Genomic DNA, 55,359 nt, shown 5'->3' with positions numbered 1-55,359 from the left:
GTCCATCCCCCCATCCTGCCGCAGCCCCCGCGCGCCGCCTCGATCACCCACCAGCCACCCGAGGCCGGACGCGCGCCGAACGCACGTCCGTACCCCCGCGCCCGAAGCGGCTCATGCCGAAGGCACGGCCCGACCCTCCAGCACCCGCACCACGCTCGTGCCGCAACCACGGCCAGACTCCTCCACCCCGACCAGGCTCGCGCCGCAGGCGCGGCCCCCGCATACCCCCCGACCAGGCTCGTGCCGCAGGCACGGCCCCCGCACTCCCGCGCGAGCAGGCTCGTGCCGCAGGCACGGCCTCCCGCTCAAGCCCCCCGCCGCCGCTCGTGCCCCCGGCACGGCGCCCCGCGCTCGTGCCGCAGGCACGGCGCCCACCCCACCAGCACAGGGCTAGGCGGCGTCCGGGTGCGGTTCTGGCAAGGCGGAGGAGGAAGCCGTAGCGGCGCTACGGCGCCCGACGACAACGCCGCCAGAACCGCACCCGGGCGGCGCCTAGTCGTTGCCGAGGATGATGATGGCGGCGGTAGGGGGTAACGCGTCCTCGTGGTACCGCTCGATCTCCTCGATGGCGATCGGGTCGGCCTGCTGGAGGAACTGGGTGAGGCGGGTGACCTCCTCGGTCTCGCCGATGGAGTCGGCGGCGCGGCGGAGGGCGTAGAGGGAGAGCAGGAATCCGCGGTTGGGTCCGTGGCGCCAGGGGATGGGGCCCTGGCCGCGCCAGCCGGCTCCGCGGAGGAGGTCGAGGCCGCGGTGGTAGCCGACGCGGGCGTAGGCGTAGGAGGGGAGGGCCGCGTCGATGCCCCAGACGCTGTCGGCGAGCAGTGCCCAGGCCAGCGGGGAGCGCGGGTGGGCGGCGGCGAGGGCGGCGAATTCGACGGCTCCCGGGTTCGCGTGCTTCGCGAGGGCCGCGGTGACCGCGGGCTCGTCGGGGAGGAGGGTCGGTTCGGGGCCCAGCAGGTTCTCGCCACTCATGCCTCCCAGGCTATCCCGCTCGAGGCTGTGCGGGTCCGGGGTTCGGCCGTCCGGCGCACGACGGTCGTCCCTCCACAGGGGCGTCAGCGGAGGGAGCCGGGCGGTTCGCCGGTCGCCGCCGTCGTGCGCGGGGGTGCCGCCGATAGCATCGACCCATGGCGACGAACCGCAGTGAAGTCGAGGCCTGGCTCACGGACATGGACGGCGTGCTGGTGCACGAGAACAAGGCGCTCCCCGGCGCGCCCGAGCTGATCCAGGAGTGGACCGATTCGGGCACCCCGTTCCTGGTGCTGACGAACAACTCGATCTTCACGCCGCGGGATCTGGCGGCGCGGCTGCGCGGGTCGGGGCTGCACGTGCCGGAGGAGCGGATCTGGACGAGCGCTCTGGCGACGGCGGACTTCTGCGCGTCGCAGAAGCCGGGCGGGAGCGCGTTCGTGATCGGCGAGGCGGGGATCACCACCGCGCTGCACGAGGCGGGCTTCATCATGACGGAGACGGCGCCGGACTACGTGGTCGTGGGCGAGACCCGCAATTACAGCTTCGAGGCGATCACGAAGGCGATCCGCCTGATCGTCGCGGGTGCGCGCTTCATCGTCACCAATCCCGATGCGACGGGGCCGAGTGCCGAGGGCGTGCTCCCGGCGACGGGGGCGATCGCGGCGCTCATCACGAAGGCGACGGGCAAGGATCCGTACGTCGTCGGCAAGCCGAACCCGATGATGTTCCGCTCGGCGATGAACAAGATCGGCGCGCACAGCGAGAACACCGGGATGATCGGCGACCGGATGGACACCGACATCGTCGCGGGCATCGAAGCGGGCCTGCACACCGTGCTGGTGCTGACGGGGATCAGCGACGAGGCCGAGATCGAGCGCTATCCGTTCCGCCCGGACGAGGTGCTGAGCGGGGTGCACGAGCTCCTGTCGTCGGAGCCGCTGGAGTCGGAGTTCCCGCCGGATTCGGCGGTCTGAGTCCCGGCGGCCCGGCAGCGGGTCGGGCGCCGGCTCCTGACACGGCACCGCGGCTCGCGGGGGTCAGAAGCGGACGTGCTGCAGCACCCAGGCGTGCATCGCGACGGCTGCCGCCGCCGAGGCGTTGATCGACCGGGTCGAGCCGAACTGCGAGATCTCGAGCACGGCCTCCGAGGCGGCGATCGCCTCCTCCGAGAGGCCGGGTCCCTCCTGCCCGAACAGCAGGAGGCAGCGCTCGGGGAGCCGGTAGGTCTCGATCGGCACGCAGCCGGGGACGTTGTCGACGGCGAGGAGGGGCACGTCCGCCTCCGCGGCCCACTGCACGAGGTCGGCCACCGTCTCGTGGTGCTGGACGTGCTGGTAGCGGTCGGTGACCATCGCGCCGCGCTTGTTCCACCGCCGCCGGCCGACGATGTGGACGCCCTCCGCGCCGAACGCGTTGGCGCTGCGGACGATCGAGCCGATGTTCATGTCGTGCTGCCAGTTCTCGATCGCGACGTGGAACGGGTGCCGCGTGCGGTCGAGCTCCGCGACGATCGCGTCCATCCGCCAGTAGCGGAAGCGGTCGACCACGTTGCGCGCGTCGCCGCGCTCCAGCAGCTCCGGGTCGAGGCGGTCGTCCTCGGGCCGCTCCCCCTGCCAGGGGCCGACGCCGTTCGTGGTGAGCTCCACGGAGGCGGTGGGTCCGGTCGCGGGGGTCGCCTCGTTCTCCTGCACGACGAGCGATCCTACTGGGCGCTCCGCGGCTCGGCCGGGTGCACCGGGCCGGTGCCCGGCGGCGTCCGACGAGGCCCGAGCGACGGCGCGCGTCAGGCTGAGGGAGTGCCGGCGAGGGAGCCGGTCAGCTCGCCGCCGCCCGCCCGGTCGACGAAGCAGTAGTAGCTGCGCTCGCCCGCGTCCCACTGCTCCTGGGTGACGGGGAACGCACCGGCGACCTGCACGTCGCCGTAGGTCTCGGCCGCGGCGACGTCCACGACGCCCTGCGCCTGGCAGAGCGAGGAGACGGTGACGGCCAGGGCGTCCTGGCCGGGGAACGCCGCGTCGGTCAGCTCCGCGGCGGAGACGAGCTGGGCGGAGTGGGCCCCCGCGCAGTCCACGACGGTGAACTCCTCCGCCCAGACGGAGTCGAAGGGCTCGACGCACTCGCCGCCGAGGAGCGCGCTCCAAGCCCAGGTGCCGACGGGCAGCGGTCCGACGGTCGGGAGGGTCGCGGTCGGCGTGGGCGAGGGGGTCGGCTCCGCCGTGGGCGTCTCGCTGACGACCGGGACGGCCTGCGGCTCTGCTCGGCCGCCGGCGCTCCCGACGGCGATGCCGATCGCGAAGAGCCCGGCGAGGATGATCACCGCACCCGCCGCGATCAGGCCGATCAGGAGCCGGCGTCGGCTGAGCGTGCGCCACGCGGGCGCTGCAGCGGGCGCCGAGTCGCGTTCGCGGCTCTCGGGTCGGGACCGGGCGGAGCGGCGCTTCCGCGGCGGAGCGGCGTTGACGTGGGCGGCCGCGGGAGCGGTGCGGAAGGGCCCGGGCTCGGCGCGGTCGGCGGGCTCGGCGGCCGGCTCGAGGTTCCACGAGTAGGCGCCGGCGGTCTCGCGCCACAGCTCCTCGTCGCCGCCGTCCTCGTCGGGCTCGTCATGCGGAGCGACGACCTGCTCCCACACGGGCGGCTGGTCCCAGTCCCCGCGCGGGTCGGGCCACTCGTAGACGGCGGGCGGAGTCTGCTCGCGCGGAGTCGGCGGGGTCGCGCCGACCGGGCGTCCGTCGGCGGGGGAGGGGACGCCGGAGCGGCCCGCCGGGTCGACGTCGGTCGAGGATCCGGCATCGGGCTCGTCGTCCGGCCGGTGGGCGCTGCGCAGCCCGGCGGGGGCGGTCGGAAGGTCGGCGGGAGGGTCGGTGTGCGGCAGGACCGGGCGCACGGAGTCCGCCCCGCGGCGGTGCACCTCGGTGCGGCCGGCATCGGTGGAGGCGTCGGAGCCGTCGGCGTCGTCGCGGAGGGGGGCGAAGAACGCGTCGAAGGCGTCCTCGTCGGAGTCGTCCTCGTCGGACACGTCCGCGTCGGAGGCGCTCGTCCCGCGGGCAGTCGTCCCACCGGCACCCGTCTCGCGGGCACTCGTCTCGCGGGCACTCGTCTCGGGCGCTCCCATGGCGCGGGCTCCCGTGTCGTCGCCCCGAGAGCTCCGTCCCTCGGCGGGGACGCCGTCGCGGCCGGAGGAGCGCTCCGGCTCCGCGACCGTTCCGCGGTCGGCGTCGGCGTCCTGCTCCTCCACCCGAGCGGAGTCGTCCGCGGGGTTCGGGAGGTCGCCGCCGTCCTCCTCGGCGGCCGGCGTCGCGCTCAGCACGGGCTCCCCCGGCCACAGGCCGACCGGAGCGGCAGGGGCACGGCGCGGCGCCGCGTCGGAGTTGCTGTCGCTGTCGCTGTTGCTGTCGCGGTCGCGGTCGCGGGCGCTCGACGACGGTCCGGCCGCGTCGGCGGAGGAGGCCGACTCGCTCGCAACGCTCCGCTCCTCCGCTGACGCGTGGGCCTCGTCGGCTGCGGACTCAGCAGGACCGGACGTCCGCTCCGCGCGCGACTCCTCCACGGGAGGGACGGGGCGGGGCGAGTCGAAGATGCTCTTCAGGCGGCCGCCGCTGAGCTGCTGGAGCAGCCACTCGCTGCTGCCGACGGGACGCTCCGGCTCGGGTCGCTCCGGCTCGGCACGCTCCGGCTCGGAGGTCTCCGATCCAGCAGGCTCGGGCTCGCGGCCCTCCGGCTCGCGGCCCTCGGACTCGCGGCCCTCCGGCTCCGGGTGCTCGCCGCCTCCCGGGCCCCCGCCGCGTCCCCCCTCGTCGACCATCAGCTCAGGCCGAGGTCGGCCAGACCGATCGCGGCGAAGTACGGGTAGCCGGCGTCCTCGATGATCTCGCGGGCCCCGGTCGCGCGGTCGACGACGACGGCGACTCCTGCGATCTCGGCGCCGACCTTCAGCAGGGCCTCGATCGCCTTCAGCGGCGAGCCGCCGGTGGTGGACGTGTCCTCGACGACGACGACGCGCTTGCCCTCGAGGTCGGGGCCCTCGACCTGCCGGCCGCGGCCGTGGTCCTTGGGCTCCTTGCGCACGACGAACGCGTCGTAGGCGAGACCGCGGGCGGCGCCCTGGTGGAGGATCGCGGCGGCGATCGGGTCGGCTCCCATCGTGAGGCCGCCGACGGCGTCGACGCGCTCGATCGGCGCGATGAGGTCGAGCATGACCTGCCCGATCAGCGGCGCGACCCGGTGGTCGAGGCTCACGCGGCGCAGGTCGACGTAGTACGACGCCTTCTTGCCGCTCGTGAGGGTGAAGTCCCCGTGGAAGACGGCGTCGGAGCCGATGTACTCGATGAGCTGCTGGCGTGCGTCGGTCACGCGCCTACTCTACGGGGCGACCCCTCCCCCGCTCGGGAGCGCGCCCGCTGCGGCGTGCTCGCCCGCCTCGTCGCCTCCTCCGCGGAACTGTGTCATGTAGAGCTCGTAGTAGGCGCCGCGCTGCTTCAGGAGCGCCTCGTGCGCGCCCTGCTCGACGATCCGGCCCGACTCCATCACCAGGATGGTGTCGGCGTCGCGGATCGTGGAGAGCCGGTGCGCGATGACGAACGAGGTCCGGTCGGTGCGGAGCGCGTTCATCGCGTGCTGCACGAGCAGCTCCGTGCGGGTGTCGACCGAGGAGGTGGCCTCGTCGAGGATCAGCAGCGACGGGTTCGCGAGGAACGCGCGCGCGATAGTGATCAGCTGCCGCTCGCCCGCCGAGACGCTGCCGCCGTCGGCGTCCAGCACCGTGTCGTAGCCGTCGGGCAGCTGGCGCACGAAGCGGTCGACCATGGTGGCCTTCGCCGCGTCGACGATCTCCTCGTCGGTCGCGTCCAGGCGCCCGTAGCGGATGTTCTCGCGGATGGTGCCCTGGAAGAGCCACGCGTCCTGCAGCACCATGCCCACGCGCGAGCGCAGATCGCCGCGCGCGAGGCTCGTGATGTCGACGCCGTCGAGCAGGATGCGCCCTCCGGTGAGCTCGTAGAAGCGCATGACCAGGTTGACCAGCGTGGTCTTGCCCGCCCCGGTCGGACCGACGATGGCGACCGTCTGCCCGGGCTGCGCCGAGAAGGTCAGGTCCTCGATCAGCGGCTGCTCCGCGTCGTACGAGAACGAGACGCCCTCGAACTCCACGTGGCCGTCGGTGCGCTGCGGGAGCGACGCGGTCGCCGTCTCCGGCTCCTGCTCCTCGGCGTCGAGCAGCTCGAACGTGCGCTCGGCCGAGGCGACGCCGGACTGCAGCATGTTCGCCATGCTCGCCAGCTGGGTCACCGGCTGGGTGAACTCGCGCGAGTACTGGATGAACGCGGTCGCGTCGCCGAGCGTCAGCTGACCGGAGGCGACCCGCAGGCCGCCGACCACGGCGATGAGCACGTAGGAGAGGTAGGAGACGAAGGTCATCGCGGGCATGATCATGCCCGAGACGAACTGGGCGCCGAACGAGGCGGTGTAGAGGCTGTCGTTGCGGCGGTCGAACTCCTCGAGCATCTCGCGGTCGCGGCCGAAGGCGCGGACGATCTCGAGCCCGGAGAAGGTCTCCTCGATGTGGCCGTTGAGCGCGCCCGTGTTCTTCCACTGGGCGGCGAAGAGCTTCTGGGAGCGGGCGCCGATCACGCCCGCGATCACGCCCGAGAGCGGGATCGAGATCAGCGCGATCAGCGCGAGCTGCCACGAGACGATGAACATCATCGCGGCGATGCCGATGATGGTGAGCACCGACTGCACCAGCTGCGAGAAGGCCTGCTGCAGCGCCGTCTGGATGTTGTCGACGTCGTTCGTGACGCGCGACATCACGTCGCCGCGCTGCCGGGTGTCGAAGAAGCGCAGCGGAAGGCGGTTGAGCTTGGCCTCGATGTCCTGGCGGAGGTCGAAGACCACCCGCATCACGAGGCCGTTGAGGATGTAGCCCTGCGCCCACATGAGCACCGACGCGACGACGTACATCAGCAGCACGATGATGATCAGGCGGCCGAGGACCACGAAGTCGATGCCCGCGCCGGGCACGATGTCGGTCTTGGCCAGCATGTCGGCGAAGGTGCCGTTGCCCGAGGCGCGCTGCTGCTCGATGATCTGCTCGAGCGGGACGCCGGCGGGGAGCTGCGAGCCGATCACGCCGTTGAAGATCGTGTCCATCGCCTGCCCGAGGATCTTGGGCGCGATGACGGTGAGGACGACCGACAGCGAGACCAGGGCGACCACGAGGACCATCCGGGCGCGCTCGGGGCCGAGCAGCGAGAAGAGGCGCTTGGCCGAGGGCCAGAAGTTCTGCGCCTTGCGGGCGGGCGGCCCGTCCCCGAACATGCCGCCGTCGCCCTCGCCGGGCTCGAACTCGGGCTCGGGGGACGTCGTCTCCTCGGGGGCGGTGGTGTCGCGTGTGCGCGCCATCTCAGGACACTCCTTCGACGCTCAGCTGGGATTCGACGATCTCGCGGTAGGTCGCGTTCGTCTCGAGGAGCTCGTCGTGCGTGCCGCGGCCGACGACGCGGCCCGCGTCGAGCACGACGATCTGGTCGGCGTGGCGGATGGTCGACACCCGCTGGGCCACGATGATCACGGTCGCGTCGGTGGTGGCGTCGGCCAGCGACTCCCGCAGCCGCGCATCGGTCGCGACGTCGAGCGCCGAGAACGAGTCGTCGAACAGGTAGACCCGCGGCTTCGCGACGAGGGCGCGCGCGATGCAGAGCCGCTGGCGCTGCCCGCCGGAGACGTTGGTGCCGCCCTGCGAGACCGGCTCGTCGAGCCCGTGCTCCTTGCTCCGCACGAAGTCCTCGCCCTGGGCGATGCGCAGCGCCTCCCACAGCTCGGCGTCCGTCGCGTCGGGGCGGCCGAAGCGCAGGTTCGAGGCGATCGTCCCCGAGAAGAGGTAGGGGCGCTGGGGCACGAGCCCGATCACCTCGGCGAGCTGCGCCCGGTCGAGGGAGGAGACGGGCACGCCGTCGATCGTGACGGTGCCCTCCTGCGGGTCGAACAGGCGCGGCACGAGGCCGAGCAGGGTGGTCTTGCCGGCGCCGGTGGAGCCGACGACGGCCGTGGTGCGGCCCGGCTCCGCGACGATGTCGATGCCCGAGAGCACGGGGCGCTCGGCGCCCGGGTAGCCGAAGACGACCCCGGAGAACTCGACGCGGCCGCGCGCGGGCGTCAGGACTCCGCCCTCGGGTGTAGTGAGGCTGGTGCGGGCGTCGAGCACCTGCTGGATCCGCTCGGCGCAGACGACCGCGCGCGGGATCATCATCACCATGAAGACGCCCATCATCACGGCGGTGAGGATCTGGAGGAGGTACTGCAGGAATGCGGTGAGCGAGCCCACCTGCATCTGACCGGCGTCGACCCGCTGCCCGCCGAACCACAGCACGGCCGCGGTGGCCAGGTGCAGGATCATCATGATCGCGGGGAACATCAGCACGAAGATGTTGCCGACCTTGATCGACACCTCGGTGATCGCCGCGTTGGCCTTGCGGTACCGCTCGGACTCGAACGGCTCGCGCACGAAGGCGCGCACCACGCGGATGCCCGTGATCTGCTCGCGCAGCACGCTGTTGATCCCGTCGATCCGGTCCTGCATGAGGCGGAACAGCGGCAGCAGCAGGAACACCAGGAAGCCGACCACGACGAACAGCAGCGGCACCGACACCCAGACCAGCCAGGAGAGGCCGGCGTCCTCGCGCAGGGCGAAGACGATGCCGCCGACGCACATGATCGGCGCGGAGACCATGAAGTTGAGGGTCATCAGCACGAGCATCTGCACCTGCTGCACGTCGTTCGTGCCGCGGGTGATCAGGGTGGCCGTGCCGAAGCCGCCGACCTCGAGCCCGCTGAGCGAGTCGACGCGGCGGTAGACGTCGCGGCGCAGGTCGCGGCCGACGGACATGGCGGTGCGGGCGCCGAAGTAGACGGCTCCGATCGCCGCGGCGACCTGCACGACGCAGACCCCGAGCATGGTCATGCCGGTGCCCCAGATGAAGTCGGTGTCGCCGCGGCCGATGCCCTGGTCGATGATCTCGGCGTTGAGGCTCGGCAGGTAGAGCGCGGCGAGCGTCGCGACGAGCTGCAGCACGACGACGGCGGCCACCCAGCGCGCGTAGGGCTTCGCGTAGGCGGAGGCGAGGCGGAGCAGGATCATGGGTCCTCCGGAGGGGCGGAGCAGGAGCGGGAGGGGAGGGGACCGGGCTGGGGAGCGCGGAGCGCCGGGGAGCCCGTCGGGCCCGCACGGCGCGGGCGACGGCGGCGTCCGGACGGCGCGACGAACGGCCGGTCGGGACGGCGCTAGACAACCATCGACCACCGACACCGGTTCCGCAATCCGCCGAGGGGATGACTCCCCCGGCCCGCGGCCGCCGGGACGCGCGGAGGACGCGCAGGAGACGTGTCGGCGGCGGCTCCTACACTTCCAGGATGCGCATCGCCACCTGGAACGTGAACTCCATCCGGGCCCGCACCGGCCGCGTCGTCGACTGGCTCCTGCGCGAGGACGTGGACGTCCTCGCCATGCAGGAGCTCAAGTGCAAGCCCGAGCAGTTCCCGCACGAGGCCTTCGCCGACGCCGGCTACCACGTCGAGATGGTCGGGCTCAGCCAGTGGAACGGCGTCGGCATCGCCTCGCGCCTGCCGATGGAGGACGTGCAGATCGGCTTCCCGGGCATGCCCGGCTTCGCGAAGGAGGCGGCGGCCGACGGCTCCTACCCGCTCGAGGCCCGCGCGATCGGCGCCACGGTCGACGGCGTGCGCGTCTGGAGCCTCTACGTCCCGAACGGCCGCGCGGTCGACGACCCGCACTACCTCTACAAGCTCGAGTGGCTCGCGGCCCTCGAGGCGAGCACCCGCGAGTGGCTGGCCGCCGAGCCCGACCTGCCGCTCGCCCTGGTCGGCGACTGGAACGTCGCGCCGCTCGACAGCGACGTGGGCGACCCGAGCCTCGGCCCCGGATCCACGCACGTCTCGATCCCCGAGCGCGCCGCCTTCGCCGCCTTCGAGGACGCGGGCCTGCGCGACGTCGTCCGCCCGCTCGTGCCCGAGGGCTACACCTACTGGGACTACAAGCAGCTCCGCTTCCCGCGCAACGAGGGGCTGCGGATCGACTTCGTGCTCGGCTCCCCCGCGTTCGGCGAGCTCGTCACCGGCGCCTCGATCCACCGCGACGAGCGCAAGGGCGACGCCCCGAGCGACCACGTCCCGGTGGTGGTCGACCTCGACCTGGAGACGACCCTCGACGACGACCGCCCGATGATCTTCTGAGCATGGCCTCGTCGAAGAAGAAGCGCGCGCGGGCCGAGGCCGCCTCGGCCGGCGCCTCCCGCCCCGCCGCCCGTCCCGCGACGGCGCGCCCTGCGACCGCCCGCCCCGCGACCGCCCGCCCCGGAGCCGCGCACGACGAGTTCCGATCCGACGCCTACCGCTCGGTGGGCGAGATCATCGCCGCCGGGAAGCCGCGCCGGCGCCGCTGGGACCTCGTGCTCTCGATCCTCGGCTGCCTCGCCCTCGGCCTGCTCACGATCGTGCTCGGCTACCTCGCCGCGATCCTCTCGGTCTTCCCCGCGCAGTGCGAGGGCCAGAACTTCGCCTGCGACTTCGACCGGATCGACTGGGGCGTCTCGATCGCGCTGATCGGGCCCCCCGCGCTGACGCTGATCGCCGTGGTCGTGACGGTCGTGCGCTACCTCGTGGGCCGACGCGCGTTCCTCGTCCCGGTCATCGGGTTCGTCCTCTGCATCGCCACCGCGTTCCTCGCCTCCTCGCTCGTGACGAGCTCGATCCCAGGGTCGGCGCTGGTCTAGCACCGACCCGGGGCGCGTCAGCGGTCGGCGTGCTCGGCGCTGGTCCAGCACCGACCCGGAGGCGCGTCAGCGGTCGGCGTGCTCGGGGCGCGATCGCGCGGTCAGCCGCAGGCGGGCTCGTCGTTCAGCGTCACCGCGGTGGGGTTGATCATCGGGGTCACCCGCACGGTCTGGTCGCCGAAGCCGGAGGCGTCGCCGGCGCTGAACTGCACGTCGAACGTCTCGGACTGGCCGGGCGAGAGCTGCACCGCGACCTTCGAGACAGGACGGCCGAGGTCGTCGAGGCTCTCGGGTCCGTAGCCGGTGCCGTCGGCCCACGCCGCGCTCGACACCGTGGTCCCGGGAGGGCCGTAGACGTAGATGTTGGTGACGAAGTCGCCCAGGGGGTACGCACCGCGCCCGCCGGCCGCGGCGACGTAGCCGGGCAGCGTCCGAGCGACCGCCTTCGAGATCGTGTTGGTCACGGTGACGGAGGTGGTGAAGACCGCGCCCGAGGCGGCGCACCGGCCCGCGCTCGACTGCGTGACCGCCGTGCTCAGGTAGTAGTCCATCTTCGAGCCGCCCGAGGCGTCCTGGAAGAACACTCCGGTGGTCGTCCCGTCGGTCGTCGTCTGCGGCAGGACCCCCGCGATCGGCGTGGGCGCGAGGAGCGCCTGCTCGTCGGCGTCGGAGCTGTAGGCGAGGATGCGGCTCTCGTCGACCGCCTTCACGATCGCCGGGAGCATCTTCGTCGGCTCCATCTCCCCGCCGAGGATCTTCCCCAGGACCGTCGCGCTCGCCTCCGAGAAGAACTCGTCGGTGCGCTCGGCCACGACCGACTCCGGGTAGCGGAAGTAGACCTCGTTGAGCAGGGTCGAGACGGTGTTCTCGCTCGTGAGGACCGTGCCGTCGGTGAGGGTCACCGGCCCGGTCGAGCCGAGGAGGTAGGAGAGGGCGACGGGGTCGATCGCGAGGACGCCGTCGATCCTCTGCTCGGGGAACTTCTGCGCCCAGAACTGCGAGGCGATCGAGGCGGCCGTCGGGAAGTCGGGGCGGCTGGTCGAGACGTTGAAGGTCGTCGCCATGTTCTCGCCGATGGTGTCGAGCGCGCTCTGGTCGACGGTGACGGGCGCCAGACCGCGGAAGTCGCCGCTGCCCAGCTGACGGCCGATCGAGATCGCGCCGCCGTCGACGTCGAGCTGCATCACCGACGACGCGCCGCCGCCCAGAGCCTGCGACTCCGCCAGGTTCTGGAACATCACCAGGTAGTGGCGCGGACCGGACGCTCCGAGGGAGTCGGGGAGGATCGCGGTGAGCGGCTCGACCTGCTCCATCGCCGCGGTCGCGGTGGCCAGCTGCGGAGTGAAGGAGTCGAGGGCCGAGGCGACCTGCGGCACCAGCGGGCCGCGGTCGATGCCCTCGACGCGGGTCTGCGCCGCGTCGACGACCTCCTTGGCGACGGTGATCTTCTGCGACAGCTCGGTGATCGCCGCGAGGTCTACCCTGCCGTCGACGGGCTTGAGGATGTCGAGCGAGGTCGTGGAGAGCGGCGTGACGATCCGGCCGGAGACGTCGTCGGCGATCTCGGTCGCGGCGCGGACCGCGGACAGGTTCGGCCCGAGGACGGGCACCACCTCCATCACCCGCCACACCGGGTCCTCGGTCTCGTCGCGCGCCTCGCCGGTGAGGGTCGCGATCCGGCCCGCGGTCTCCTCCGCCCCGGAGGTGTCGAACGTCGTCAGCCTGTCCGTCACCTGCGACACCAGCGGGATCGCCTCGGTCAGCTTGTCGCGGACGGTCATCGCCTTGTCGTAGGTGCGCACGCCGAGGAGCACCGCGACGACGGCGCCGATCAGCAGGACCAGGAGGACGATCAGCGTGATCCAGAGGCCGCGACGGCGGCGCGGCCTGCCGCGGGCGGAGCGGTCGGCGGACGTGGTGGTGCTCATTCGAGAGAGCCTAAGCGACGGTCGGCGGAGTGCGACCGGGCCCGCGCCACCGGCCCCGTCCCAGGACGAGGGACACGCGACGCGGATGCGCGGGCCGTCCGGCGCCTCCGCCGGGACCGAGCGGGAGGCGGGGATGCTGCTCCGCTCAGCCCAGCAGGAGGGACACCCCGATGAGCACGGGCACCGCGGCGACCGTGGTCACGAGGGCCGTGTCGCGGGCGACGGCGACGCCCCGGTCGTAGCGCGAGGCGAAGGTGAAGATGTTCTGCGCGGTCGGCAGCGCGGCGGTCACCGTCACCACGAAGAGGTGCTCGGAGTCGAGGTGGAACGCGAAGCGCCCCAGCAGCAGCGCGACCGCCGGCATCACCAGCGACTTGAGGACGGAGGCGACCACCACCTCGACCCGCGCCGGCCCCGCCTCCAGCGGCCGCTGCCCGCGCAGCGACATCCCGAAGGCGATCAGCACCAGCGGGATCGACGCGTTGCCGATGATCGAGAACGGCTGCAGCACGGGCGCGGGCAGCTCGACGCCGGTGAGGGCGACGACGAGGCCGAGGGCGGAGGCGATGATCATCGGATTCCGCAGCGGCTGTGTGAGGATCGCGCCGACCGAGGTCCGCCCGCTCGTCGAGACGTCGAGCAGCGTCAGGATCGTCGGCGCGAGGACGATCAGCTGCAGGAGGAGCGTCGGCGCCACCCACTGCGGATCGCCCAGCACGTAGATGGCGACCGGCAGTCCGATGTTGTTGGCGTTGACGTAGGAGGAGGCCGCGGTCCCGATCACCGTCTCCGGCAGCGGGCGGGGGAAGAGCAGCCGCGAGGCCAGCACGTAGAGCAGGGCGACGGTCAGCACCGTCAGGAGCGAGACGAGCAGGAACGAGGAGAAGAGGACGGAGACGTCGGCCCGTGACAGCACGGTGAACAGCAGCGCCGGCGTCGTGACGAAGAAGGCGATCCGCGACAGGATCAGCCGGCTCTCGGGCGGGACGATCCGGAACCGCGCGATCAGGTAGCCGACCGCGATGACGACCCCGATGATCGAGAAGCCGGTGAGCACGCCCTCCACGCCGCCGCCTCCCCGCCGCGGCCCGTCCGCTGTCGCGCCTCCACCCTAGGCAGTGGCCGGGCGTTGCAGCGCCGGCGCGACGCGCCTACGGTGTGCGGCATGCCGCATCTCGAGGTCCCCGGCGCGAGCCTCCACTGGGAGGCGGACGGCCACGCCTCCGCGCCCGCCCTGCTGCTCGTGCACGCGGGCATCGCCGACCTGCGGATGTGGGACCCGCTCGTCCCCGACCTCTCGCGCGACCGGCTGGTGGTCCGCTACGACGTCCGCGGCGCGGGCGGAACGAGCACGGAGGACGTGGAGTACGACCCGCGCCGGGACGCCCTGGACGTGCTCGACCACCTCGGCGTCGAGCGCGCGGTGGTCGTCGGCTGCTCGCGGGGCGGAACGCTCGCGCTCGACCTGGCGCTCGAGCATCCGGAGCGGGTGACCGGCCTGGTCGTGATCGCCCCGGGCCTGGCGGGCTTCGACTACCCCGCGCTGACGGCGGAGGAGGAGCGGCGCTTCGGGGAGGTCGAGGCGCTGGAGCTCGCGGGCGAGCGGGAGGCCGCGGCGATCGTCGAGGCGGAGCTCTGGGCCGTGGGTCCCGACCGCTCCGCGGACGACGTCGCTCCGGAGTTCCTCGCGCGGGTCCGGGAGCTCGCGCTCACGGGCGTCGGCCACGAGGCGGAGGCCCCCCGCCCGATCGAGCCCTCCGGGCTGGCGGGCGAGCGGCTCGGGGAGATCGCCGTGCCGACCCTCGTCGTGGCGGGCGCGCACGACCTCTCGGAGTCGCTGCCGGTCTGCGAGCACCTCGCCGCCGAGGTGAGCGGTGCCGAGCTGCACGTGCTCGAGGACGCGGCGCACCTGCCCGGCCTCGAGCACCCCGAGGAGTTCCTCGCGGTGCTGCGGCCGTGGCTGGAGCGCCACGGGATCTGATCAGGCCACGGCGGCCAGGTCGAACGCCCAGTCCACGTAGAGCTCCGGCGGCTCGCCCTGCTCGACGAGGTCGATCCGGTCGAAGCCGGCCTCGACGCAGGTCGCGCCGGCGTCCAGGTCGCTCTCCGCCACGAAGGCGTGCACGAAGCGTGGCACGGGGAACGCCGCCGCCTCCGCGAGCAGCATCCGCACGGAGTCCGCGGTGATGCCGCGGGCGTGCGGAGCGATGCTCCACGCCGCCTCGTAGGCGACGACGCCGCGCGAGCAGCCGTACCAATAGCCGATGGAGCCGACGGAGAGTCCGTCCAGCTCGACCACGTAGAAGAACGCGTCGCCGTCCGCCCAACCGCGCAGGTAGCGGTCGTGGCGCACGAGGATCTCGCTCTCGCTCTCGAGTCCGCCGCCCGCGTGCGCGAGGGTGTCGCGCAGGACGGAGGCGTCCGCCTGCGGCCAGGGGAGCAGGCGGAGGTTCTCGGGGTGGTGGTCGATGCTGGCTGTTCTCTGGTCGCTTCCGGGTTCGGGTCCCGTCACGCGCTCCGATCCTCTCTCTCAGGATGGCTCGCCGATCGAGCGCGCCGCCAGGGTGTTCGGCGCGCCTGACCGATCGGATGTCTCCGCACTCGGGATGCGGACACGGTGTCGCCCCATCTTCGACCCGATGAGGGGAGGGAAACGGAAGCGGTGAGGAATCTAGCCCCGGACGGGGGGTGGCACCTGCACGACACCTGGGCAACCGCTGACCGCGGGGCCGGAGAGGGGCGGCGGAGACGTGCGCCCGCCCCTGCGAGATCGCCGCTTCGCTCCGCCGAGACGCAAGAAAAGCGCGCGCACGAGCCCATACGCTCGGAGTCGGAGCGCGTTCCGCTCCTGCAGCCCCGTATAACCAGCGTGAGGAGGATCACCATGTCGCAAGCCGTGCAGAGCACCGTCGTCGGAGAACCCGAGGTCGTCGAGGACCACGTGGAGGACTCCGCCGCCTGGCTCGACCTGAAGGCCGCCGCCGCCGCGCTGCAGCCGCTCCAGTCCCAGGACGGCTCGCTCGCCGAGCCCGAGCGGCTCGAGGAGGCGCGCACCCTCGTCGAGCGGATCGTCGCCGGCGTCCGCACCCTCGCCCCCGCGTTCCCGCACGACGCCGCGTACCTCGACGCGCTGGTCGTCGACCTCGAGCGCTGGAGCGCCGGCGGACTCGGCCTGCCCGACTTCCTCGACTCGCTCACCGCGTTCCAGCCGCAGCTCGAGCGCGTCGACGGCCGCCGCCACCTCGTCGTCTTCCCCATGTACACCCAGAACGGCAGCCGCGACCGCCACGTCGAGGCCGTCCTCGTCGAGGTCGTCTGGCCGCGGTTCGTCGCCGAGCTGGAGGCGGGGGACTACTCCAACGCCCTCTTCGTGCCCGTGCGCTTCGTCGACTTCACCGCCGGCTACGACACCGACAGCGCCGTGCTGTTCCCCGAGACGGTCGCGATGCGCTCCGTCCCGTCCTTCACCTGGGGCGCGATCTTCGCCGACCGCGAGGCGGCCCGGTTCCGCCGCGTCGTCACGGAGGCGGCCCGGATCACCCGTCTCGAGCTCCCGGAGGACGCGCAGCGCCTGCTGGCCGACCAGCGCCTGGCGGAGGAGTCCTTCGTGATGTGGGACCTCATCCACGACCGCACCCACATGCGCGGCGACCTGCCGTTCGACCCGTTCATGATCAAGCAGCGGATGCCCTTCTTCCTCTACTCGCTGGAGGAGCTGCGGTGCGACCTCACCGCCTTCCGCGAGGCCGTCGCCATCGAGCGCCGCCTCGGCGCGCTGGACCGCCGCGACGACGAGGAGGAGGCGCTGGCCGAGCGCTCGCGCTTCGTGCAGTACGCGATCCTGTTCGACCGGCTCTTCCGCTTCCCGCTCACCGGGTCGCGGGTGCGCAACTACGACGGCCTCGGCGGCCAGCTGCTCTTCGCCTGGCTGCACCAGCACGGCGTCCTGCACTGGACCGACACCCGGCTGGCGTTCGAGTGGGACGGCGTCGCCGACGTGGTCGTCGCCCTCTCGGACGCGATCGACGAGCTCTACTGGCGCTCGATCGACCGGCCGAAGACGGCGCACTGGCTGGCCGCGCACGAGCTGATCGCGGCCACTCTCACTCCGCACCCCGCCTCCGCCTGGGCCCGCGGGCTCCCGGACGAGGTGCTGCTCGGCGCCCCGCGCGGCCTCACCGACGCGGTGCTGGACGACGAGTTCCCGCTGTCGATGTTCTACGAGGCCCTCGGGAAGAAGATGGGCGACGTCATCGCCTCGACCCGGGGCATCACCGGCCGGGACTGACGTCGCGCCCGGGAGGCGGCGGGGTGCGCTCCTCCGCCTCCCGGGGCCCCGTCCGACCGGCGTCGGTTAGCGTGGGGCGCATGCCCTCAGGTGACGGAGCCGCGGACCCGCTCGACGCGGGCTGGATCCGGCGAGCGCCGAGCCGGGCCGGATACGTGCGCGACGCGGTCACCGCGGGGATCCTGCTGGTGGCGACGGTCGTCTCCGTCGCGCTGTACTCCTCGGCGGGCTTCCCGGACGCGGCGCACCCCGTCGTCAGCGCCCACTGGGCCGTCCTGATGACCCTGCCCCTCGCGCTGCGCCGCCGGTTCCCCGCGAGCGTGGCGGCCGGGCTCTCCGTCGTCTACGCGCTCGGGATCGTGCTCCAGGTGCCGGAGTCGCTCTTCGGCCAGATCTGCCTGTTCCTCGCGCTCTACACGGTCGGCGCGTGGGGCCGGAACCGGCGCACGGCGCTCGTCGTCCGAGTGGCGATCGCGGTCGGGATGCTGGGCTGGCTGCTCACCACCCTCGCCACGGGCGAGTACTTCGGCAGCTCCGTGCCGGTCGACGACTCCCCCGGCCTGCTCTCGCCCTACGCGGCGGAGTCGGCCCTCGCGGTCGTGTCGAACCTGCTCTACTTCGGCAGCGCCTACGTCTTCGGCGAGGCGTCGTGGCAGTCGGCCCGCCGGCTGGAGGCGCTCGAGACGCGCACGGCCGAGCTCGACGACGAGCGGGAGCGCTCCTCGCGGCAGGCCGTGTCCTCCGAGCGGCTGCGGATCGCGCGCGAGCTGCACGACGTGGTCGCGCACCACGTCAGCGTGATGGGCGTGCAGGCGGGAGCGGCGCGGCGGGTGCTGGCGCGGGATCCGGAGCGGGCGGCGGCATCGCTCAGCGCCATCGAGGGCGACGCGCGCTCGGCGATCGAGGAGCTGCACCGCATCCTGGTCGCACTGCGCGCCGAGGACGCGGTGCCGAATCCGCTCACCGACGCCGCGTCCACCCGCGGGGTGGCCCAGCTCGAGGAGCTGGTCGCGGCGTCCAGCGGGTCGGGCCTGCCCACCGTCTTCCTCACCCTCGGCACGCCCCGCGAGATCCCCGCGACGGTGGGGCTCAGCCTCTACCGCATCGCGCAGGAGTCGCTCACGAACGTCCGCAAGCACGCGGGGCGCGGCGCGCACGCCGAGGTGCGCCTCCGCTACGCCCCCGACGCGGTCGAGCTCGAGATCGCCGACGACGGCGGGTCCGGCCCGCACCCGAGCGCTCCCGCCTCCTGCGGACTGGGGCACACCGGCATGAGCGAGCGCGCGGCCGCGGTCGGCGGCTGGATCGAGATGGGGCCGAGGGGCGGAGGCTACCTCGTGCACGCCCGGGTTCCGCTGTCCCCCGTCCGGGCGAGCGTGCCGGACGCCGACGACCCGGTACCGTCGTCGGAGACGTCGCGGGGGCGTCAGGAGCGAGCGAGCGGGGGCCGCCCATGACCGAGCACGTGCGCGTGCTGCTCGTCGACGACCAGGAGCTCGTCCGCGTGGGCTTCCGCATCATCCTCGAGTCGGAGCCGGGGATCGAGGTGGTCGGCGAGGCCCGCACCGGGCTCGAGGCCCTGCAGCGCGCCTCCGAGCTGCGCCCCGACGTGATCTGCATGGACGTGCAGATGCCCGGCCTCGACGGCCTGGCCGCGACCCGCGAGATCGTGGCCGACCCGCGCCTGTGCTCGCGGGTGCTCATCCTCACCACCTTCGACCGCGACGACTACCTCTTCGAGGCGCTCTCGGCCGGCGCCAGCGGGTTCCTGCTCAAGAACGCTTCGCCGGAGGAGCTGGTCGAGGCCGTGCAGGTGGTCGCCCGCGGCGACGCGATGCTCGCCCCCGACGTCACCCGGCGCGTGATCGAGCGGTTCGCGTCCGTGCCCGAGCACACGCCGGCCGCCGCCGAGCACTCCGGAGTGGCCGATCTGACGGACCGCGAGCGCGAGGTGCTCGTGCACCTGGCGCGGGGCTGGTCGAACGCCGAGATCGCTGCCGAGCTGTTCGTGGGCGAGGCGACCGTGAAGACGCACGTCTCGAAGATCCTGATGAAGCTCGGCGTGCGCGACCGGATCCAGGCGGTCGTGTTCGCCTACGAGCACGGGATCGCGGTGCCGGGGCGCCCCTGAGCGGTCGGCCGGGGGATCTGCTTGCGGGTGCTCGACGCCGGGGCGGTCAGCGCCGGGACTGGCTCGAGGCCGGGCGCGGCGGGGTGCGGCGGACGAACTCCATCCGGATCTCCGGCACGATCTTCCGGTCGAGCACGACCGTCATGTAGCGGCCGTCGACGCGGGCGCCGATCGCGACCACGTCCGGATCGGTGTCCACGCGGTAGCCGCGCAGCGCCTCCCCGTCCACGATCACCGGGACGCCCCGCACGACGTCCTCGTCGCGGAGGGCGGCGGCGACCACCGGCATCCCGCCGCGGCGGCTGCGCACGCGGCCCGGGAAGGTGTTGCGGAGCACGTCGCCCATGTGGGCCGCGAGGCGGGACTCCAGGGGCCGGCTGCGCTCGGCGGGGATCGGCACGGAGGTGCGGACCGCCTCCCAGAGCACCGGGTACCGCATCCGCGTCACCTGGTCGACCATCCACGGCGGCAGGTGGTCGTTCTCGGCGCGCTCGATCGCGCGCTTCTGCTCGGGGGTCAGCGGGACGTGGTTGACGGGGTCGGCGCGGTTGCGCGGGTTCTTGTAGAACGAGTACGAGAGCGAGATCTCGACGAAGCGGCCGAGCGCCATCGTCTGCGCCGCGGCGAACTCCTCCAGCCTCGGCTGGGGCGCGAACGCGAGGACGGGATCGCCGAAGCGAGCCGCGATCTCGTCCACCCCGGGAGGGGCGGGCATGTCGCGGACAGCTTCCGTCGTGTCCATGCGCATACGTCAAGAGTGGCCTGCCTCCCAGCCGATACCAACTTCTTGACGGAGATCGGCTTTCGGGTCGTCGTCCTTTCACCTGCCCGAAACATGCGGGAGGCAGGAGGGGTGTCTCGGCGGGCGCCTCCGGGGCTCCTCCGGGCGGCGGGCTGCGAAGATGGAGGGATGAGCGCTCTGCACGATCCCGACGTCCGCGGCTTCGCCTCCGACAACTACTCCGGAGTGCACGACGAGGTCCTCGCCGCGATCGCCGCGGCCAACGGAGCGCACCAGATCGCCTACGGCGAGGACGTCTACACCGAGCGCCTGCAGGAGGCGTTCCGCCGCGAGTTCGGCGAGCAGGCCCAGGCCTTCCCCGTCTTCAACGGCACGGGCGCCAACGTCACCGGCCTGCAGTCGATGCTGCCGCGGTGGGGCGCCGTCGTCTCGGCGGGCACCGCGCACATCACCTCCGACGAGGGCGGAGCGCCGGAGAAGGTCGGCGGAATCAAGATCCTCACGGTCCCCACGCCCGACGGCAAGCTGACCCCGGCGCTGGTCGACCAGGAGGCGTGGGGCTTCGGCGACGAGCACCGCGCCCAGCCGCTCGTGGTCTCGATCACCCAGTCCTCCGAGCTCGGCACCGTCTACACCCCCGAGGAGGTGCGCGCGCTCGCCGACCACGCGCACGGCCTCGGCATGCGGCTGCACATGGACGGGGCGCGCATCGCGAACGCCGCGGCCGCTCTCGGCCTGCCCCTGCGCTCCTTCACGACCGACGCGGGCGTCGACGTGCTCTCGTTCGGCGGCACCAAGAACGGTATCCTGCTCGGCGAGGCGATCGTCGTGCTCGACCCGGCGGCCTCGACCGGGCTGACCTTCCTCCGCAAGACCAACATGCAGCTGTCCTCCAAGATGCGCTTCATCTCGGCGCAGCTGCTCGCCCTGCTCGGCGACGGCGGCGAGGAGGAGCCCCTGTGGCTCCGCTCGGCCCGGCACGCGAACGCCATGGCGGCGCGCCTGCGCTCGGGGCTCGAGGAGGCGATCGCCGCCGGCCGGATCACGGGGCTCGAGTTCACGCAGCAGACCCAGGCCAACGCGGTGTTCGCGACGCTGCCGCCCGGAGTCGCGGACCGGCTCCGCACCGCCTACCGCTTCTACGACTGGAACCCGGCGACCGGCGAGGTCCGCTGGGTCTGCTCCTTCGACACGACGGAGGACGACATCGACGCGTTCACGGCCGCGATCGAGCGCGAGCTGGCCGCGTGAGGGCCCGCCTCCCGCGCCTGGCGACGGTCGGCGCCGCGCTCGCCGTTCTCGTCGCGCTGACGGGCTGCACGTCGGCCGAGCGCTCGGACGTCGCGGCCACCCCGTCGGCGTCCGAGACCGCCGCTCCGACTCCCTCCGCGACTCCGACGCCCTCGCCCACGGCCTCGACCCGCCTGGGCTGCGACTCCCTCCTCCCCGCCACACGGGCGGCCTCGGCGCTGGGGGTCTCCCGCAGCGCTCTCGAGGGCAGCCGCGAGGTGACGACGCGCTCCTCGGGCGAGCTGATCCGCGAGGCCGCGGAGGAGAACGGCGGAGTGCTCCGCTGCGCCTGGTACGACGAGGACGCCTCGATCACCGCGGCGGCGGTCGACGACGCCGCTGAGGCGTTCGCCGGCCGTCCGGGCCCGCGCCTCGAGACCGGCGTCGAGGCCTACGGCTCCTGCACCGACGGCAGCTGCGACCTGGACCTGCTCGCCGGCGCCACCTGGGTGACGCTGCAGCTGCGCGGCGCCCCGGCCGCGGTCGACCTCGCCGCGCTGGCGACCGGCACCGCCTCCGCCGCGCTCGGCAGCCTCGACGAGCCGGTCACCGCGACGGCGCCCGTCTGCACCGAGGTCCTGACGGCCGAGCAGCTGTCCGGTGCCGCCGGTCTCGCGCAGGCGACCGCGGGGACGGGGACCGGGACGCCGACCACCGCGTCGGCCGCTGCCGCCGCCCGGGCCGGGTACGCCTCCTGCAGCTGGAGCGACGCCTCCAGCGCCGCCTACTCGGGCGTGACGGTCGACGCGCTCCCGAACGGCGACGACGGCTGGCGGAACCTCTCGCTGACCTCGGGTCTGGCTGTCCCGCTCGAGCCGCTCGACGGCTTCGGCGAGAAGGCCCTCACCGGCTGCGCGGCGGGCGTCTGCGAGATCGACGCGCTGGCCGACGACGTGTGGTGGCGCGTGACCGTCACCGGCGACGCGGCGAAGGCCGAGGCCGTCGCCCGCGCCGTGCTCGCGAACGCCTGACCCGCGGCGCCCCGCTCCTCCTCCGCGAGCGGGTCAGCACCAGTACTCGTACCAGGACGACTCGCGGCAGCCGAGGGACGCGTAGAGGCGGCGGGCGCCGGCGTTCTCGGCGAGCACCTGGAGCCAGAAGCGCGCGACGCCCCGGCCGGACGCGTCCTCGAGGAGGGCGCGGATCACGGCGGAGGCGAGCCCGCGGCGCCGGGCGTCCGGCCGGGTCGCCAGGGCGAAGAGGCCGCCCCAGAGCTCGCCGTCCGGCGCCGTGACGAGCGCGAGGCGGCCGGTCGCGGCCGGGCCGTCCCCGTCGACGGCGAGAGCGTAGGAGGAGGGGCAGCCCGCGAGGATGCGCTCGGCGACCGCGCGCTCCTCCGCTCCCCCGCGACCGTCCACCGACCACCAGAGGGCGAGCCAGTCCTCGTCAGGGGCCGGGGCGAGCCGGACGCGAGGCCGCGGTGCGGACCCCGACGGCGCGGACCTCGACGTCGCGAGCAGGGCGGCGAGCGCCTCCTGCACCGATCCCGTCAGCACGAGCGTCCGGTCGATCGGCGCGGCGCCCCGCTCGGCGAGCAGCCCGGTCAGACCGGCGGGGCTCGGCGGACCGATCTGCACGAGGGGCGCGATCCCGTGCTCGCGGGCGAACGCCTCCGCCGCGTCGAGCGCCGCCTCCTGGTCGACGACGTCGCCGGACGCGAGTACCGAGTTCGCGCGCTTGGTGACTCCTGCGGAGGCGCGCAGCTCCCACGCGCCGAGGGGGCGCCGCACGAGCGCGGGCCAGGCGTCGGCGGCGAGGCGGTCGAGCAGGCGCGGATCCATCGGGCCACGGTAGCGGGAGCGGCGCCGGAGCCCTGTGGACGCCCCCGGAGACGGCTCCGGCCCGCAGGATCCGCCGCGGACGAGCCGAGTGGGATCCTGCGGGCCGGAGGCCGTGGAGGGACGAGCCCTACATGTTGATCATGTGCCCCTTGAGGCCGTGGAAGCCCTCCTGCAGCGCCTCCGACAGCGTCGGGTGGGTGTGCACGTTGCGGGCCAGCTCGGTCGCGGTGAGGTCCCACTTCTGGGCGAGCGTGAGCTCGGGGAGCAGCTCCGAGACGTCCGGGCCGATCATGTGGGCGCCGAGGAGCTCGCCGTACTTCTTGCTCGCGATGAGCTTCACGAAGCCGGTGGGCTCGCCGAGGCCGTGGGCCTTGCCGTTCGCCATGAAGGGGAAGGTCGAGACGGTGATCTCGTGTCCCTCGTCCGTCGCCTGCTTCTCGGTGAGGCCGAAGGAGGCGATCTGCGGCTGGCAGAACGTCGCGCGCGGCATCATCCGGTAGTCGCCCAGGGTCTGGGTCTCGGCACCGGCGAGGGTCTCGGCGGCGACGACGCCCTGCGCCTCCGCGACGTGCGCGAGCTGCAGCTTCGCGGTGACGTCGCCGATGGCGTAGATGTGCGGCACGTTGGTGCGCATGTGGTCGTCGATCGCGATCGCGCCGCGCTCGGTGAGCTCGACGCCCGTCTTCTCGAGGCCGAAGCCCTCGGTGCGGGGGACCCAGCCGATCGACATGAGCACCTTGTCGACCTCGAGGGTCGACTGCGTGCCGTCCTTCGCGGTGTAGGTGACCGTGACGTAGCCGTCCTTGTCAACGACCGACTCGACCTTGGTCGAGGTCAGGATCTCGACGCCGAGCTTCTTGTACTGCTTCTGGATCTCCTTGGAGACGTCCGGGTCCTCGTTGGGGAGGGCGCGGTCCATGAACTCGATGATCGTCACGTCGACGCCGTAGTTCTTGAGGACGTAGGCGAACTCCATGCCGATCGCGCCCGCGCCCACGATGGCCATCGTGTCGGGGAGCTCGCGGGTCATGATCTGGGTCTCGTAGGTGACGACGTTCTCGGAGAGCTCGACGCCGGGGAGGAGGCGGACGCTCGCGCCGGTCGCGATGATCGCGTCGTCGAAGGTCAGCGACTCCGTGCCGCCCTTGCTCAGCTGCACGTCGAGGCCCTGCGGGCCGGTGAAGGAGCCGACGCCGTCGAACTCGGCGATCTTGTTCTTCTTCATCAGGAAGTGGACGCCCTTGGTGCGGCCGTCCGCGACCGAGCGGCTGCGGTCGAACGCCGCGCCGAAGTCGAACGAGACGTCGCCCGAGATGCCGAACTGCTTCGCCTGGGTGTGGAAGAGGTGGGCGAGCTCCGCGTTGCGCAGCAGCGCCTTGGACGGGATGCAGCCGACGTTGAGGCAGACACCGCCCCAGTACTGCTTCTCGACGACGGCGACGGACTTGCCGAGCTGGGCGGCGCGGATCGCGGCCACGTATCCGCCGGGGCCTGCCCCCAGGACGACGACGTCGAAGTGCTGGGCCATGGATGATCCTCCAGAGTCGTGGATGGTGGTGCGCGGGGTGACCACGCCGTCTCCCACCGTACCGTTCCGGGGCTCGGAGGCGGCCCGCTCCTCCGTGGGCGAACGCGCGTGCGGGCGCCTGCCGTGCACGCGCGGGAATGCCCGCGGGGCGGGGACGGTTGGGCTCCACGGGCGACGGAGCCCCTCCCCCAGTCCCCCGCACGGAAGAAGCCCCGCGATGTCCGCCACCGCCTCCCGCACCGCCAGCACCAGCGCCCCGATCCTCGACGTCCTCGCGGAGCGCTGGAGCCCCCGCTCCTACGACGCGTCCGCGACCGTCTCCGACGAGACCCTCGCGTCCCTCCTCGAGGCCGCGCGCTGGTCCCCGTCCGCCAGCAACTCGCAGCCGTGGCGCTTCATCGTCGCCCGCCGCGGAACCGACGGGTTCGACCGCATCGTCGCGACGCTCGCCGGCTTCAACGGCGCCTGGGCCGGCTCCGCCGCCGTCCTCGTCGTCGCGCTCGCCGAGACCGTCGACTCCGAGGGGAAGCCGCGCCCCTGGGCCGTCTACGACCTCGGCCAGTCGATCGCCCACCTCAGCGTCCAGGCGCACCACGAGGGCCTGCACGTGCACCAGATGGCCGGCTTCGACAAGGACGCCGTCCGCGCCGCGTTCGGCGTCGACGAGCGCTTCGACCCGGTGACGATCGCCGCGGTGGGAGTCGCGGCCGACGCCGACGCGCTGGCGAACGAGACCCTCCGCGAGCGCGAGACCGCGCCGCGCACCCGCCTGCCCCTCGAGGAGCTCGTGCTCGTCCAGGCGTAGCCCTCCGGCGGAAGGCCTCCCCCGTCCGCGGACCGGGGAGGCCTTCCGCGTCCCACCCCCTGTGTTACTCCCCGTGTCGGTCCCCGCTGTGCCGCCGGGAGCCTCTCCGTACGATCGGACGATCCGCCCGCCCGTCCCGCTGCCCGGAGAGACATGCCCGCCACCCCCGCCGCCCGCACGAGCCTGGCCTTCGACGCCGAGCTCGGCCAGTCGGCGTTCCCCGTGCGCTTCGAGGGGGTCGGCCGCACCTTCGCGCCCGGGTCCCCCGTGCTGACCGACGTGACGCTCGAGGCCGCCGCGGGCGAGGTCATCGCGATCCTCGGCCCGAGCGGCTGCGGCAAGTCGACGCTGCTGCGCATCGCGGCGGGCCTGGACACCGCCTCCGAGGGGTCCGTCCTCATCGACGGCGCCCCCGTCTCCGGCATCGACCCGCGCTGCGCGGTGGCGTTCCAGGAGCCGCGGCTGCTGCCCTGGCGGAGCATCGCCGACAACGTCGCGCTCGGCCTGCCGCGCGGCACCCCGCGCCCGGCGGCCCGCGCCGCCGTCGACGAGCTGCTCTCGCTGGTCGGCCTCACCGCGCACGCCCGCTCGCGGCCTCGCGAGGTGTCCGGAGGGATGGCCCAGCGCGCCTCCCTCGCCCGCGCCCTCGCCCGGAACCCCGGCGTGCTCCTCCTGGACGAGCCCTTCGGGGCGCTCGACGCGCTGACCCGCCTGCGGATGCAGGACCTGCTGCTCGACGTGCACGCGGCGGCTCCGGCGACGATCCTGCTCGTCACCCACGACGTCGACGAGGCCCTCCAGCTGGCCGACCGCATCGTGCTCCTCGGGCGCGACGAGCCCGGAGGCGTCTCGCGCATCCAGCGGATCGTCGCCGTCCCCGGAGCGCGGCCGCGCGACCGCGGCTCGGCGGAGCTCGCCGAGCACCGGGCCGAGCTCCTCGCGGGGCTGGGCATCGAGCGGCACTGACCCCGGGCGGATCGACCCGCATCCCTCCACCCGGGCGGCACGGTCCGGGCGGCACGACCTCCCTCCCCAGCCGCCTCCTCCTCCCGCTCTCCACCGCACGAGCACCTCCCCGCACCGCCCCTCCCCTGCAGCGTCCACACTCGCTGTCACCGCATCCCCGAAGCCGAGGCCCCCATGTCGTTCACCAGCTCCCCGCTCACCCGCCGCACCGCTCTCGCCGGTCTGCTCACCGCCGCCGCCGTCCCGCTCCTCGCGGGCTGCGTGCAGGGCGAGGGCGGAGGAGGAGCGGCGGCCGCGACCGCCGACGCCGCCTCCGGAGGAACTCAGGGCGGCACGCTCACGCTCGACTTCGCGACGTACAACCCGCTGAGCCTGGTCATCAAGGAGAAGGGCTGGCTCGAGGCCGCCCTCGCCGAGCAGCAGGTCACCGTCGCCTGGGTGCAGTCGGCCGGCTCCAACAAGGCCAACGAGGCCCTGCGCGCCGGAGCGATCGACGTCGGCTCCACCGCCGGATCGGCCGCACTGCTCGCCCGCTCGAACGGCTCGCCGATCAGGACGATCGACATCTTCTCGCAGCCGGAGTGGTCGGCCCTCGTCGTCCCCGCCAGCTCGGCGATCACGTCGGTCGAGCAGCTCAAGGGCAAGCAGATCGCGGCCACTAAGGGCACCGACCCGTACTTCTTCCTGGTGCAGGCGCTCGAGGCCGCCGGCCTGGGCATCGGCGACGTGACGGTGCAGAACCTGCAGCACGCCGACGGCTGGGCGGCGCTGCAGAACGGCTCCGTCGACGCCTGGGCGGGCCTGGACCCGATCATGGCCGGCGCCGAGGCGGCCGGGGCGACCCTGCTCTACCGCAACGTCGACTTCAACTCCTACGGCCTGCTCAACGCGACCGAGAGCTTCCTCGCCGAGAAGCCGGACCTCGCGCAGACCGTCGTGAACGCGTACGAGCACGCCCGCGCCTGGGCGCTCGAGAACCAGGACGAGACGGCGAGCATCCTCGCCTCCGTCGCCGGCCTCGACGTGGCGGTGGCGACGACGGTCATCACCGAGCGCAGCAACCTCGACGTCGACAACGTCCCCGGCTCCGCGCAGACCGACGTGCTCGCCGTGATCGGCCCGATCTTCGTCGAGAACGGCGACGTCGCCTCGCAGCAGCAGGTCGACGACGCGCTCGACTCGCTGCTCGACGACACCTACGCCTCGGCGGCCGACCCGAGCGCCATCGGCGCCTGAGGGTCCGGCCCTCCGCCCCCGACCCCGTGATCCGAGGAGACCGACGATGACGATCCGCGACGACGACACCGCGACCGACGCCGATGTGCTGCGGCGGAGCGCGCTGTCCGCGCCGATGCCGGGTGAGCCCGGACTCGTGACGGCGGGCCCGTCGGTCGCGGCCTCCCAGCGCCGCCTCCGCGAGGACCGCTCCCACCCGCTCACCACGCGACGGTGGTTCGTGGTCGCGGGAGGCGCGATCCTGCCCGTGCTGCTGCTCGCCGCCTGGCAGATCGCGACGACGACCGGGATGGTCTCGGTGGCGGTCTTCCCCTCGCCCGCGATGGTCTGGGCGGCCGGCGTCGACCTCGCCCAGCGCGGCGACCTCGGCCAGGACGTCGCCATCTCGACGCAGCGCGTGCTCATCGGGTTCGCGCTCGGCTCGGCGCTCGGGCTCGTGGTCGGCGCGCTCTTCGGGCTCTCCCGCGTCTGGGAGGTCGTCCTCGGACCGACGCTCGGCGCGATCCGGGCGGTCCCGTCGCTGGCCTGGGTCCCGCTGCTGCTGCTCTGGATGGGCATCGGCGAGGAGTCGAAGATCACGCTGATCACGATCGGCGCGTTCTTCCCGGTCTTCACCACGGTGGCCACGGCGCTCGGCCACGTCGACCGGCACCTCGTCGAGGCGGGCCGCGCCTTCGGCCTCTCGGGCGTCCGGCTCTTCACGACGGTGCAGCTGCCCGCGGTGATCCCGTCCGTGATCTCCGGGCTGCGCCTCGCGCTCGCCCAGTCGTGGCTGTTCCTGGTCGCCTCCGAGCTCATCGCCTCCTCGATGGGCCTCGGCTTCCGCCTCATCGACAGCCAGAACAACGGCCGGATCGACCGGGTGTTCCTGGCGATCGTCCTGCTGGCCGTGCTGGGCAAGCTCACCGATGCCGTCGTCGGCGTGTTCCAGCGCTACGCCGTGAGGAAGTGGGCGTGAGCGCCGGGGAGGGAGCTCCGAGCGTGAGCGGGACGATCGCCAACCTGCTCGACGAGCACCGCCGGTTCCCCCCGCCCGCAGCCTTCGCCGCGCAGGCGAACGCGGGCGCGGAGGAGTACTCGCGCGCCGCCGCCGATCCGGTCGCGTTCTGGGAGGAGGCGGCCCGCCGCCTCGAGTGGGCGGAGCCGTGGCACACCGCCCACAGCTGGGAGCCTGCCGCTCCGCTGCCCGACGGCTCGCTCTCGGTGCCGCGCACGACCTGGTTCGAGGGCGGACGGCTGAACGTGGCCGTCAACTGCGTCGACCGCCACGTGGACGCGGGACGCGGCGGGAAGACCGCCCTCCACTTCGAGGGCGAGCGCGGCGACCGGCGGTCGATCACCTACGCCGAGCTCCAGCGCGAGGTCTCCCGCGCCGCGAACGCGCTGACCGCGCTCGGGATCGGTAAGGGCGACCGCGTCGTCGTCTATCTCCCGGTGATCCCCGAGACCATCGTCATCACGCTCGCGATCGCGCGGATCGGAGCGATCCACTCGCTCGTCTTCGGCGGCTTCTCCGCCGAGGCGGTGCGGTTCCGCGTGGAGGACACCGGCGCGAAGCTCCTGGTCACCACGGACGGGCAGTTCCGGCGCGGAGCGGCGGTGCCGGTCAAGGCGAGCGCCGACCGGGCGGTCGAGGGCGTCGCGTCGATCGAGCACGTCCTCGTCGTCCGCCGCACCGATGAGACCGACGTCCCGTGGACCCCGGGCCGCGACGTCTGGTGGCACGAGCTGGTCGACGCGCAGAGCGACGTCCACGAGGCCGAGGCCTTCGACTCCGAGACGCCGCTGTTCATCATCTACACCTCCGGCACGACCGGGAAGCCCAAGGGGCTGGTGCACACCAGCGGCGGCTACCTCACGCAGGCCTCCTGGACGCACTGGGCCGCGTTCGACGCGAAGCCGGACGACGTGCACTGGTGCACCGCCGACCTCGCCTGGGTCACCGCGCACACCTACGAGATCTACGGACCGCTCTCGAACGGGCTCACCCAGGTGATCTACGAGGGCACCCCGAGCACCCCGCACACCGCCCGGCACTTCGAGATCATCGAGCGGTACGGGGTGACCGTCTACTACACGGCGCCGACGCTGATCCGAACGCTGATGACCTGGTTCCCCGAGGGCGTGCCCGCCCGGTACGACCTGTCGAGCCTGCGCCTGCTCGGCACCGTCGGCGAGTCCATCAACCCCGAGGCCTGGGTCTGGTTCCACGAGGCGATCGGCGGCGGACGCTGCCCGATCGTCGACACCTGGTGGCAGTCCGAGACCGGCGCCGCGGTGATGTGCCCGCTGCCGGGCGTCTCGACCCTCAAGCCGGGCTCGTCGCTCGGAGCCCTGCCCGGGCTCGGCGTCCTCGTGGTGGACGAGCACGGCGAGCGGGTGCCGAACGGCTCCGGCGGCTACCTCGTGGTCGACCGGACCGGGCCGGCGCTCGCCCGCACCGTGTGGGGCGACCCGGAGCGGTACCGCGACTCCTACTGGGCCCGCTACGCGTCCCAGGGGTGGTTCTTCTCCGGGGACGGCGCGAAGTACGACGCCGACGGCGACGTCTGGGTGCTCGGCCGCGTCGACGACGTCATCAACGTCTCCGGGCACCGCCTGTCCACGATCGAGATCGAGTCGGCACTCGTCGCCCATCCGGCCGTCGGCGAGGCCGGAGTCGTCGGAGTCGCCGACGCGACGACCGGCCAGGCCATCGCGGCGTTCGTCATCCCCTCCGACGAGGCCGTCGACCGCGCCGAGGAGGACCCGGCCTACTGGGCCGCGCTCGGCACGACGCTCTCGGCGCTCCTGCGCGACCACGTGGCGGTCGCGATCGGTCCGATCGCCAAGCCGCGCGACGTGGTGGTGGTGCCGGATCTGCCCAAGACCCGCTCCGGCAAGATCATGCGGCGGCTGCTCGGCGACATCCGCGACGGCCGCCCGCTCGGAGACGTGACGAGCCTCCAGGACGACACCGTCCCGGCGCGCATCGCCCGCATCGTCGCCGAGCGCGGGTAGGCGCCGCGCCAGTCGGACGCGGCGGGCGGACCCTGTTTCGGGGAGGCGTCGGGAGCCTGCGCGTCCGCGGCGAGGAGGGGCCGCCGGGGAGCATCCGGAGTAGCGTGAAGCCGTGCGCGACGTCCAACAGCAGATCATCTCCGAGCTCCACGTCTCCCCCGCCGTCGATCCGGCCGTCGAGGTCGAACGGCGCAGCGGATTCCTCGCCGACTACCTCCGCAGCACCGGCGCGAAGGGCCTCGTCCTCGGCATCAGCGGCGGCCAGGACTCGAGCCTCGCCGGGCGCCTCTGCCAGCTCGCGGTCGAGCAGGTCCGCGCGAGCGGCGGCGACGCCTCCTTCATCGCGGTCCGCCTGCCGTACAAGGTGCAGGCCGACGAGGAGGACGCCCAGCTCGCCCTCACGTTCATCCGCCCGGACCGCCAGGTCGTCTTCGACATCCACCAGGGCGTCGACGGCGTGGCCGCAGCATTCGGCGACGCGGTCGACGAGCCGATCAGCGACTTCGTGAAGGGCAACGTGAAGGCGCGGATGCGGATGATCGCGCAGTACGCGATCGCCGGCCAGGCCGGGATGCTCGTCGTCGGGACCGACCACGCGGCCGAGGCGGTCACCGGCTTCTTCACGAAGTACGGCGACGGCGGCGCCGACGTCCTCCCGCTCACCGGCCTCACCAAGCGGCAGGGGCGCTCGCTCCTCGAGCACCTGGACGCACCGGCCCGGCTCTACGAGAAGGCGCCGACGGCGGACCTGCTCGACGACAACCCCGGCCAGACCGACGAGACGAACCTCGGGCTCACCTACGCCGACCTCGACACGTACCTCGAGGGCGGCGAGGTCGACCGGGCCGTCGCCGAGGCGATCGAGGCGCGGTACGCCGCGACCGAGCACAAGCGCCAGGTGCCGCTGTCGATGTTCGACGACTGGTGGCGCTGAGCCGCCGCTGACCGCTTCCAGCGGCCGGCAGCTCAGGACCGCACGGGGCCCCGCTGAGGCAGGGCTCCCGTGCGTCCGGCGCGGAACCGATGCGAGGACCGGACCCGCCGCGGTATCAGGAGTCGGCGCGGGCGTTGTAGACGAGCACCTCGCCGGAGTCGACGGAGGCGCGGTAGGCGCGGAACACGTCGAGGGCCTCGTCGCGGAGCACGCCGTCGACGACCTCGATGCCGCGGGCCTCGAACTGCGCGGCCCAGTCCTCGCGCATCGGGCCCTCGTCGAAGGTGCTGATCTCCTCGAGCTCGGGGCCGGAGCCCGCGACGACCAGGCGGCGCACCCCCGACCACATCGTCGCTCCGTAGCACTGCACGCACGGGCGCCAGTTGACGACCAGGTCGTGCGCGGGGAGGCCCTCGCCGCCGAGGTCCCAGGTGCCGAGCGCGGTCTGCGCGAGACCGAGCGCCGTCACCTCGGCGTGGCCGGACGAGACCCCGCTGCCGAGGACGACGTTCACTCCGACCGAGACGAGACGACCGGAGTCGCGCTCGACGACGATCGCCGCGAACGGGCCGCCGTTCCCCTCGCGGAAGTTGCGGTCGGCGAGCGCGTGCACGAGGGCCATCCGGTCCTCGAGGCTCGGGAGGACCTCGGGGACGTCGCGGAGGGCGTCACCGATCCAGGCGGGCAGGGCGATCTCGTAGCGGGTGGCGAGGCGGTCGATGTCCATGGGTCCTCCGGGAGACGGGGCGGGGCGGGGCGGCGGGCGGAGAGGGATGCGCGGCAGGCACGGCACAAATGACGCGCGGGCGGCGGCGGCCGTCGCCCCTCAGCCTCGCAGTGCCGAGCGCCGGAGACGGAATCGGCCCGGCGCGTCGACGCGGAGGTCAGGCGAGGAGGGCCTCGCCGAGCGCCGCGGCCTGCGCCGCCCAGAAGCGCTTCGCCACGCCGGTCCGGCGGAACAGGGCGTCGAAGCCGTGGAAGGCGCCCTCCACGATCTCGAGCCCGCACGGCACTCCGGCCGCGCGCAGGCGCTCGGCGTAGCGGACGTCCTCGTCGTGGAAGAGGTCGAGGCCGCCGACGCCGATCCAGGCCGGCGGCAGGCCCGTGAGGTCGTCGCGGCGGGCGGGGGCGGCGTAGGCCGTGACGCCGGGGCCGCCGGGCTCGCCTGCGAGGTAGGCGGTCCAGCCGAAGCGGTTGCTGCCCGGGGTCCAGACGCGGACTCCGCGCGGAGGAGGACCGGGCCGGGTGACGGTGCGGTCGTCGAGCATCGGGTAGACGAGCAGCTGGAACGCGGGCTGCGCTCCTCCGCGGTCGTGGGCGAGGAGGGTCGCACCCGCGGCGATGCCGCCGCCCGCGCTCGCGCCTCCGACGGCGATGCGCGCCGGGTCGACGCCGCGCTCCTGCGCGTGCTCGACGAGCCAGTCGAACGCGGCCAGCACGTCCTCGACGGCAGCCGGGGCCGGATGCGCGGGCGCGAGGCGGTAGTCGACGGAGACGACCGTGATGCCCAGGGTGCGGGCGAAGTCGATGCAGGGCGCCTCGTCCTGAAGGTGGCTGCCGAGCACCATGCCGCCGCCGTGCACCCAGAGGAGCGCGGGAGCGGTACCGCGGAGGATACGCGGCCGGTAGCTGCGGGCCCGGACGGGAGCGGCTCCGGCGACGGGGATCTCGACGTCGTCGACCACGATGTCGGGCGGGGCCTCGCCTCCCTCGGCGGCGCGTCGCGTGGCGAGGCGCAGCAGTCGCGGGCCGAGGACGATCGGCGGGAGGAAGCGGCCGAGCGCGAGGTCGGGGTGGAAGAGGGGCGCCGTCGCGGCGGTGCGGGCTGACGCGGTCATGCGCGGGAGGCTACTCCTCGCGGCCGTGCCGGCGCCCCTCCGCGGGATTACGGACGCACGAGGGTCTTGATCGCGCGGCGCTCGTCCATTGCGGCGTACGCCTCGGCGATCTCCTCGAGGGGCAGCTCGAGGTCGAAGACCAGACCGGGCTCGATCGCGCCGCTGAGCACGTCCGGCAGCAGCTCGGCCATGTAGCCGCGGACCGGCGCGACTCCGCCGTTGACGCCCACGTTCGAGCCGAACATCTGGCGGACGGGCAGCTCGGGGCCTCCGTTGGGGACGCCGACGTAGCCGACCATGCCGCCGGGGCGGGCGGAGTCGAGTGCCTGCTGCATCGACTCCTTGGTGCCGACGCACTCGAGCACGCAGTCGGCGCCGATCCCGCCGGTCAGCTCGCGGACGCGCGCGACGCCCTCGTCGCCGCGGGTCTCGACGATGTGGGTCGCCCCGAAGCGGCGGGCGAGGTTCTGCCGCGACTCGTGCCGCGACATCGCGATGATCGTGGTCGCGCCGAGGCGCTTGGCCGCCAGGACGGCGCAGAGGCCGACCGCGCCGTCACCGACGACCGCGACGGTCGAGCCCGCGGTGACACCGGCCGAGACCGCGGCGTGGTGGCCGGTCCCCATCACGTCGGCGAGGGTGAGCAGGCTCGGGATGAGCGCAGGGGCCGGATCGATGCCCACGCGGAAGAGCGTGCCGTCGGCGAGGGGCACGCGCACCTTCTCACCCTGGGCGCCGTCCGCGAAGCCCTCCTCGCGGACCTCGGCGCCCCACCAGCCGCCGGTGAGGCACGAGGTGGAGACGCCGTTCGCGCAGTTCGCGCAGGTGCCGTCGCAGACGTAGAACGGGGCGATCACGAAGTCGCCGACCGCGACGTCGTGCACGTCGTCGCCGATCTCCTCGACGACGCCGACGAACTCGTGGCCGATGCGGTGCGCCTCCTTGGTGGGCGTGACGCCGCGGTAGGGCCAGAGGTCCGAGCCGCAGACGCAGGCCGCGGTGACGCGGACGATCGCGTCGCGCCCCGTCGAGAGCTGCGGGTCGGGGACCTCCTCGAGTCGGATGTCGCGCTCGCCGTGGATGAGTGTTGCTCGCATGGGTGCTCCTGGTCGGGAGGGGGATGGGGTCGGCGTCCACGGTACGCCCGCGACCGGCTGCGGGCGCCGGAGAGGTGGGGGCTTGCACGAACGCGCCGACGCGGCCCAGGTGGAGAGCCGGGGCGCGGCCGGGGGCGGTCCGGCGCCGGGCGGGAGGCGTCCTGCCGGAACGGAGGGGCCCCGCAGCAGCCCTGCGCCGCGTCACGGCTGCGCCTCCGCCCAGCCGTCGCGCCCGATCACGACGTGCGCGAGGAACCGCAGGCCGCACGCCTCTGCCCCGTCGGCGATCGCCCGCGTCGCCGCACGGTCGGAGGGGAGCACCACGGCCTCGCCCGCGTGGCTGTGCGCCAGGCCGATGCCCGCCGCGCCGCGCGCCAGCACCTCGGCGAGCACGGCGGCGACGGGGATCTCGGCGTGCGCCGGGGCTCCGTCGGCCAGCGTCAGGACGTCGCGGACGGCTCCGGACTCGGCGAGCGCCACCGCCAGCACGGTCTCGACCGGCCGGGCGGCCAGCAGCGGAGCGACGAGCCCGGCCAGGCCGGCGGCGTCGGTCACGCGGGCGGCGCGCGAGGCGCGGTTCATCCTCCGCCGCAGCTCGAAGGAGGCGACCAGGCGGCAGGCGGCGACCTCGCCGACTCCGCGGTGCCGCATCAGATCGCCCACCCCGGCCCGGGCGACGGCGTCGATGCCGCCGAAGCGCGCGAGGAGGCGCTGCGCGACGACGGTCGCGTTGGCGCCGCGGACGCCGGCCCCGATGAGCACGGCGAGGGTCTCGGCGTCAGTGAGCGCTTCCGGTCCGTAGGCGCGGAGGCGCTCCCTCGGCCGCTCCTCGGGAGGGAGGTCGGCCATGCGGGGGCCGGGCGTTTCGAAGGACATGCCGCCGACGCTACGGAGCCCGCCGGACGGGCGCGCCGCGGATCCCGCGACTGTGGACGACTCCCGCCCTCGCGCGCCCTGTGGAGGGAACTTCCGTCGCCACCCGCGCGCTCCTCTCCCCTGCGAGTACGCAGACGTCGGACTCGCGACAGGGGTCGAGCACCCCGGTCAGTCCGACGCGGGCATCCCGGCCGTCACCGACAGGCTCTCGCCGTCCGGCGCCACGTCCACCAGCACCACGTCCCCGTCGCGCACCGTGCCGCCGAGCAGCGCCGTCGCCAGCTGGTCGTCGATCGCCCGCTGCATCAGCCGGCGCAGCGGCCGCGCGCCGTACTGCGGGTCGTAGCCGCGCTCGGCCAGCCACCCGCGGGCCGCGGGCGTCACCGCCAGGTCGAGCCGTCGCTCCGAGAGCCTCCTCGACAGCCGGTCGACGTACAGCGACACGATCTCGCCGAGCTCGGTGCGGTCGAGCGCATCGAAGATCACGATGTCGTCGAGCCGGTTCACGAACTCGGGCTTGAAGGCCTGGCGCACCATCTGCTGGACCGCCTCCTCCTTCTGCGGCCGTGACAGCGCCGGGTCCACGAGGAACTGCGACCCCAGGTTGGAGGTGAGGATGAGGATCGTGTTGCGGAAGTCGACCGTCCGCCCCTGGCCGTCGGTGAGCCGGCCGTCGTCGAGCACCTGGAGCAGGACGTCGAACACCTCGGGGTGCGCCTTCTCGATCTCGTCGAGGAGCACCACCGAGTACGGGCGGCGGCGGACCGCCTCCGTGAGCTGGCCGCCCTGCTCGTAGCCGATGTAGCCGGGAGGGGCGCCGACCAGCCGCGAGACGGCGAACTTCTCGCCGTACTCCGACATGTCGATGCGGACCATCGCCTTCTCGTCGTCGAAGAGGTGGTCGGCGAGCGCCTTCGCCAGCTCGGTCTTGCCGACGCCGGTCGGCCCGAGGAAGAGGAAGGAGCCGGTCGGCCGGTCGGGGTCGGAGATGCCCGCGCGGGTGCGGCGCACCGCGTCCGCGACGGCCGACACCGCCTCGTCCTGGCCGATCAGTCGGCGGTGCAGCTCGGTCTCGAGGTGCAGCAGCTTCTCGGTCTCGCCCTGCAAGAGACGCCCGACGGGGATCCCCGTCCAGGCGGCGATCACCGCGGCGATGTCGTCGGCCGTCACCTGCTCGTTGACCATGCGGCCCTCGGCCGGCTCCTCCTCCGCCTCGGCGGCCGCGAGCTCGCGCTCGATCACCGGGATGTCGCCGTAGAGCAGCTTCGACGCGCGCTCGAGCTTCCCCTCGCGCTGCGCGCGCTCGGCGGCGATCCGCAGGGCGTCGAGCCGGTTCTTGAGCTCGCCGACGCGGTTGAGGGAGGCGCGCTCGCGCTCCCAGCGCTCCTGCAGCTCCTCGAGCTGGGCGCCGCGGCGGGCCAAGTCCTCGCGCAGCTTCTCCAGCCGCGCCTTCGAGGCCTCGTCCTTCTCCTTCTTCAGCGCCAGCTCCTCGAGCCTCAGCCGGTCGACGGAGCGGCGCAGCTCGTCGATCTCGACGGGAGCGGAGTCGATCTCCATGCGCAGCCGCGACGCGGCCTCGTCGATCAGGTCGATCGCCTTGTCCGGCAGCTGGCGGGAGGTGATGTAGCGGTTCGAGAGCGACGCGGCGGCGACCAGGGCGGAATCGGCGATCGCCACCTTGTGGTGCGCCTCGTAGCGCTCCTTCAGCCCGCGGAGGATCGCCACGGTGTCCTCGACGGTCGGCTCGCCGACGAAGACCTGCTGGAAGCGGCGCTCGAGAGCGGCGTCCTTCTCGATGTACTGGCGGTACTCGTCGAGCGTCGTCGCGCCGATCATCCGCAGCTCGCCGCGCGCCAGCATGGGCTTGAGCATGTTCGCGGCCGCCACCGATCCCTCGCCGCCGCCCGCGCCCATCAGCGTGTGCAGCTCGTCGATGAAGGTGATGATCCGGCCGTCGGACTCCTCGATCTCCTGGAGCACGGCCTTCAGCCGCTCCTCGAACTCGCCGCGGTACTTCGCTCCGGCGATCAGGGCCGAGAGGTCGAGGCTGACGAGCTGCTTGCCCTTGAGGCTCTCGGCGACGTCGCCCGCGACGATCCGCTGGGCGAGCCCCTCGACGACGGCGGTCTTGCCGACGCCGGGCTCGCCGATGAGGACGGGGTTGTTCTTGGTGCGGCGCGTGAGCACCTGGCTGACGCGCCGGATCTCGGCGTCCCTCCCGATCACCGGGTCGAGCTTGCCGCTCGCCGCGATGGCGGTCAGGTTGACGCCGTACTGCTCGAGTGCGGACTTCTCGTCCTGCTGGGGCATCCGACCGGCCTGCATGATGGTGGTCTCCTCCGTGGCTCGGAAGTTGAGTTCGACGGACTCAACTTTACTCCCGCGACGGCTCCGGCGGTCAGGCCGTCAGAAGATCGCTGTCGCGGCCCTGGAGCGTCTCGAGCGCGTTCCGGAGGATCGAGCGCAGCCGGAGCTCGTCGATCCCGGTCAGCGCCGAGATCTCGGCCTGCGAGAAGCCGCCGGCCGCAGCCAGCAGCAGGAGCTCGCGGTCCGGGCAGTCGAGGGCGAGCAGGCCGCTGCCGAGCGGACGCCGGGCGAGCTCGTGCGCGGACCCGAGGGTCTCACAGAGGACCTCGAGCACCCACAGCACGGGCTCCGGCGAGCGGGCGCCCTCGCGGGAGCGGCGCCAGACGGCGGTGAAGACGTCGGTGCAGAGCCGGTCGCGTCCGGCCGGGTCGGCCTGGACCGTGCCGACGCACGCCGAGACGAGGCCGCCGAAGCGGTCGACGAGCTCTCCCAGAGCGGAGGCGTCCCCCGTGGCGGAGCGGGTCAGCAGACGGGCGGCGTCCTGCGTCAGCGGCGGACGCACCCGTCCACCGGTCGCGTCCTCGCCTCCAGCACTCACGGGCCCCAGCGTGTCACCGACTCCGTGACGGCGGGACCAGTTGCGCGGAAGGGGGGTGACAGGTATAGAGCGGATCCGCTGTCCGACATCAGAGGCGCGGCCAGCGCGCGCGGGCGAAGCAGAAGAGCCCGTAGGCGATGAGCCCGACCGCGACGAAGCCGAGGAGGAGCACGCCCGCCGGCAGCTCCACGAGCGACTTCAGCGCCTCGTCGAGCCCGCCCGCCTGCTCCGGATCGTGAGTGACGGCGGCGACGATCAGCAGCACGCCGAGAGCGCCGAGGACCACGCCCTTGGCGACGTAGCCGGCGACGCCGAGCACGGTGACGACGGTGCCCGCCGTGCCGCCCGGCTCCGCGACGTTCTCGAGGAACTTCCTGCTCGCTCCGCGGTACACGAAGACGCCGCCGACCGCGAGGACGGCCAGTCCCGCGATCACGAGCAGCACGACTCCGCCCGGCGCCGAGAGCACCTGCGCGCTCGCGCTCTCGGACGACTCGGACGAGCTCGACCCGCCGCCCGTCGCGAACTTCAGCGCCGTCACGCCGAGGGCGCCGTAGACGACGGCCTTGCCCGCCTCCTTGAGCCGGCTGCCCCAGGTCTTCAGGGCGCTCTCGCGCGGGCGGACGAGGAACGCCTCGAGCAGCCCCCACAGCGCCAGGCCGAAGAGGCCGACCGTGCAGATCCACAGGATCACCAGACCGCCGGGCTGCGCCGCGAGGGCGCCGAGAGCACCGCTCTGGTCGGCCTCGCCTCCGCCGCCGCGGGCCACGCCGAGCGCGATCACTCCGATCAGGAGGTGGACGAGGCCGTTCGCCGCGAAGCCGCCGCGGGCGAGGGTCCGCACCGCCCGCGAGTCCTGGATGTCGTCGGCGGTGCGCTGGGCGTCTGCGGTGCTCGGAGTGTTCACAGGGTGGACGCTACGCGTTTCCACACCCCCACGCCCGGCGCTCCGCCGTTCGGAGGTGCTCCCGGAGCCGGTTCTCCACACCTTTCCACAGGGTTGTCCACAGCTGTGGAATCGCTGGAGGGACGAGCGGATCACACGTCGACGGCGCGGACGAGCCCGTCCTGCACGCCGCCCAGCCAGTCGTAGACGCTGCGGATCGCGGCCGCACTCCCCTCCTCCGGGACGACGTCGTCGGTGTCGTCGATGCCGAGCCGCACGGCCAGAGCGAGCCGCATGTCGGTCAGTGCACGGAGCCAGGCGATCGCCTGCGGCTCCTCGAGACGGACCGCGACCTCGCCCAGCCCCTCGAAGATCCGGCCGTGACTCGTGCCGTCGCCGGCGTCGAGGGCCGCCGTGACGGCGCGGGCGTCGTCCATCTTGCGGGCGGCGAGGTCCGGAGCGGTGAAGCGGCGGAACTCGTCGGCCGCCTCGGCGTCGTCGCGGTAGGCGTCGGGCAGGAGGCGGGCGAGCGCCGGATCGGAGCGGGCCTCCTCCGAGGACGCCCCGCGATCGAGCAGCTCGAGCATCTCGCCGGCCAGATGGCGGAGGATCCCGGCCTCCTCGCGGTCCAAACGGGCGACGGCCGCTCCGGAGGAGTCGCGGCGGAACGCGCGCATCAGCCGAGTCCTCGGATGCCGCGAGCGGGGTGCTCTCCGGTCTCCGCGGCCGCGGGACGCAGCGGGGCGCTCACGCGTCGGCCTTCTGCAGCGTCGCCCACAGGCCGTAGCCGTGCATCGCCTCCACGTGCCGCTCCATCTCCTCGCGGTTGCCGGTCGCGACGACCGCGCGCCCCTCGGTGTGCACCTGCAGCATCAGCCGCTCCGCCTCGGCCCGGCCGAAGCCGAAGTAGCTGCGGAAGACGTACGAGACGTACGACATCAGGTTGACCGGATCGTCCCAGACCAGCACGATCCACGGGACCTCGGCCGCCGAGCGGGTCGCCAGGCGCTCGTCCGCGCGCTCGATCGTGTCCGCCATCCCTCCAGCGTAGGCCGCAGCGCGGACGGACGCCCGGGCGCGCGGGCCGGAGCGTGCTGCCCGCAGCCCGCGAGTGCCCAGGAGTCGTCGCACTCGGCGCGGGGGCACGAGGACGGGGACCGCGAGAAGCCAGGAGTCGTCGCTGATTCGGCTGCAGCAGCGGCGCCCGCCCTACGCCGACAGGCGCGGCAGGACCTCCCGGGCGAAGAAGTCGAGGTGGTCGAGGTCCTGCAGGTCCATGAACTGCAGGTAGACGCGCTCGCAGCCGGCCTCGCGGAGGGACTCGAGGCGGTCGACCGCCTCGTCGACGCCGCCGGCCACTCCGTGTTCGCGCAGCTCGGCGGGCTCGCGGCCGATCGCCGCGGCACGGCGCGTGAACTCCGCCTCGTCGCCTCCGCCGACCGCGATCAGCGCGACCGAGTGCACGAGCGACGAGGGCTCGCGCCCGATCGCCCGGCACGCCTCATCGACGCGCTCGAAGGCCCCCGGGATCGCATCGAACTCGGGGAAGGGCAGGTTGAACTCGCTCGCGAACCGCGCCGCGAGCGCCGGGGTCCGCTTGGGGCCGCCGCCACCGACGATCACCGGCAGCGGCAGGCGGGCGGGCTTGGGCAGGGCCGGGGAGTCGGTCAGCGTGTAGTGCTCGCCGGCGAAGGAGTAGCGCTCGCCGACCGGCGTCGACCACAGGCCGGTCACGATCTCGAGCTGCTCCTCGAGGAGGTCGAAGCGGCGCGGAGGGAAGGGGATGCCGTACGCGGCGTGCTCCTCCTCGAACCAGCCGGTGCCGAGGCCGAGCTCGGCACGGCCCCCGGACATCGCGTCGACCTGGGCGACCTGGATCGCGAGGATCCCCGGCGGCCGGTAGGTGACGGAGGAGACGAGGGTGCCGAGCGCGATCCGCTCGGTCTCGCGGGCGAGGCCGGCGAGCGTCGTCCACGCGTCGGACGGGCCCACACCGGGGTCGCCGTCTCCCATCCGGAGGTAGTGGTCGGAGCGGAAGAAGCCGTCGTAGCCGAGGCTCTCGGCGGCCTGCGCGACGGCGAGGAGGTCCTCGTAGCTCGCGCCCTGCTGGGGTTCGGTGAAGACTCTGAACTGCACGGGTCCAGCCTCCCGCACCGGGGCCGGATCATGCCAGCCCGGCTCCCCCGGCCGGGGCCGCCGACGGGCCCCCGTGTACCGTGGACGGTTGCCGCCGACGAGAGGACCCCATGTCCGAGCACCCGTCCTCCCCGGACACCGCCCCCGCCACCGCGGGCACGACCGCCCCTCCGCACAGCCTCGCGCGGTGGGTCTTCTGGCCCGCCGCCGTCCTGACGCTGTCGATCGCGGCCTTCGCGATCCTCGCGCCCGACGCCGCGACCTCCGTGTTCTCGACGCTGCAGACCACCGTCGTCAACACGTTCAGCTGGTACTACGTGCTGATCGCCGCGGTCTTCGTGGCCTTCGCCATCTGGATGGGCGTGAGCCGCTTCGGCGACATCAAGCTCGGCGCCGACGACGACGAGCCCGAGTTCTCGATGCTCGCCTGGATCTCGCTCCTCTTCGCCGCCGGCATGGGCATCGGCCTCGTCTTCTACGGCGTCGCGGAGCCACTCACCCACTTCGCCACTCCGCGCCCGGGCGTCACCGGCACCGAGACGCAGCTCGCGCAGAGCGCGATCTCGCAGACCTACCTGCACTGGGGCGTCCACGCCTGGTCCATCTACGTGGTGGTCGGCCTCGCCCTCGCGTACGCGATCCACCGCCGCAAGCGGCCGGTGTCGATCCGCTGGGCGCTGGAGCCGCTGCTGGGCCGCCGGGTCCGCGGCGGCTGGGGCAACGCGATCGACGTGGTCGCCCTGGTCGGCACCATGTTCGGAGTCGCGACCTCGCTCGGCCTGGGCGTCACCCAGATCTCAGCGGGACTGGAGGCGAGCGGCATCGTGGAGTCGTCGCTCACCGTGCAGATCGTGGTCATCGCCGTGGTCACGGGCCTGACCGTCTTCTCGCTGATCTCGGGCGTGGGCAAGGGCATGAAGTGGCTCTCGACCGGCAACCTGCTGCTCGCCGCCGCGCTCCTCGTCTTCGTGCTCGTCGCCGGCCCGACCCAGTTCCTCCTCCGCGAGTTCGTGCAGTCGCTCGGCAACTACCTGCAGAACTTCATCGGCCTGACCTTCACGGTCAGCGCCTACGCCGGGCGCGAGGGCGAGCAGTGGCAGGCCTCGTGGACCACGTTCTACTGGGGCTGGTGGATGTCGTGGGCGCCGTTCGTCGGCATCTTCATCGCCCGCGTCTCGAAGGGCCGGACGGTCCGCGAGTTCGTCGGCGGCGTGCTGCTCGTGCCGACGATCATGACCTTCCTCTGGTTCAGCGTCCTCGGCGGCACGGCCATCTACCGGGAGCTCTACGGCGACGGCGGCCTCGTCGGCGCCGACGGCTCGGTCGACACCAACCTGGCGCTCTTCTCGATGCTGCAGGGACTGCCCGCGGGCTCGGTGCTGACGATCGGCGCGATCCTCCTGATCGGCGTCTTCTTCGTGACCTCCGCCGACTCCGGAGCGCTGGTGATGTCGATGATCGCGACCGGCGGCGAGCCGGAGCCGCGCAACCGCGTCCGCGTGTTCTTCGCCGTCGCGACCGCGCTGCTCGCCCTGTCGCTCCTGATCGCCGGCGGCCTCGACGCCCTGCAGACCGCGGCGATCCTCTCGGCCCTGCCGTTCAGCGTCGTGATGATCCTGATGTGCGTCGCGACGGTGATCGCCTTCCGACGCGAGATCCGCGCGTACGACAAGGCCCGCCGCAAGGCGTTCGTCGGCGACATCGGCACGTTCTACGGCCTCGAGGTCGAGGATCCGGCGGAGCGCGAGCCCGCCCACCCGATCAAGCGCCTCGCGAGCCGCCTGAAGCCGGGGTCGAAGGAGTAGTCGACTCGGACGAGCCGCAAGGACGGAGGAGCCGGGCGCCGCTGGGCGCCCGGCCGGCCGATCAGCTGGGCGACGGGATGAAGGGGTGCTCCGGCGGGTCCTGGTCGTCGCCGAGGCGGGCGTCGGCGCCCTGGTCGAGCGCCTCGTCGATCGACTCGGGGTCGTCGATCTCGGCCGGGTCCTCCGGCGGGACCGGCAGGGAGTCGCCGTCGGGGCGGGTGGTGTCGGTGACGTCCTCGGGGGCGTCGAAGCCGAAGCTGCTCATGGTTCCCTCTCCGCGGTGCGCCCGGGAGGCGGCGCCGCTGCGGGCAGCCTAGGTCGCGCCCCCGGAGGCGGTCACGGACTTGACGGGGCACCCGAGGGGCGCCGCGGGGTCGGCCTGCTCCGGAGGAGCATCCGCCCCGGCAGCCGTCAGTGCACGTACTCGAGCAGGTCGGCTCCGAGGGTGCGCATGCCCTCCAGCACCGCGAGGCGGTAGTGCAGGGTCGTGTCGTCGAACTGGGTGGCGACCGCGTAGGCGACTCCGGCACGTGGGCCGCGGAGGACGCCGGCCTCGGCGCGGACGCCGACGTCGGTGCCGGTCGCGTTGACGAGCAGGACCCCGTGGTCGGGGTGCCGGTGCGCGAGCGGGTCGAGCCCGAACGAGGCGGCGACCATCGAGAGGTCGGTGCCGAGCGAGAGCCAGCCGATCACCCGCGAGCTCACGGCGGCGTCCACGATCTCGCCGTTCGCGAGGGTGGCGAGCAGCCAGGTCAGCTCGCGGGCGGAGCCGATCGAGAGCTGCGGCGCGTCGTCCGGGCCGCGCTCATCGCGCACGACGTCGAGCAGGGCGGTGCGGGAGAGGCCGAGCGCCTCCGCCCGCTCGCGCACGGCATCGAGGCCGACGCGGCGCAGCAGGACGTTGGTCGCGAGGTTGTCGCTCGAGGCCCCGACGAGGGCGGCGAGGTCGGCGATCGGCATCGACGGCACCTGGAGGTGCTGCCAGAGCCCGGAGCCCGAGACCGCGTCCGCCGCGGTCCGGTCGACCAGGCGCAGGTTCTCCTGCGGCTCGTTCGCCAGCCGGGCGGCGACCTCGATCAGCATCACGACGGTGCCGAGGGAGGCGGTGGGCATCGAGACGGAGTCGTCGACCGCGAACAGGGTGCGGCCGGTCGCCAGGTCGACGGCGCGCGCCGAGACGACGACCCCGTCGATCGCGAGACGGCCGAGGGCGTCGAAGCCGCGCTGGAAGTTCTCGCGGTCACCGCCGCCCTTGTGGCGCCCCCGGCGGTTGCGTCGGCTCTCACGGCGGGTCTCGCTGGTGGGGATCACCACGGGTACGGCCCCTCTACGGGTCGGGAGTGCGGTCGTGCGGAGGGGGGACCTGGGTCCTCACGCGCCGGCAGGACGCGCGATCGGCGGACGACCCCGCTGCATCGGTCGGCTCTCGATGCCCGGGGCTCCTCGTCCGTGGTGCGGAGGTGGTCGGCGGCGACTACCAGATGGTGACGCGCTCGCTCGGGGAGAGCCAGAGGGCGTCGCCTTCGGAGACGTCAAAAGTAGCGTAGAACTCGTCGATGTTCCGGACGATCTGGTTGCAGCGGAACTCGGCCGGAGCGTGCGGATCGATGGCGAGGAGGCGGATCGTCTCCTCGTCGCGCGACTTCTGCTGCCAGGCCTGCGCCCAGGAGAGGAAGAAGCGCTCGGCGCCGGTCAGGCCGTCCACGACGGGCGGCTCCTCGCCGTCCAGCGAGAGCAGGTACGCCTTCCAGGCGATGCCGAGACCGCCGAGGTCGCCGATGTTCTCGCCGATGGTCAGGGCGCCGTTCACGTGGTGCCCGGGCGTGGTCGCGGGAGCGAGCGCGTCGTACTGCGCGATGAGCGCCTTCGTCCGCTCCTCGAACGCGGCCCGGTCCTCCTCGGTCCACCAGTCGGTGAGGCGGCCGTCGCCGTCGAAGCGCGAGCCCTGGTCGTCGAAGCCGTGGCCGATCTCGTGACCGATGACGGCGCCGATCGCTCCGTAGTTCGCGGCGGGGTCGCGGGCCTCGTCGAAGAAGGGGAACTGCAGGATCGCGGCCGGGAAGACGATCTCGTTGAAGCCCGGGTTGTAGTACGCGTTGATCGTCTGCGGGGTCATGAACCACTCGTCGCGGTCGAGCGGGCGGCCGATCTTGCCGAGCTCGCGGGCGAACTCGAACTCGGCCACGCGGCGGGCGTTGCCGAGCAGGTCGGCCGGGTCGATCGAGAGGGCGGAGTAGTCGCGCCAGCGCACCGGGTAGCCGATCTTGGGCGTGAACTTCGCGAGCTTCTCGAGCGCGCGCTCGCGGGTGGCGGGGCTCATCCACTCCAGGTCGACGATGGAGCGGCGGTACGCCTCGATGAGGTTCGCGACCAGCACGTCCATCGCGGCCTTCGCCGTCTCGGGGAAGTGGCGGGCGACGTAGGTGCGGCCGACCGCCTCGCCGAGCGAGCCCTCGACGAGCGAGACGGCGCGCTTCCAGCGCTCCCGCTTCTGCGGGGTGCCGGTGAGGGTGCGGCCGTAGAAGTCGAAGTTGGCGTCGACGAAGCCGCTGGACAGGTAGGCCGCGGCTCCGCGGATCACCTGCCAGGACAGCCAGTCGCGCCAGGCCGGGAGCCGGTCCTCGGTGAGCAGGCCCGCGAGACCCTGGAGGAAGCTCGGCTGGCGGACGACCACCTCGGCGAGCGCCCCCTCCGGAGCGCCCATCGCGGTGAGCCAGACGCCGAGGTCGACGCCCGCGGCGAGCTCCTCGACCTCGGACCAGGAGCGGAGGTTGTAGGTCGCCTGGCTGTCGCGGCTGCGGACCTTGTCCCAGTGCGTGGCGGCCAGGTCGGTCTCGAGGGCGACGATGCGCTCGGCGCGGGCCTCGGCGGCGTCGATGCCGGCCAGCGCCAGCATCCGCGCGACGAACGGCGTGTAGGCCTCGCGGACGGAGGCGAACTCCTCCTCGCGGTAGTAGCTCTCGTCCGGCAGGCCGAGGCCGCCCTGGTTGACGAAGACGAGGTAGCGCTCGGGGCTGCCCGGGTCGTTGTCGACGAAGAGGCCGAAGAGCCCGGGGACGCCGGTGCGCTCGAAGGCGCCGACCGCGCGGAGCAGGCCGGGGATCGAGTCGACCCGCTGCACGGCGGCGAGGTCGTCGGCGATCGGGGCGGCGCCGAGCTCCTCGGCCCGCTCCTCGTCCATGAAGGAGGCGTAGAGGTCGCCGAACAGTCGCTCCTCGGTGCCGTGCTGCGCGGTCTGCGCCTCGACGATGATGTCGCGCACGGCCTTCTCCGCCTCCTCCTGGAGCACGTGGAAGGAGCCGTAGCGCGCCTTGTCGGCGGGGATCTCGGTGCGGTCGATCCAGAGCCCGTTGACGTGCCGGTAGAGGTCGTCCTGCGGGCGCGTCGCGGGGCCGAGTTCGGAGCGGTCGATACCGGAGCGAGGCGTCGTCGAGGTCATGGCGGACAGCCTACGTCGGGGCGCCGACACGGTGGCGCGAGGTGCGGCGGGTCGAGCGCGGAGCCGCGGAGGGCGGGCGCGGAGCCGCGGAGGGCGGGCGCGGAGCCGCGGACGGGAGTGCCCGGCGCGGAGCCGCGGGAGGGCCGGGCGCGCCACCGTCCGGCTCGCGGGGGCGGACTGCTCCTGCGAGCCGGACGGTGGCCGACGGGGACGCCGGAGCGTCAGCGCCCGAGCTGCTCCTCGACGTACGCGCGGATCGGCGTGGTCGGCCGCCCGATCAGGCGGGCGAGCGAGCCGTCGGTCCCGCCGAGGAGGCCGTCGGCGATGTTCGCGTCGAGGCCGACGACGAAGCCGACTCCGCCCTCGGGGACGCCGGCGCCGGTGAGGACACGGGCGTGCTCGTCGGAGGAGACGTGGCTGATCGCGGCGTCGCGTCCGGCGACCTCGGCGACGATCGCGGCCAGCTCGTCGAAGCTCCAGGCGGTGTCGCCGGAGAGCTCGTGCACGGTGCCGACCAGGGACGGGTCGGTCAGGGCGACCGCTGCGGCCTCGGCGTAGTCGGTGCGCGCGGCGCTGGCGACGCGGCCCTCGCCGGCGCTCGAGAGGGTGCTGCCGGTGGAGGCGAGCTCGGCGACGGTCTGCTCGTAGTTCTCGTTGTACCAGCCGTTGCGGAGGACGACGGCGGGGACTCCGCTGGCGGCGATCGCCTCCTCCGTGGCCTTGTGCTCGGGGGCGAGGATGAGCGCGCTCGTGGTCGCCTTCGGGGCGCTCGTGTAGACCAGGCGCGCGCCGGCGCGGACGGCGGCGTCGATCGCGGCGGTGTGCTGTGCGACGCGCCTGCCGACCTCGGAGCCCGAGACGAGGAGGACGGCCTCGGCGCCGGAGAAGGCGGCGTCGAGCGAGGCGGGGTCGTCGAAGTCCGCGACGGCGGTGCGGACGCCGAGGTCGGCGGCGAGCGCCTCGAGCTTCGCGGCGTCGCGGCCGGTGGCGACGATGTCGGAGGCGGCGGTGCCGCGGGCGAGCAGGTGCTCGACGGCGAGACGGCCGAGGTGGCCGGTGGCTCCGGTGACGACGAGGGTCATGAGGGGTCCTTCCTGACGGGTGGGGCGGGCGGGGTCCGCCGCCAGGAGGGTGCAACCGGCGCATCCTCCTCCTGCTTCCCGGAATGCAGTACCCACTATTTCGTTAGTACAGTCACCACCCCTGTCCCGAGGAGCACCCCATGACGATCGCCGACTCCGCCCTGCTCGCCGGGGACGTCTACTCCGCCGACTGCCCGAGCCGCGAGGTCTTCGGGCACGTCACCAGCAAGTGGGGCGTCCTGGTGCTCGCGGCGCTCGCTCCGGGCACGCTGCGCTGGGGCGCTCTGCGGCGCCGGATCGGCGGGATCAGCGAGAAGATGCTCGCCCAGACGCTGCGGATCCTGGAGGAGGACGGCTTCGTGCACCGCGAGGCGCGGCCGGTCGTCCCGCCGCACGTCGAGTACCGGCTGACGCCGCTGGGAGCGGAGCTGGCGGAGCGTCTGCTGCCGGTCGTCGAGTGGATCGCGGGGAACGTCGGGGCGGTCCTGGAGGCGCGCTCGGAGGGCCGCCGGGAGGGAAGGTGAGCCTCACCTTCTTGTGAGAACGTTCACGTTCCGTTCAGGGAGGAGCCTCCACCCGGCGGCATCGGCGCCCCCTCCCCCTGCTTGCCTCGATCGCGTCTCCTGCTCGTGATCGAAGGACCTCCATGTCAGACACCGCCCGCCGCCCGCTCCTCCTCCCGATGGCCGGCCACGTGCGCGGCAAGCGAAGCCCCGTCACCTGCGCGCTGAAGTGCGCCAACGCCTGCTCCACCGCGACCTGCAACACGTCGCACAACAGCTACTTCCGCGACATCGTCTCGTCGCAGCTCTCCCGCCGCAGCGCCCTCGGCCTCGGCCTGGCCGGCGCGGTCACCGTCGCCGTCGCCTCCGCCGGAGGAGCGCCCACCGCCGAGGCGGCCATGGCGACCGCGGCCGACGGCTCGCCGCTCGCCTTCACTCCGATCGCTCCGGTGCCGTACACGGTCGACCGGTTCACCGTCCCCGGGGGCTTCGCCTGGCAGCCGATCATCCGCTGGGGCGACCCGCTCTTCGCCGACAGCCCCGCCTTCGACATCGCCGACCAGACGGAGGCCGCCCAGGCCGCGCAGTTCGGCTACAACAACGACTACACCGACATCGTCGAGATCCCGGGCTCGAAGCGCCTCCGCGCCCTGCTCGTCGTGAACCACGAGTACACGAACGAGAGCATCATGTTCCCGGCCGCGCAGCTCGAGGCGGAGCCGGAGCGCGTGCGCGCCGTCGGCCGCGCCGCCCACGGCCTCAGCGTCGTCGAGCTGGTCCGCACCGCGGTCGACCGCCCGTGGGCCTACGTCCGCGGGGGCGAGCGCAACCGCCGCTACCTGATCGACACCCCCTACGAGGTGACCGGCGCCGCCGCCGGCACCGACCTGCTGAAGACGGTCGCCGACCCCGAGGGCCGCACCGTGCTCGGCACGCTCGGCAACTGCTCCGGGGGCACGACGCCGTGGGGCACGATCCTCTCGGGCGAGGAGAACTTCAACGGCTACTTCCGCGCCGTCGGCACGAGCGACGCCGAGAAGCGCTACGGCCTCGCCGACTCCGAGACCTCGCGCCTCTGGGAGCTCGACGACCCCCGCTTCGACGCCCGCACCCCGGGCTACGAGAACGAGCCGAACCGCTTCGGCTGGATCGTGGAGTTCGACCCCTTCGACCCCGACTCCACGCCGAAGAAGCACACGGCGCTCGGCCGGCTCAAGCACGAGGGCGCGAACGTCATCATCGCCCCGGACGGCCGCGTGGTCGCGTACCAGGGGGACGACGAGCGCTTCGACTACCTCTACAAGTTCGTCTCGACGAAGCGCTACATCGAGGGCGACCGCGCCCACAACAAGACCCTGCTGGAGGAGGGCGACCTCTACGTCGCCCGCTTCACCGGCGACTCCCCCGTCGCCGAGATCACCGGCACCGGGGCGGTCCCCTCGGACGGCGGCTTCGACGGCATCGGCGAGTGGCTGCCCCTGGTGCTGAACGGCGCCTCGACGATCGCCGGGATGAGCGTCGCCGAGGTGCTCGTGCACACCCGCCAGGCGGCGGACGCCGCGGGCGCGACCAAGATGGACCGCTGCGAGGACGTGCAGCCCAGCCTGGCCAGCGGCCGGATCTACGTGGCCTGCACCAACAACTCCGCCCGCGGCACCGAGGGCGCCAAGGAGGGCGCGACCGAGGTCAACCCGCGCACCGAGAACCGCGACGGCCACATCGTCGAGATCATCGAGGACGGCGGCGACCAGACCGGCCGCACCTTCACCTGGAACCTGCTGATGCTCTGCGGCGACCAGGCGCAGGGCGACGTCGTCTACTTCTCCGGCTTCCCGGCGGACCAGGTCTCGCCGATCTCGTGCCCGGACAACCTGGCCTTCGACTCGGTCGGGAACCTCTGGATCTCGACCGACGGCGCCCCGAGCGGCATCGGCTACAACGACGGGCTCTTCAAGGTCGCGCTCGAGGGCGCGACGCGCGGCAGAGTGGAGCAGTTCCTCTCGGTGCCCCGCGACGCCGAGACCTGCGGACCGATCGTCCACGACCTCGACCAGCACGTGTTCGTGGCGGTGCAGCACCCGGGCGAGGAGGGCACCTTCGAGGCGCCGACCTCGTTCTTCCCGGACTACGGATCCACGGCGGCGGGGGCGGTGGCGGCACCGCGTCCGACCATCGTGCAGATCCTGCCGGCCTCGCAGGTGGTGGCGCCGACTCCGACGCCGACCGCCGGGCCGACCACGGCACCGACGACCCCGCCGACCACCGCGCCCACGGCGACTCCCACCACGGCGCCGACCGCCGGGCCGACCGCGGCGCCCACCGCGGCTCCGTCCCCGGTGCCCACGACCGCGCCGACCGGCACGCCCACCCCGCTGCCCGTCGGCGGCTCGGGCGGCGGGCTGGCCTCGACCGGAGTCGAGAGCGTCGGCCTGATCGCGGGCGCCACCGCACTCCTGGCCGCTGGCGCCACCGCGCTCGGCCTCGGAGCGCGCCGCCGCGCGGCCGCCGAGGGCGAGGACGACCCGCAGGCGTGAGGCCGGACAGGGCCCGGGACCGATCGCAGGATCGGGGCCCGGGCCCTGTCGCGCTCGGGGACCCGCCGCTCAGGCCCCCGGGACCGGCGGGCCGGTGCGCCAGCGGAGGATCACCGCGGCGTCGGCGCCGTGCGGCAGCGTCACCACGTCGATCCCCTCCGGAGCGGTGCGGGAGTCGGTGACGAGCACGCGCGCGTCCGTGAGCACGGCGGCGCGGGCCAGCGCGAGGGCGGCGTCGACGGAGTCGATCACCTCGGCGCCCAATGCCTCCTCCGGGGCCGACGCGACCCACGGCTCCGCGGCGAGCGCCAGCAGAGCGCGCTCGCGCAGCCGGCCGGGGTCGAGCACCAGCGTCTCGACCTGCGCCGAGGCCAGCGCCGTGACGATCGCGCCGAGCGAGTACTCGACGGTGCGGCGCGGCTCCCCGGTGCGCAGGGCGTCGAGCACGTCCTCCTTCTCGCGCAGCAGGATCCGGTCGAGCTGCTCGTCGACGAACCGCTCCAGCGCCCCCTCCTCGCTGCCGGCGGCCCGCGTGTTCACGGGCTCGACGGCCAGGATCGCGGCGCTGCTCGGCGAGAGCTGCTGCGCGAGCAGCTGCCGGGCGTGGATGTCCCCCGCGACGACCAGCAGGCGCGGCCGGTGCACGCGCACGAGCTCGTCCACCGCGGCGGCGAGCTCGGCCTGCGTGCGCCGCCAGATCTCCTCCGCGTGGTGGTGGAACCGGTCGTGCCGCCAGCCGCCGGCCTGCGCCTTGTGGAGGGTGTCGGTGCGGCCCTGCACGGCCTGCTCGGCCTCGGGTCGCTGCGCGCCCAGGCGGTGCAGGCGGATCTCGCCGCCGTCCCGCGAGGTCTCGACGACGAGGACGCGCAGGTCGGGCCGGTGCTGCAGCAGCGGCACGATGTCCGGAAGCGGGCTGTAGGAGACGCCCTCGGGCGCGACCGGCCGACCCGGCAGCACCTCGTTCAGCACGACCCTCCCGTCCACGGCGACCGCGAAGAGGCAGCAGCCGCCCTGGGGGCGCCCGGCCCCCTCGAGCAGAGCGGTGAGGGCCTGGATGTCGGCCTGGGGCGCACCCTGGCGGGCGAGCTCGTCTCCGAGGGACGTGGCGCGCTCGAGCGAGATGTCCGGCGGATTCCCGGAGTCGATCGCGAGGTCGACGTAGAGCTGCGACACGGGCCGGGAGTCGCGGAGGAGCTCGGCCAGGGTCGGGAGAGCGGGGGTGGTGGTCACCATCGGGTCGTCCTTTCCTGTCGTGTCCCGACAGTGTCGGACGGCAGGAGCGGGAGGAGGGACGGGGTTGACTGCTCGCGCGCGCCTCAGAGCAGGCGGCGGGCGGAGGCCCAGGCGGTGAGCTCGTAGCGGGAGGAGAGCTGCAGCTTGCGGAGGACGGCGGAGACGTGGGACTCGACCGTCTTGACCGAGATGAAGAGCTCGGTGGCCGCCTCCTTGTAGGCGTAGCCGCGGGCGATCAGGCGCATCACCTCGCGCTCGCGGGCCGAGAGCCGGTCGAGCTCGTCCACCGACTCCGCCTGCTCGCCAGCCAGCGCCCCGAAGGCGTCGAGCACGAAGCCGGCCAGGCGCGGCGAGAACACGGCGTCCCCGCCCGCCACCGCGAGCACGGCCCGGCTCACCTCGGCTCCGGAGCTGGCCTTGGTGATGTAGCCACGGGCGCCGGCGCGGATCACGCCGACCACGTCCTCCGCGGCGTCCGAGACGCTCAGCGCCAGGAAGCGCGACGACGACCCGGCGCTGCGCCGCAGCACCTCGGCCCCGCCTCCGCCCGCACCGCCCGGCAGGTGCACGTCGAGCAGCACCACCTCGGGCGCGAGCGAGGCAACCAGGCCGACGGCGGAGTCGACGTCGGCCGCCTCCCCGACGACCTCGAGCTCGGGGGCGAGGTCGGCCCGCAGGCCGGAGCGGAAGATGGAGTGGTCGTCGACCAGCAGCACGCGGGTCACCGCTCGACCTCCGCGGGGAGCCGCAGATGCACCTCGGTGCCGGTGCCGCCGCCCCCGGGACGCACGGTCGCGCTGCCGCCCGCGCGCGCCATCCGGCCGATGATCGACTCGCGGATGCCGAGGCGGTCGCCGGGCACCTCGTCGAGGACGACGCCGGGGCCGCGGTCGCGCACGAACACGTCGACGCCCTGCACGGAGGACTCGAGGTACACCGAGACGTCGCCGCCCGCGTGCCGGGCCGCGTTGAGCACGGCCTCGCGGGTCGCGGCGAGGAGCGCGGCGGCGCCGGGGACGGACGCTCCGACGGCCACCACCTCGAGGTGCACGGGGTAGTCGAGCTCGACGGCGGCGGCGATCGCCCGGACCTCGGCGGCCAGGTCGTTGGCGACCGGGACGTCGCGCTCGAACAGCCAGTCGCGCAGCTCCCGCTCCTGGGCGCGGGCGATGCGGGCGACCTCGCTCGAGGCTCCGGCGCGGTTCTGGATGAGCGCGAGGGTCTGCAGCACGGAGTCGTGCAGGTGCGCGGCGATCTCGGCCCGCTGCTCCTCGCGCACGCGGGCGGCGCGCTCGCCCATCAGCTCGGACCAGAGGGTCACCACCCGGGGCGCGGCCAGCACGCCGGCGGCGATCAGCAGCACGCCCACGGCGAGGACCGCGTTGAGGGCGCTCGGGCGGCCGGTGAGCACGGCCGCTCCGGCGAGCACCAGCAGCGCGCAGGAGGCGAGGCGCACCGCGGAGCCGTACCGGGCGGGGCGGACGGCGTCGCCGCGGTCGAGCCCGAGGCTCCAGCCGACGGCTCCTCCCGCGAGCAGGCCGACGGCGACGAGCGCGCGCGTGATGTCGGCGTCGTCGCCGCTGTCGACGGCGACCAGCACGGCGAGCGCCGCGACGGCGGCGGCGAGGGTCAGCAGGCCGGCCACGGGAGCGGAGCGGCGGACGGCCGGATCCGCGTCGCGCGAGTCGAGCGGCGCGAGGGGCACCAGCGCCCAGAGCCAGAGGTAGAGGAGCGCGCCGCCCCCGCCGAGCGCGGTCGTGAGAACGGCGAGGAGGCGGGTCCTCCGCACGCTCCAGCCGAGGTGGTCGGCGACCGCGGTGCACACCCCGCCGAGCAGCATCGTCCGCGGCCGCTGCAGCGGGGGGCGGACGGCGGTGCCGGGGACTGTGCTCACCCCTGCATCCAAACAGGTCGGCCGCACGATCGGGGGTGCTCTCGGGGTCGGATCAGGGGTTCCCCCGATGGTCCGGGCCGTGGAGCGCACGGGAGACTCGCAGCATGACAGGACAGAGCACGACCCCGCCGGGCTCCGCGGAGCCGGACGGCACGGAGGCGGCGAGCACAGCGACGACGCCGATCGGGACGGATCCCGGAGCGGCCGGACCCGACAGCGCCGGCCCGGACAGCTCCGGCCCCGAGAGCCCCGGCCCGGGAGCCCCCGGCCCCGCCGATCCAGCCGGGACGGCGGGGCAGGTCGAGGCCGTGCAGCCAGAGCACGAAGCGGTTCTCGGGCGCGGGGGGCGGATCGGCGGCGTCTGCGCGGGGATCGCCGACCGGCTCGGCATCGACCCGCTGATCGTGCGCGGGATCGTGCTCGTCGTCGCGGTGCTGGGCGGGCCCGCGCTCCTCCTCTACGCCGCGGCCTGGCTGCTGCTGCCCGACCAGGACGGCGCCCTGCCGGTGGAGCGGCTGCTCCGAGGCTCGCTCGACCGGGTGCACGCCGGGATCGGCGTCCTCGTGCTCGCCTCGATGCTGCCGGTGGCGCAGGGCTTCTGGTCGCTCGGCGGCGCGTACACCGGGGCGATGCCCTGGGCGCCCGCGACCGGGCGGACGCTGTGGTCGCTCGTGGTGCTCGGGCTGATCGTGGCCTTCGTGGTCTGGATCGTGCGGCGGAGCCGGCGATCGGACGACGCGGCCGCTCACCCGGCCCAGGGCTCCCCGTCCGCACACCCCTCCGCGACGCTCCCCCACCCCGCGCCCTCCGCTCCCGCCTACCCCGCCCCCGACCCCGGCCTGCAGGACGAGCGCCCCTCGTCCCCCGAGGCCGTCGCCGAGTGGCGCGAGCGCCAGGAGGCGTGGCGGGCCGAGCGGGAGGCGTTCCGCGCCCAGCAGAGCGCGACGGCCCGCGAGACGGCCCGCGCCCGGGCGGAGGAGGCGCGAGTCGCCGCCGCCGCCGTCACCGCCGCGCGCCTGGAGCGCCAGCGCCTCCGACGCGCCGCGAACCCCCGGCTGCGGGCGAGCCTCACGCTGCTCGCCCTGGGCGCCGCCGCACTGACCGGCGCACTGGTCTCGCTCACCGCCTCCGGGCCGACGGCCCTCGTCGTCGGAGCCGCCTCGGCCGCGCTCGTGCTCGCCGTGGTGATCGTGCTCGCCGGCCTGTTCCGGAGGCGCGCGATCGCGCTGGTCGCCCTCGCGACGGTCGCGCTGGTCACGGCCGCCTGCGCCGCCGTGCTGCCGACCGACCGCGAGCTGCTCCCCGTGCTGGGCACCTACGGCTTCTCGAGCGCCGCTCCCGGCCGCTACGCGACGCTCGCGGCGAGCGACCTGCGCGTCACGGTCGCACCCGGCTACGAGACCTCCGGCGAGCCGCTGGACCTCTGGATCGGCTACGGGCACGTGTCCGTCGCCACGATGGCGGGAACGGCGGTCCGCCTCGAGGCGACCACGGAGGACACCGAGCTCCTCGTTCTGGACGCCGACGGAGGCGCGATCGACGCGCCCCGCGAGGTCCGCACCGCCGACGGCCGTCAGCTGTGGACGCAGACCTTCGGCGATCCCGAGGCCGAGCCGTTCGTGGTCCGCATCGCCCAGGAGGGCGGGTCGATCCGCGTCCAGGACTCCACACCGGGCGCCGACTCCGGCACCACTGCGCCGGACGCCGACGCCACCCCGACACCCACCCCGAGCCCCACCCCCGAGACC

Annotated in this window: 47 protein-coding genes and 1 pseudogene; 19 read left to right on the top strand and 29 right to left on the bottom strand. The window is 73.6% G+C overall.

Features of this window, described 5'->3' with window-relative positions; genetic code table 11:
* Positions 1-492: 492 nt before the first annotated feature.
* On the bottom strand, positions 493-972 hold the full coding sequence (locus C5C63_RS13485) for a DUF3151 domain-containing protein (RefSeq protein WP_104234388.1): 480 nt from the start codon (positions 970-972) through the stop codon (positions 493-495).
* A gap of 155 nt (positions 973-1,127) precedes the next feature.
* Between C5C63_RS13485 and C5C63_RS13480 the strand changes: the two genes are divergently transcribed.
* Positions 1,128-1,946: an HAD-IIA family hydrolase gene (locus tag C5C63_RS13480; protein ID WP_104225721.1), complete on the top strand. Its 819-nt coding sequence runs from the start codon at positions 1,128-1,130 to the stop codon at positions 1,944-1,946.
* A gap of 63 nt (positions 1,947-2,009) precedes the next feature.
* Here the strand turns inward: C5C63_RS13480 and C5C63_RS13475 are convergent, their stop codons facing one another.
* The 5 genes from C5C63_RS13475 to C5C63_RS13455 all read right to left on the bottom strand — a co-directional run bounded on the left by C5C63_RS13475 (position 2,010) and on the right by C5C63_RS13455 (position 9,103).
* Positions 2,010-2,663 (bottom strand): TrmH family RNA methyltransferase, encoded by a 654-nt coding sequence (locus C5C63_RS13475; RefSeq protein WP_104292832.1) that lies wholly within the window; start codon positions 2,661-2,663, stop codon positions 2,010-2,012.
* Between the two features lie 92 nt (positions 2,664-2,755).
* Positions 2,756-4,774 carry a septum formation family protein gene (locus C5C63_RS13470; RefSeq protein WP_104326231.1) on the bottom strand — a complete coding sequence of 673 codons (2,019 nt, stop codon included), beginning with the start codon at positions 4,772-4,774 and terminating at the stop codon, positions 2,756-2,758.
* Positions 4,774-5,322 (bottom strand): orotate phosphoribosyltransferase, encoded by a 549-nt coding sequence (gene pyrE / locus C5C63_RS13465; RefSeq protein WP_104222804.1) that lies wholly within the window; start codon positions 5,320-5,322, stop codon positions 4,774-4,776. The genes C5C63_RS13470 and pyrE overlap by 1 nt, the downstream gene beginning before the upstream one ends.
* Positions 5,323-5,331: 9 nt before the next feature.
* Positions 5,332-7,368 carry an ABC transporter ATP-binding protein gene (locus tag C5C63_RS13460; RefSeq protein WP_104326230.1) on the bottom strand — a complete coding sequence of 679 codons (2,037 nt, stop codon included), beginning with the start codon at positions 7,366-7,368 and terminating at the stop codon, positions 5,332-5,334.
* Between the two features lies 1 nt (position 7,369).
* On the bottom strand, positions 7,370-9,103 hold the full coding sequence (locus tag C5C63_RS13455) for an ABC transporter ATP-binding protein (RefSeq protein WP_104326229.1): 1,734 nt from the start codon (positions 9,101-9,103) through the stop codon (positions 7,370-7,372).
* A gap of 272 nt (positions 9,104-9,375) precedes the next feature.
* Here C5C63_RS13455 and C5C63_RS13450 point away from each other — a divergent pair, with 272 nt between their 5' ends.
* Positions 9,376-10,215: an exodeoxyribonuclease III gene (locus C5C63_RS13450; RefSeq protein ID WP_104234384.1), complete on the top strand. Its 840-nt coding sequence runs from the start codon at positions 9,376-9,378 to the stop codon at positions 10,213-10,215.
* Positions 10,216-10,217: 2 nt separating this feature from the next.
* On the top strand, positions 10,218-10,754 hold the full coding sequence (locus C5C63_RS13445; protein ID WP_104326228.1) for a hypothetical protein: 537 nt from the start codon (positions 10,218-10,220) through the stop codon (positions 10,752-10,754).
* 101 nt (positions 10,755-10,855) lie between these two features.
* Here the strand turns inward: C5C63_RS13445 and C5C63_RS13440 are convergent, their stop codons facing one another.
* Positions 10,856-12,682 carry a DUF4012 domain-containing protein gene (locus tag C5C63_RS13440; protein WP_104222808.1) on the bottom strand — a complete coding sequence of 609 codons (1,827 nt, stop codon included), beginning with the start codon at positions 12,680-12,682 and terminating at the stop codon, positions 10,856-10,858.
* Positions 12,683-12,827: 145 nt separating this feature from the next.
* A complete protein-coding gene (locus C5C63_RS13435; protein WP_104222809.1) occupies positions 12,828-13,748 on the bottom strand; it encodes an AEC family transporter in 921 nt (306 codons plus the stop codon).
* A gap of 99 nt (positions 13,749-13,847) precedes the next feature.
* Here C5C63_RS13435 and C5C63_RS13430 point away from each other — a divergent pair, with 99 nt between their 5' ends.
* Positions 13,848-14,663 carry an alpha/beta fold hydrolase gene (locus C5C63_RS13430; RefSeq protein WP_104292828.1) on the top strand — a complete coding sequence of 272 codons (816 nt, stop codon included), beginning with the start codon at positions 13,848-13,850 and terminating at the stop codon, positions 14,661-14,663.
* On the opposite strand, the gene C5C63_RS13425 is transcribed toward C5C63_RS13430, so the two are convergent.
* The gene (locus tag C5C63_RS13425; protein ID WP_104292827.1) at positions 14,664-15,194 is read right to left on the bottom strand and encodes a hypothetical protein; all 531 of its coding nucleotides are present in this window, start codon (positions 15,192-15,194) and stop codon (positions 14,664-14,666) included.
* A 372-nt stretch (positions 15,195-15,566) separates the two neighbouring features.
* Here C5C63_RS13425 and C5C63_RS13420 point away from each other — a divergent pair, with 372 nt between their 5' ends.
* The 3 genes from C5C63_RS13420 (at position 15,567) to C5C63_RS13410 (ending at position 19,101) form a co-directional block, all read left to right on the top strand.
* Positions 15,567-16,970, top strand: coding sequence for a DUF6421 family protein (locus C5C63_RS13420; RefSeq protein ID WP_104292826.1), 1,404 nt, complete (start codon positions 15,567-15,569; stop codon positions 16,968-16,970).
* Between the two features lie 80 nt (positions 16,971-17,050).
* A complete protein-coding gene (locus tag C5C63_RS13415; RefSeq protein ID WP_104234378.1) occupies positions 17,051-18,427 on the top strand; it encodes a sensor histidine kinase in 1,377 nt (458 codons plus the stop codon).
* Complete coding sequence (locus C5C63_RS13410) at positions 18,424-19,101, top strand: response regulator transcription factor (RefSeq protein ID WP_104250690.1); 678 nt, start codon at positions 18,424-18,426, stop codon at positions 19,099-19,101. The genes C5C63_RS13415 and C5C63_RS13410 overlap by 4 nt, the downstream gene beginning before the upstream one ends.
* Before the next feature lie 46 nt (positions 19,102-19,147).
* Here the strand turns inward: C5C63_RS13410 and C5C63_RS13405 are convergent, their stop codons facing one another.
* On the bottom strand, positions 19,148-19,843 hold the full coding sequence (locus C5C63_RS13405) for a hypothetical protein (protein ID WP_146078511.1): 696 nt from the start codon (positions 19,841-19,843) through the stop codon (positions 19,148-19,150).
* A 168-nt stretch (positions 19,844-20,011) separates the two neighbouring features.
* Between C5C63_RS13405 and C5C63_RS13400 the strand changes: the two genes are divergently transcribed.
* Together C5C63_RS13400 and C5C63_RS13395 are read left to right on the top strand one after the other, a co-directional pair.
* On the top strand, positions 20,012-21,094 hold the full coding sequence (locus C5C63_RS13400) for a low specificity L-threonine aldolase (RefSeq protein ID WP_104256598.1): 1,083 nt from the start codon (positions 20,012-20,014) through the stop codon (positions 21,092-21,094).
* The gene (locus C5C63_RS13395; protein ID WP_104326227.1) at positions 21,091-22,104 is read left to right on the top strand and encodes a hypothetical protein; all 1,014 of its coding nucleotides are present in this window, start codon (positions 21,091-21,093) and stop codon (positions 22,102-22,104) included. Before C5C63_RS13400 ends, C5C63_RS13395 begins: the two co-directional genes overlap by 4 nt.
* A 33-nt stretch (positions 22,105-22,137) precedes the next feature.
* Here the strand turns inward: C5C63_RS13395 and C5C63_RS13390 are convergent, their stop codons facing one another.
* The gene (locus tag C5C63_RS13390; protein WP_104326226.1) at positions 22,138-22,914 is read right to left on the bottom strand and encodes a GNAT family N-acetyltransferase; all 777 of its coding nucleotides are present in this window, start codon (positions 22,912-22,914) and stop codon (positions 22,138-22,140) included.
* Positions 22,915-23,041: 127 nt separating this feature from the next.
* Positions 23,042-24,442, bottom strand: a complete 1,401-nt coding sequence (gene lpdA, locus C5C63_RS13385; protein ID WP_104222818.1) for a dihydrolipoyl dehydrogenase — start codon at positions 24,440-24,442, stop codon at positions 23,042-23,044.
* A 217-nt stretch (positions 24,443-24,659) separates the two neighbouring features.
* Here lpdA and C5C63_RS13380 point away from each other — a divergent pair, with 217 nt between their 5' ends.
* From C5C63_RS13380 to nadE, 6 genes are all read left to right on the top strand, one after another.
* Positions 24,660-25,247: a nitroreductase family protein gene (locus C5C63_RS13380; protein ID WP_104258177.1), complete on the top strand. Its 588-nt coding sequence runs from the start codon at positions 24,660-24,662 to the stop codon at positions 25,245-25,247.
* 153 nt (positions 25,248-25,400) lie between these two features.
* On the top strand, positions 25,401-26,213 hold the full coding sequence (locus C5C63_RS13375; protein WP_104234373.1) for an ABC transporter ATP-binding protein: 813 nt from the start codon (positions 25,401-25,403) through the stop codon (positions 26,211-26,213).
* A 174-nt stretch (positions 26,214-26,387) separates the two neighbouring features.
* Positions 26,388-27,449, top strand: coding sequence for an aliphatic sulfonate ABC transporter substrate-binding protein (locus C5C63_RS13370; RefSeq protein ID WP_104326225.1), 1,062 nt, complete (start codon positions 26,388-26,390; stop codon positions 27,447-27,449).
* A 46-nt stretch (positions 27,450-27,495) separates the two neighbouring features.
* The gene (locus C5C63_RS13365; RefSeq protein WP_244229541.1) at positions 27,496-28,407 is read left to right on the top strand and encodes an ABC transporter permease; all 912 of its coding nucleotides are present in this window, start codon (positions 27,496-27,498) and stop codon (positions 28,405-28,407) included.
* Positions 28,408-28,430: 23 nt separating this feature from the next.
* Positions 28,431-30,449 carry an acetate--CoA ligase gene (gene acs / locus C5C63_RS13360; RefSeq protein WP_104326232.1) on the top strand — a complete coding sequence of 673 codons (2,019 nt, stop codon included), beginning with the start codon at positions 28,431-28,433 and terminating at the stop codon, positions 30,447-30,449.
* 112 nt (positions 30,450-30,561) lie between these two features.
* Complete coding sequence (gene nadE / locus C5C63_RS13355; RefSeq protein ID WP_104222821.1) at positions 30,562-31,383, top strand: ammonia-dependent NAD(+) synthetase; 822 nt, start codon at positions 30,562-30,564, stop codon at positions 31,381-31,383.
* Positions 31,384-31,498: 115 nt separating this feature from the next.
* On the opposite strand, the gene C5C63_RS13350 is transcribed toward nadE, so the two are convergent.
* The 10 genes from C5C63_RS13350 to C5C63_RS13305 all read right to left on the bottom strand — a co-directional run bounded on the left by C5C63_RS13350 (position 31,499) and on the right by C5C63_RS13305 (position 41,121).
* Positions 31,499-32,110: a nucleoside deaminase gene (locus tag C5C63_RS13350; RefSeq protein ID WP_181027247.1), complete on the bottom strand. Its 612-nt coding sequence runs from the start codon at positions 32,108-32,110 to the stop codon at positions 31,499-31,501.
* Between the two features lie 157 nt (positions 32,111-32,267).
* Positions 32,268-33,221 carry an alpha/beta hydrolase gene (locus C5C63_RS13345; protein ID WP_104250696.1) on the bottom strand — a complete coding sequence of 318 codons (954 nt, stop codon included), beginning with the start codon at positions 33,219-33,221 and terminating at the stop codon, positions 32,268-32,270.
* Between the two features lie 47 nt (positions 33,222-33,268).
* Positions 33,269-34,318: a zinc-dependent alcohol dehydrogenase family protein gene (locus C5C63_RS13340; RefSeq protein ID WP_104326224.1), complete on the bottom strand. Its 1,050-nt coding sequence runs from the start codon at positions 34,316-34,318 to the stop codon at positions 33,269-33,271.
* A 201-nt stretch (positions 34,319-34,519) separates the two neighbouring features.
* A complete protein-coding gene (locus C5C63_RS13335) occupies positions 34,520-35,194 on the bottom strand; it encodes a RadC family protein (protein ID WP_104225738.1) in 675 nt (224 codons plus the stop codon).
* Between the two features lie 168 nt (positions 35,195-35,362).
* On the bottom strand, positions 35,363-37,504 hold the full coding sequence (locus tag C5C63_RS13330; protein WP_374952925.1) for an ATP-dependent Clp protease ATP-binding subunit: 2,142 nt from the start codon (positions 37,502-37,504) through the stop codon (positions 35,363-35,365).
* An 88-nt stretch (positions 37,505-37,592) separates the two neighbouring features.
* Positions 37,593-38,099 (bottom strand): RNA polymerase sigma factor, encoded by a 507-nt coding sequence (locus C5C63_RS13325; RefSeq protein WP_146086394.1) that lies wholly within the window; start codon positions 38,097-38,099, stop codon positions 37,593-37,595.
* 88 nt (positions 38,100-38,187) lie between these two features.
* Positions 38,188-39,006, bottom strand: a complete 819-nt coding sequence (locus C5C63_RS13320) for a DUF1206 domain-containing protein (RefSeq protein ID WP_104225741.1) — start codon at positions 39,004-39,006, stop codon at positions 38,188-38,190.
* Positions 39,007-39,137: 131 nt separating this feature from the next.
* Positions 39,138-39,662 (bottom strand): DUF2017 domain-containing protein, encoded by a 525-nt coding sequence (locus C5C63_RS13315; protein ID WP_104326222.1) that lies wholly within the window; start codon positions 39,660-39,662, stop codon positions 39,138-39,140.
* 70 nt (positions 39,663-39,732) lie between these two features.
* A complete protein-coding gene (gene clpS, locus C5C63_RS13310) occupies positions 39,733-40,023 on the bottom strand; it encodes an ATP-dependent Clp protease adapter ClpS (RefSeq protein ID WP_104222829.1) in 291 nt (96 codons plus the stop codon).
* A 171-nt stretch (positions 40,024-40,194) separates the two neighbouring features.
* On the bottom strand, positions 40,195-41,121 hold the full coding sequence (locus C5C63_RS13305) for an LLM class F420-dependent oxidoreductase (RefSeq protein WP_104234367.1): 927 nt from the start codon (positions 41,119-41,121) through the stop codon (positions 40,195-40,197).
* A 110-nt stretch (positions 41,122-41,231) separates the two neighbouring features.
* On the opposite strand from C5C63_RS13305, the gene C5C63_RS13300 reads away from it, so the two are divergent.
* On the top strand, positions 41,232-42,926 hold the full coding sequence (locus C5C63_RS13300) for a BCCT family transporter (protein ID WP_104326221.1): 1,695 nt from the start codon (positions 41,232-41,234) through the stop codon (positions 42,924-42,926).
* Positions 42,927-42,987: 61 nt separating this feature from the next.
* On the opposite strand, the gene C5C63_RS13295 is transcribed toward C5C63_RS13300, so the two are convergent.
* The 4 genes from C5C63_RS13295 to C5C63_RS13280 form a co-directional block, all read right to left on the bottom strand.
* Entirely contained in the window at positions 42,988-43,191 is a 204-nt protein-coding gene (locus tag C5C63_RS13295) for a hypothetical protein (protein WP_104222832.1), read from the bottom strand.
* A gap of 146 nt (positions 43,192-43,337) precedes the next feature.
* Complete coding sequence (locus C5C63_RS13290) at positions 43,338-44,240, bottom strand: serine hydrolase (RefSeq protein WP_104326220.1); 903 nt, start codon at positions 44,238-44,240, stop codon at positions 43,338-43,340.
* 160 nt (positions 44,241-44,400) lie between these two features.
* Positions 44,401-46,365 carry a M13 family metallopeptidase gene (locus C5C63_RS13285; RefSeq protein ID WP_104292814.1) on the bottom strand — a complete coding sequence of 655 codons (1,965 nt, stop codon included), beginning with the start codon at positions 46,363-46,365 and terminating at the stop codon, positions 44,401-44,403.
* 221 nt (positions 46,366-46,586) lie between these two features.
* Positions 46,587-47,447, bottom strand: a complete 861-nt coding sequence (locus tag C5C63_RS13280) for an NmrA family NAD(P)-binding protein (protein ID WP_104250704.1) — start codon at positions 47,445-47,447, stop codon at positions 46,587-46,589.
* A gap of 140 nt (positions 47,448-47,587) precedes the next feature.
* Between C5C63_RS13280 and C5C63_RS13275 the strand changes: the two genes are divergently transcribed.
* Together C5C63_RS13275 and C5C63_RS13270 are read left to right on the top strand one after the other, a co-directional pair.
* Positions 47,588-47,971 (top strand): helix-turn-helix domain-containing protein, encoded by a 384-nt coding sequence (locus tag C5C63_RS13275; RefSeq protein WP_104222836.1) that lies wholly within the window; start codon positions 47,588-47,590, stop codon positions 47,969-47,971.
* 122 nt (positions 47,972-48,093) lie between these two features.
* Positions 48,094-50,133: pseudogene (locus tag C5C63_RS13270) on the top strand (PhoX family phosphatase); the annotation flags it as partial.
* A 420-nt stretch (positions 50,134-50,553) separates the two neighbouring features.
* Here the strand turns inward: C5C63_RS13270 and C5C63_RS13265 are convergent.
* The 3 genes from C5C63_RS13265 to C5C63_RS13255 form a co-directional block, all read right to left on the bottom strand.
* The gene (locus C5C63_RS13265; protein ID WP_104326219.1) at positions 50,554-51,717 is read right to left on the bottom strand and encodes a Vms1/Ankzf1 family peptidyl-tRNA hydrolase; all 1,164 of its coding nucleotides are present in this window, start codon (positions 51,715-51,717) and stop codon (positions 50,554-50,556) included.
* A gap of 83 nt (positions 51,718-51,800) precedes the next feature.
* The gene (locus C5C63_RS13260) at positions 51,801-52,442 is read right to left on the bottom strand and encodes a response regulator transcription factor (protein WP_104250708.1); all 642 of its coding nucleotides are present in this window, start codon (positions 52,440-52,442) and stop codon (positions 51,801-51,803) included.
* A complete protein-coding gene (locus C5C63_RS13255; protein ID WP_104250709.1) occupies positions 52,439-53,611 on the bottom strand; it encodes a sensor histidine kinase in 1,173 nt (390 codons plus the stop codon). The genes C5C63_RS13260 and C5C63_RS13255 overlap by 4 nt, the downstream gene beginning before the upstream one ends.
* A gap of 104 nt (positions 53,612-53,715) precedes the next feature.
* On the opposite strand from C5C63_RS13255, the gene C5C63_RS13250 reads away from it, so the two are divergent.
* Positions 53,716-55,359, top strand: a 1,644-nt coding sequence (locus tag C5C63_RS13250; protein WP_104326218.1) for a PspC domain-containing protein, incomplete at its 3' end; no start/stop codon positions are given.

Origin of the sequence: Rathayibacter sp. AY1B8 (assembly GCF_002932775.1) — a bacterium.
Lineage (GTDB): Bacteria > Actinomycetota > Actinomycetes > Actinomycetales > Microbacteriaceae > Rathayibacter.
The sequence above is the reverse complement of the archived record's forward strand: the minus strand, read 5'-3'. Positions and strand labels throughout refer to the sequence as shown.

Coding starts and splice junctions, on each gene's coding strand:
- C5C63_RS13485 (WP_104234388.1), bottom strand. CDS start 972: ATGAGTGGCGAGAACCTGCTGGGCCCCGAACCGACCCTCCTCCCCGAC.
- C5C63_RS13480 (WP_104225721.1), top strand. CDS start 1,128: ATGGCGACGAACCGCAGTGAAGTCGAGGCCTGGCTCACGGACATGGAC.
- C5C63_RS13470 (WP_104326231.1), bottom strand. CDS start 4,774: ATGGTCGACGAGGGGGGACGCGGCGGGGGCCCGGGAGGCGGCGAGCAC.
- C5C63_RS13460 (WP_104326230.1), bottom strand. CDS start 7,368: ATGGCGCGCACACGCGACACCACCGCCCCCGAGGAGACGACGTCCCCC.
- C5C63_RS13455 (WP_104326229.1), bottom strand. CDS start 9,103: ATGATCCTGCTCCGCCTCGCCTCCGCCTACGCGAAGCCCTACGCGCGC.
- C5C63_RS13450 (WP_104234384.1), top strand. CDS start 9,376: ATGCGCATCGCCACCTGGAACGTGAACTCCATCCGGGCCCGCACCGGC.
- C5C63_RS13445 (WP_104326228.1), top strand. CDS start 10,218: ATGGCCTCGTCGAAGAAGAAGCGCGCGCGGGCCGAGGCCGCCTCGGCC.
- C5C63_RS13440 (WP_104222808.1), bottom strand. CDS start 12,682: ATGAGCACCACCACGTCCGCCGACCGCTCCGCCCGCGGCAGGCCGCGC.
- C5C63_RS13430 (WP_104292828.1), top strand. CDS start 13,848: ATGCCGCATCTCGAGGTCCCCGGCGCGAGCCTCCACTGGGAGGCGGAC.
- C5C63_RS13420 (WP_104292826.1), top strand. CDS start 15,567: ATGTCGCAAGCCGTGCAGAGCACCGTCGTCGGAGAACCCGAGGTCGTC.
- C5C63_RS13415 (WP_104234378.1), top strand. CDS start 17,051: ATGCCCTCAGGTGACGGAGCCGCGGACCCGCTCGACGCGGGCTGGATC.
- C5C63_RS13410 (WP_104250690.1), top strand. CDS start 18,424: ATGACCGAGCACGTGCGCGTGCTGCTCGTCGACGACCAGGAGCTCGTC.
- C5C63_RS13405 (WP_146078511.1), bottom strand. CDS start 19,843: ATGGACACGACGGAAGCTGTCCGCGACATGCCCGCCCCTCCCGGGGTG.
- C5C63_RS13400 (WP_104256598.1), top strand. CDS start 20,012: ATGAGCGCTCTGCACGATCCCGACGTCCGCGGCTTCGCCTCCGACAAC.
- C5C63_RS13390 (WP_104326226.1), bottom strand. CDS start 22,914: ATGGATCCGCGCCTGCTCGACCGCCTCGCCGCCGACGCCTGGCCCGCG.
- lpdA (WP_104222818.1), bottom strand. CDS start 24,442: ATGGCCCAGCACTTCGACGTCGTCGTCCTGGGGGCAGGCCCCGGCGGA.
- C5C63_RS13380 (WP_104258177.1), top strand. CDS start 24,660: ATGTCCGCCACCGCCTCCCGCACCGCCAGCACCAGCGCCCCGATCCTC.
- C5C63_RS13375 (WP_104234373.1), top strand. CDS start 25,401: ATGCCCGCCACCCCCGCCGCCCGCACGAGCCTGGCCTTCGACGCCGAG.
- C5C63_RS13370 (WP_104326225.1), top strand. CDS start 26,388: ATGTCGTTCACCAGCTCCCCGCTCACCCGCCGCACCGCTCTCGCCGGT.
- C5C63_RS13365 (WP_244229541.1), top strand. CDS start 27,496: ATGACGATCCGCGACGACGACACCGCGACCGACGCCGATGTGCTGCGG.
- C5C63_RS13350 (WP_181027247.1), bottom strand. CDS start 32,110: ATGGACATCGACCGCCTCGCCACCCGCTACGAGATCGCCCTGCCCGCC.
- C5C63_RS13345 (WP_104250696.1), bottom strand. CDS start 33,221: ATGACCGCGTCAGCCCGCACCGCCGCGACGGCGCCCCTCTTCCACCCC.
- C5C63_RS13340 (WP_104326224.1), bottom strand. CDS start 34,318: ATGCGAGCAACACTCATCCACGGCGAGCGCGACATCCGACTCGAGGAG.
- C5C63_RS13335 (WP_104225738.1), bottom strand. CDS start 35,194: ATGTCCTTCGAAACGCCCGGCCCCCGCATGGCCGACCTCCCTCCCGAG.
- C5C63_RS13330 (WP_374952925.1), bottom strand. CDS start 37,504: ATGCCCCAGCAGGACGAGAAGTCCGCACTCGAGCAGTACGGCGTCAAC.
- C5C63_RS13315 (WP_104326222.1), bottom strand. CDS start 39,662: ATGCGCGCGTTCCGCCGCGACTCCTCCGGAGCGGCCGTCGCCCGTTTG.
- clpS (WP_104222829.1), bottom strand. CDS start 40,023: ATGGCGGACACGATCGAGCGCGCGGACGAGCGCCTGGCGACCCGCTCG.
- C5C63_RS13300 (WP_104326221.1), top strand. CDS start 41,232: ATGTCCGAGCACCCGTCCTCCCCGGACACCGCCCCCGCCACCGCGGGC.
- C5C63_RS13295 (WP_104222832.1), bottom strand. CDS start 43,191: ATGAGCAGCTTCGGCTTCGACGCCCCCGAGGACGTCACCGACACCACC.
- C5C63_RS13285 (WP_104292814.1), bottom strand. CDS start 46,365: ATGACCTCGACGACGCCTCGCTCCGGTATCGACCGCTCCGAACTCGGC.
- C5C63_RS13280 (WP_104250704.1), bottom strand. CDS start 47,447: ATGACCCTCGTCGTCACCGGAGCCACCGGCCACCTCGGCCGTCTCGCC.
- C5C63_RS13275 (WP_104222836.1), top strand. CDS start 47,588: ATGACGATCGCCGACTCCGCCCTGCTCGCCGGGGACGTCTACTCCGCC.
- C5C63_RS13265 (WP_104326219.1), bottom strand. CDS start 51,717: ATGGTGACCACCACCCCCGCTCTCCCGACCCTGGCCGAGCTCCTCCGC.